This window comes from Flavobacterium sp. (assembly GCF_044341185.1).
Lineage (GTDB): Bacteria > Bacteroidota > Bacteroidia > Flavobacteriales > Flavobacteriaceae > Flavobacterium.
Window position 1 is genome coordinate 1 of the sequence record NZ_JBIISE010000006.1, and the last position, 57,671, is coordinate 57,671.

Annotated in this window: 42 protein-coding genes and 1 tRNA gene (1 of these 43 running past the window's edge); 15 read left to right on the forward strand and 28 right to left on the reverse strand. The window is 32.8% G+C overall.

From position 1 onward, the window contains the following. The coding region (locus ACIQZ1_RS02395; RefSeq protein ID WP_396158700.1) for a choice-of-anchor J domain-containing protein at positions 1–1,418 on the reverse strand (1,418 nt) is incomplete at its 3' end. Positions 1,419–1,569: 151 nt separating this feature from the next. Between ACIQZ1_RS02395 and ACIQZ1_RS02400 the strand changes: the two genes are divergently transcribed. Continuing rightward, positions 1,570–2,316, forward strand: a complete 747-nt coding sequence (locus tag ACIQZ1_RS02400) for a UDP-2,3-diacylglucosamine diphosphatase (protein WP_396158702.1) — start codon at positions 1,570–1,572, stop codon at positions 2,314–2,316. A 138-nt stretch (positions 2,317–2,454) separates the two neighbouring features. Here ACIQZ1_RS02400 and ACIQZ1_RS02405 read toward each other — a convergent pair whose 3' ends face one another. The 4 genes from ACIQZ1_RS02405 to ACIQZ1_RS02420 all read right to left on the reverse strand — a co-directional run bounded on the left by ACIQZ1_RS02405 (position 2,455) and on the right by ACIQZ1_RS02420 (position 7,344). Next, on the reverse strand, positions 2,455–3,696 hold the full coding sequence (locus ACIQZ1_RS02405; protein ID WP_396158704.1) for an MFS transporter: 1,242 nt from the start codon (positions 3,694–3,696) through the stop codon (positions 2,455–2,457). A gap of 74 nt (positions 3,697–3,770) precedes the next feature. Beyond that, a complete protein-coding gene (recJ, locus tag ACIQZ1_RS02410; protein ID WP_396158706.1) occupies positions 3,771–5,465 on the reverse strand; it encodes a single-stranded-DNA-specific exonuclease RecJ in 1,695 nt (564 codons plus the stop codon). Positions 5,466–5,622: 157 nt separating this feature from the next. Next, the gene (gene rsmI, locus ACIQZ1_RS02415; protein WP_396158708.1) at positions 5,623–6,294 is read right to left on the reverse strand and encodes a 16S rRNA (cytidine(1402)-2'-O)-methyltransferase; all 672 of its coding nucleotides are present in this window, start codon (positions 6,292–6,294) and stop codon (positions 5,623–5,625) included. Positions 6,295–6,378: 84 nt separating this feature from the next. After that, positions 6,379–7,344 carry a hypothetical protein gene (locus tag ACIQZ1_RS02420; RefSeq protein ID WP_396158710.1) on the reverse strand — a complete coding sequence of 322 codons (966 nt, stop codon included), beginning with the start codon at positions 7,342–7,344 and terminating at the stop codon, positions 6,379–6,381. Positions 7,345–7,520: 176 nt separating this feature from the next. Here ACIQZ1_RS02420 and ACIQZ1_RS02425 point away from each other — a divergent pair, with 176 nt between their 5' ends. Genes ACIQZ1_RS02425 through mscL form a run of 3 tightly spaced genes read left to right on the forward strand, consistent with a single transcriptional unit; the run spans position 7,521 to position 11,010 of the window. Beyond that, a complete protein-coding gene (locus ACIQZ1_RS02425) occupies positions 7,521–8,111 on the forward strand; it encodes a thymidine kinase (RefSeq protein ID WP_396158712.1) in 591 nt (196 codons plus the stop codon). Positions 8,112–8,155: 44 nt separating this feature from the next. Then, a complete protein-coding gene (locus ACIQZ1_RS02430) occupies positions 8,156–10,585 on the forward strand; it encodes a bifunctional UDP-N-acetylmuramoyl-tripeptide:D-alanyl-D-alanine ligase/alanine racemase (RefSeq protein ID WP_396158714.1) in 2,430 nt (809 codons plus the stop codon). Between the two features lie 50 nt (positions 10,586–10,635). Continuing rightward, positions 10,636–11,010: a large conductance mechanosensitive channel protein MscL gene (gene mscL / locus ACIQZ1_RS02435; RefSeq protein WP_396158716.1), complete on the forward strand. Its 375-nt coding sequence runs from the start codon at positions 10,636–10,638 to the stop codon at positions 11,008–11,010. Between the two features lie 58 nt (positions 11,011–11,068). Here the strand turns inward: mscL and ACIQZ1_RS02440 are convergent, their stop codons facing one another. The 5 genes from ACIQZ1_RS02440 to ACIQZ1_RS02460 all read right to left on the reverse strand — a co-directional run bounded on the left by ACIQZ1_RS02440 (position 11,069) and on the right by ACIQZ1_RS02460 (position 18,084). Next, positions 11,069–14,530, reverse strand: coding sequence for an efflux RND transporter permease subunit (locus ACIQZ1_RS02440; RefSeq protein ID WP_396158718.1), 3,462 nt, complete (start codon positions 14,528–14,530; stop codon positions 11,069–11,071). Between the two features lie 68 nt (positions 14,531–14,598). After that, a complete protein-coding gene (locus ACIQZ1_RS02445) occupies positions 14,599–14,949 on the reverse strand; it encodes a four helix bundle protein (protein WP_396158803.1) in 351 nt (116 codons plus the stop codon). 45 nt (positions 14,950–14,994) lie between these two features. After that, positions 14,995–16,122, reverse strand: coding sequence for an efflux RND transporter periplasmic adaptor subunit (locus ACIQZ1_RS02450; RefSeq protein WP_396158720.1), 1,128 nt, complete (start codon positions 16,120–16,122; stop codon positions 14,995–14,997). 17 nt (positions 16,123–16,139) lie between these two features. After that, entirely contained in the window at positions 16,140–17,477 is a 1,338-nt protein-coding gene (locus ACIQZ1_RS02455) for a TolC family protein (RefSeq protein ID WP_396158722.1), read from the reverse strand. 10 nt (positions 17,478–17,487) lie between these two features. Next, positions 17,488–18,084, reverse strand: coding sequence for a TetR/AcrR family transcriptional regulator (locus ACIQZ1_RS02460; RefSeq protein WP_396158724.1), 597 nt, complete (start codon positions 18,082–18,084; stop codon positions 17,488–17,490). A 169-nt stretch (positions 18,085–18,253) separates the two neighbouring features. On the opposite strand from ACIQZ1_RS02460, the gene ACIQZ1_RS02465 reads away from it, so the two are divergent. Beyond that, a complete protein-coding gene (locus ACIQZ1_RS02465; protein ID WP_396158726.1) occupies positions 18,254–19,228 on the forward strand; it encodes a polyprenyl synthetase family protein in 975 nt (324 codons plus the stop codon). A gap of 78 nt (positions 19,229–19,306) precedes the next feature. After that, positions 19,307–19,657 carry a hypothetical protein gene (locus ACIQZ1_RS02470; protein ID WP_396158728.1) on the forward strand — a complete coding sequence of 117 codons (351 nt, stop codon included), beginning with the start codon at positions 19,307–19,309 and terminating at the stop codon, positions 19,655–19,657. Between the two features lies 1 nt (position 19,658). On the opposite strand, the gene ACIQZ1_RS02475 is transcribed toward ACIQZ1_RS02470, so the two are convergent. Both ACIQZ1_RS02475 and ACIQZ1_RS02480 read right to left on the reverse strand, forming a co-directional pair. After that, the gene (locus ACIQZ1_RS02475) at positions 19,659–20,984 is read right to left on the reverse strand and encodes an alkaline phosphatase D family protein (protein ID WP_396158730.1); all 1,326 of its coding nucleotides are present in this window, start codon (positions 20,982–20,984) and stop codon (positions 19,659–19,661) included. Positions 20,985–21,043: 59 nt separating this feature from the next. Further along, a complete protein-coding gene (locus ACIQZ1_RS02480) occupies positions 21,044–21,604 on the reverse strand; it encodes a hypothetical protein (RefSeq protein WP_396158732.1) in 561 nt (186 codons plus the stop codon). A gap of 119 nt (positions 21,605–21,723) precedes the next feature. Between ACIQZ1_RS02480 and ACIQZ1_RS02485 the strand changes: the two genes are divergently transcribed. The 3 genes from ACIQZ1_RS02485 (at position 21,724) to ACIQZ1_RS02495 (ending at position 27,126) form a co-directional block, all read left to right on the forward strand. Continuing rightward, positions 21,724–24,492 carry a 2-oxoglutarate dehydrogenase E1 component gene (locus ACIQZ1_RS02485; RefSeq protein ID WP_396158733.1) on the forward strand — a complete coding sequence of 923 codons (2,769 nt, stop codon included), beginning with the start codon at positions 21,724–21,726 and terminating at the stop codon, positions 24,490–24,492. A gap of 65 nt (positions 24,493–24,557) precedes the next feature. Next, positions 24,558–25,772, forward strand: a complete 1,215-nt coding sequence (gene odhB / locus ACIQZ1_RS02490; protein WP_396158735.1) for a 2-oxoglutarate dehydrogenase complex dihydrolipoyllysine-residue succinyltransferase — start codon at positions 24,558–24,560, stop codon at positions 25,770–25,772. A gap of 97 nt (positions 25,773–25,869) precedes the next feature. Beyond that, positions 25,870–27,126, forward strand: a complete 1,257-nt coding sequence (locus tag ACIQZ1_RS02495) for a TCR/Tet family MFS transporter (protein ID WP_396158737.1) — start codon at positions 25,870–25,872, stop codon at positions 27,124–27,126. A 163-nt stretch (positions 27,127–27,289) separates the two neighbouring features. Here ACIQZ1_RS02495 and ACIQZ1_RS02500 read toward each other — a convergent pair whose 3' ends face one another. The 9 genes from ACIQZ1_RS02500 to ACIQZ1_RS02540 all read right to left on the reverse strand — a co-directional run bounded on the left by ACIQZ1_RS02500 (position 27,290) and on the right by ACIQZ1_RS02540 (position 41,987). Next, positions 27,290–29,797: a T9SS type A sorting domain-containing protein gene (locus tag ACIQZ1_RS02500; RefSeq protein WP_396158739.1), complete on the reverse strand. Its 2,508-nt coding sequence runs from the start codon at positions 29,795–29,797 to the stop codon at positions 27,290–27,292. A 190-nt stretch (positions 29,798–29,987) separates the two neighbouring features. Beyond that, a complete protein-coding gene (locus ACIQZ1_RS02505; RefSeq protein ID WP_396158741.1) occupies positions 29,988–31,394 on the reverse strand; it encodes an alpha-amylase family glycosyl hydrolase in 1,407 nt (468 codons plus the stop codon). A 2-nt stretch (positions 31,395–31,396) separates the two neighbouring features. Further along, positions 31,397–32,323, reverse strand: a complete 927-nt coding sequence (locus tag ACIQZ1_RS02510; RefSeq protein ID WP_396158743.1) for an alpha/beta hydrolase — start codon at positions 32,321–32,323, stop codon at positions 31,397–31,399. Between the two features lie 7 nt (positions 32,324–32,330). Further along, complete coding sequence (locus ACIQZ1_RS02515; protein ID WP_396158745.1) at positions 32,331–34,169, reverse strand: glycoside hydrolase family 13 protein; 1,839 nt, start codon at positions 34,167–34,169, stop codon at positions 32,331–32,333. A gap of 64 nt (positions 34,170–34,233) precedes the next feature. Beyond that, complete coding sequence (locus ACIQZ1_RS02520) at positions 34,234–36,345, reverse strand: glycoside hydrolase family 97 protein (protein ID WP_396158747.1); 2,112 nt, start codon at positions 36,343–36,345, stop codon at positions 34,234–34,236. Positions 36,346–36,348: 3 nt separating this feature from the next. After that, positions 36,349–38,643: a glycoside hydrolase family 65 protein gene (locus ACIQZ1_RS02525; protein ID WP_396158749.1), complete on the reverse strand. Its 2,295-nt coding sequence runs from the start codon at positions 38,641–38,643 to the stop codon at positions 36,349–36,351. A gap of 44 nt (positions 38,644–38,687) precedes the next feature. After that, a complete protein-coding gene (gene pgmB, locus ACIQZ1_RS02530) occupies positions 38,688–39,344 on the reverse strand; it encodes a beta-phosphoglucomutase (protein WP_396158751.1) in 657 nt (218 codons plus the stop codon). A 9-nt stretch (positions 39,345–39,353) separates the two neighbouring features. Next, a complete protein-coding gene (locus ACIQZ1_RS02535; protein WP_396158753.1) occupies positions 39,354–40,760 on the reverse strand; it encodes an MFS transporter in 1,407 nt (468 codons plus the stop codon). Between the two features lie 207 nt (positions 40,761–40,967). Then, positions 40,968–41,987, reverse strand: coding sequence for a LacI family DNA-binding transcriptional regulator (locus ACIQZ1_RS02540; protein ID WP_396158755.1), 1,020 nt, complete (start codon positions 41,985–41,987; stop codon positions 40,968–40,970). Between the two features lie 324 nt (positions 41,988–42,311). Between ACIQZ1_RS02540 and ACIQZ1_RS02545 the strand changes: the two genes are divergently transcribed. From ACIQZ1_RS02545 to ACIQZ1_RS02560, 4 genes are read left to right on the forward strand one after another with little or no spacing between them, the layout of a single operon-like run. Next, positions 42,312–45,302, forward strand: coding sequence for a SusC/RagA family TonB-linked outer membrane protein (locus tag ACIQZ1_RS02545; protein ID WP_396158757.1), 2,991 nt, complete (start codon positions 42,312–42,314; stop codon positions 45,300–45,302). Between the two features lie 10 nt (positions 45,303–45,312). Beyond that, the gene (locus tag ACIQZ1_RS02550; RefSeq protein WP_396158759.1) at positions 45,313–46,911 is read left to right on the forward strand and encodes a RagB/SusD family nutrient uptake outer membrane protein; all 1,599 of its coding nucleotides are present in this window, start codon (positions 45,313–45,315) and stop codon (positions 46,909–46,911) included. Positions 46,912–46,930: 19 nt separating this feature from the next. Further along, on the forward strand, positions 46,931–47,977 hold the full coding sequence (locus ACIQZ1_RS02555) for a SusE domain-containing protein (protein ID WP_396158761.1): 1,047 nt from the start codon (positions 46,931–46,933) through the stop codon (positions 47,975–47,977). Positions 47,978–48,031: 54 nt separating this feature from the next. Then, positions 48,032–50,872, forward strand: a complete 2,841-nt coding sequence (locus tag ACIQZ1_RS02560; RefSeq protein ID WP_396158763.1) for an alpha-amylase family glycosyl hydrolase — start codon at positions 48,032–48,034, stop codon at positions 50,870–50,872. 59 nt (positions 50,873–50,931) lie between these two features. Here the strand turns inward: ACIQZ1_RS02560 and ACIQZ1_RS02565 are convergent, their stop codons facing one another. The 5 genes from ACIQZ1_RS02565 to ACIQZ1_RS02585 form a co-directional block, all read right to left on the reverse strand. Continuing rightward, complete coding sequence (locus tag ACIQZ1_RS02565; protein ID WP_396158765.1) at positions 50,932–51,708, reverse strand: DUF3050 domain-containing protein; 777 nt, start codon at positions 51,706–51,708, stop codon at positions 50,932–50,934. Positions 51,709–51,807: 99 nt separating this feature from the next. After that, positions 51,808–52,986, reverse strand: coding sequence for an acyl-CoA dehydrogenase family protein (locus ACIQZ1_RS02570; RefSeq protein ID WP_396158767.1), 1,179 nt, complete (start codon positions 52,984–52,986; stop codon positions 51,808–51,810). Positions 52,987–53,085: 99 nt separating this feature from the next. After that, positions 53,086–53,799, reverse strand: a complete 714-nt coding sequence (locus ACIQZ1_RS02575; protein ID WP_396158805.1) for a tRNA1(Val) (adenine(37)-N6)-methyltransferase — start codon at positions 53,797–53,799, stop codon at positions 53,086–53,088. Between the two features lie 53 nt (positions 53,800–53,852). Beyond that, positions 53,853–54,380, reverse strand: coding sequence for a ribosome maturation factor RimM (rimM, locus tag ACIQZ1_RS02580; protein WP_396158769.1), 528 nt, complete (start codon positions 54,378–54,380; stop codon positions 53,853–53,855). A 14-nt stretch (positions 54,381–54,394) separates the two neighbouring features. After that, complete coding sequence (locus tag ACIQZ1_RS02585) at positions 54,395–55,072, reverse strand: 30S ribosomal protein S16 (RefSeq protein ID WP_396158771.1); 678 nt, start codon at positions 55,070–55,072, stop codon at positions 54,395–54,397. A gap of 280 nt (positions 55,073–55,352) precedes the next feature. On the opposite strand from ACIQZ1_RS02585, the gene ACIQZ1_RS02590 reads away from it, so the two are divergent. Together ACIQZ1_RS02590 and ACIQZ1_RS02595 are read left to right on the forward strand one after the other, a co-directional pair. Continuing rightward, complete coding sequence (locus tag ACIQZ1_RS02590; protein WP_396158773.1) at positions 55,353–56,744, forward strand: dipeptidase; 1,392 nt, start codon at positions 55,353–55,355, stop codon at positions 56,742–56,744. 59 nt (positions 56,745–56,803) lie between these two features. Then, positions 56,804–56,885 (forward strand) — tRNA-Leu (locus ACIQZ1_RS02595). 33 nt (positions 56,886–56,918) lie between these two features. On the opposite strand, the gene ACIQZ1_RS02600 is transcribed toward ACIQZ1_RS02595, so the two are convergent. Further along, entirely contained in the window at positions 56,919–57,320 is a 402-nt protein-coding gene (locus tag ACIQZ1_RS02600; RefSeq protein WP_396158775.1) for a c-type cytochrome, read from the reverse strand. A gap of 7 nt (positions 57,321–57,327) precedes the next feature. Further along, positions 57,328–57,671, reverse strand: the 3' portion of a protein-coding gene (gene hemB / locus ACIQZ1_RS02605) for a porphobilinogen synthase (protein ID WP_396158777.1). The gene runs 655 nt beyond the window's last position; only the last 344 of its 999 coding nucleotides appear in the window; its start codon lies beyond the right edge, outside the window; its stop codon occupies positions 57,328–57,330.

A 57,671-nucleotide genomic window follows, 5' to 3' on the forward strand; every position in this document is an offset into this window, starting at 1 on the left:
TTAGAAGTGGTTGATGTGAAAGTAGTTCCTGTAGGTAATCCGTAAGGTGCTTCTCCAACTGAATATTGCCAAGTAGTAATTCCTGTTGCGGCAGCCCATTGTAAATTAGCTGAAGTAGAAGTAATACTAGTTGCGGCTAAACCTGTAGGTTGATTACAAAAAACCTGTTGAATGGTTAAAGTATATCCAACGGTTTGTTGTGCCGCACTTGATGATATTATTATATAATACGTTGTTCCTGCTACTACTGGAAATGGGTTAATATTTCTAATACCAGATGTAGCATTTGCCTGTCCTGCCAAACAAGTAGCCCCTGCAGTTCCAGGACAAGCACTATATACATGTATACTTGAACTTACATTTGTAGGCGATAATGAAATAGCTATATTACCTGTAAATGTAGCAGTATAAGAATAAAACACATCATTACCTGCCATATAATTGGTAGCAGAACCACTACATGCTAAAGGTTGAGCAGTATCGAATAAATCCAAATAATTAGCAGTATTGTCAACTGTTTGGTAAGGTAATGCGCCAACAACTATAGGGCCAGAACATGTGTCTCCAAAAGATGCCGTTTGAAAACTTCTTGGTCCAAACCAATCACTTTCATAATCACCTAATCCACTATTACAAACTGAACGAACCTGAAATTTGTATAAGGTGTTTGGCTGCAAACCTGTGGCAGTGAATTGTACAGGAGGCGTAACGATATTATTATAGTTAATTGTGGTAGGACCACCAAATGTATCATTAAAAGGACAAACCTGAACGTCCCATACAGTAATTCCGCCTGGATTTCCCCAGCTTAATTGGGCAGTTGTTGTAGTTTCATTTGCTGTTGCTAAAGGTCCAATTGGTGCATTACATTTTTGTACCACATTTACATTATCAATTAACCATCTGTCCCCATTGTCATTAGTCATTACAAAAGCAATATAAATAGTAGAACCTGCTGGATATGTTGCCGGAATATCAATTACTTTTTCTTCATAAACATTGGCAACAGCTGTCAAAGAAGCCTCGTCATATGAAATAAGATTGGTAAAACTAGCGGTATTTGTTTGTGAAGTAGTAGAAATTTTAATATCAAATAAACTACCTTGAACTCCTGTTTGAATGGTTTTGGTATAAAATCGTAACTGACCATTTGCTGGAACAGTTACTGCCGATGTAACCATCCAGTCAATCGCCTGACCAGTAGCAACATTTTCTTTGTTGATCATTGCTGATTTTCCAACACCTCCGTAGGTGAAAACCGCTAAGTTAGTTTCAGACCAACTTTGAGCTGCTCCGGTTCCTGTTTCAAATGTTGTCCAACCAGATGGTGGGAATGTTGCGCCTTCAAAGTTTTCGGATATTTGTCCGAAAACACCGAAGCCTGTAAACATAAGTAATAATAAAAGTAGTTTTTTCATTATAATATTGTGATTAATTAATATCTTTAACTATACAAAAATATACATTTTTAGCAAAGACTATCAATATATCGACAAGACGTGTGTTTTTGTCGATAAAAAGCTATTTTTTGTGTATTTATTTTTGCTAATTTTGTAAAAAATAATTATTTTGAATTCTAAAAAAATATATTTTGCTTCCGACCAACATTTTGGTGCGCCAACTTCAGAAATTAGTTTTCCTAGAGAACAAAAATTTGTAGCTTGGTTAGATGATGTGAAAAAAGACGCTGATGCCATTTTTTTATTAGGCGATTTATTTGATTTTTGGTTCGAATATAAAACGGTTGTTCCAAAAGGGTTTATTAGAGTTTTAGGGAAATTAGCCGAAATAAGAGACGCTGGAATTCCTATTTATTTCTTTGTAGGAAACCATGATTTATGGATGGGCGATTATTTTGAAAAAGAACTCAATATTCCTGTTTATCAAGACAATAAAGAATTTACCTTTAACGGAAAAACCTTTTTAATAGGACATGGTGACGGAAAAGGCCCTGGCGACATGGGTTACAAACGCATGAAAAAAGTGTTTACGAATCCGTTTTCAAAATGGTTGTTTCGTTGGTTGCATCCTGATATTGGCGTGAGATTAGCCCAATACTTGTCGGTTAAAAACAAGCTTATTTCTGGAGCTGAAGATGTTAAATTTTTAGGCGAAGAAAACGAATGGTTGGTGCAATATTGCAACCGTAAATTAGAAACCAAACAGTACGATTTTTTTGTTTTTGGACACCGTCATTTACCCATGGAAATTACCTTAAACGAACAGTCAAAATACATCAACTTAGGAGATTGGATTGGCTATTTTACGTATGGTGTTTTTGATGGTGAAACATTTGAATTGAAAAAATACGAATAACAAAAGTACTTTTGAAAACGAATTTGCGTTAGGGATGGAAGCGGCATCCTCCGATAGACAAAAACAAAAATTTATTTGTAGTTTTTGCTAATCGGAGATATAGCGTACAGCCCGACCCTTGTGGTAACGCCCAAAAAATTATTTTTCTATTTGTAAATCTCTGAATTTTGGTGATGCAACTGCGGTGGTTCCTACTACGAGTAACGTCATAATTCCTCCAAAAACTACGGCATTTACTACTCCAAATAATTTAGAGGTTAAGCCGCTTTCAAAGGCTCCTAGTTCGTTTGAAGAACCAACGAAAATAGAGTTTACGGATGAAACTCTTCCGCGCATATCATCTGGTGTGTAAATTTGCAAAATTGTAGAACGAATAACTACTGAAAATCCATCGGTAACGCCGCTTAAAAATAGGGCAATAACTGAAATCCAAAAGTTTTGGGATAACCCGAAAACGATAATACAAATTCCAAATCCGAAAACGGCTAATAGTAATTTTTTACCAGTATTTTTTTCGATGGAAAACATTGTAGAAGCCAGCATAGTTAATAGTCCACCAATGGCTGGTGCAGCTCTTAAAATTCCGAATCCTTCTGAACCTACTTTTAAAATATCTATTGCAAAAATGGGCAATAAGGCTACTGCGCCACCAAATAAAACCGCAAACATATCTAACGAAAGCGCGTTTAAAATAATTTTATTTTGAAATACAAATCTAATTCCAGCTTTTAAACTTTCTGTTACTGGTTCGCCAATTTTTTTATTTAATATAGGTTTTTTACTGATTTGTAATAACATGAAAATTCCTAAAATAATAGAAATTGTTACAAAAATCATAGAATTAAACACGCCAATTCCGCCAATTAAAAATCCAGCTAAAGCGGGTCCAATTACAGAAGAAACTTGCCAAGATGAACTGCTCCAAGTAGCCGCATTGGTAAATTGTGTTTTTGGAACAATTAATCCTAACAAACTAAAAACAGATGGAATGATAAAAGCCCGAATGATTCCGCCTAAAAAAACCAGCGCATAAATGGCATATAAAAAAGGTTGTTTCCCAATGATTGTGGCAGTTTCAGGATGAACCAAATAGCAAAATAATAAACTAATTGTTGCTGTTACTGCAAAACATTTGAGCAACATATTTCTTTTTTCGGATTGGTCTACAATGTGCCCAGCAAACAGCGCCATAATTATAGCAGGAATTACTTCCATAAGACCAATTAATCCTAATGACCAAGGGTTTTTGGTAATTCGGTACACTTCCCATTCAATCAAGACAAATTGCATGGACCAAGCCAATACAATGGCTAATCGCATGAGAATAAACCAACGAAATTCTGGTATTCGTAACGCTGAAAATGGATCTTTTTTTGTCATAGTTTTTTACCGCAAAGGCGCGAAAATTATAGAATGGTCACAAAGATTTTATTATATAATTCTCATTTTTACTTTTAATTGGTTCTTACATCACGCAATTGCAATTGTAAATTAACCGTTCCGTTCCATTCGTTTTCTTCTACAACATAAACGGCTTCAAACGGATTTCTGTTTTTTACAAGATCTATTTTAGCTCCAAGTCCAAATCCAATCGCATTAAAATTTGGGGAATTATTATGTTTCACGAAGACTTTTAAATGTTCCGCAACGTTACCTAATGTTTTAGCATAACCCGAATCGATTACGTTTTTAGACATAAAAACAGGTGTCATATTTTCTGGACCAAAAGGTTCGAATTGTTTTAGAATGCGCATAAATTTTTCATCAAGATCCGAAAAATTCATTTCTAAATCTACTGAAATTTCTGGAATCAATAAATCGGGAGGAATGGTTTTTTTGACTTCATTTTCAAAAGCTGCTTTGAATTTTTCGTAATTTTCTACTTTCAACGTCATTCCGGCAGCATACATATGTCCACCAAATTGTTCCAAATGTTCGGCACACGCATCCAACGCATTGTACACATCAAAATCTTTTACCGAACGTGCCGAAGCGGCTAATTTATCGCCACTTTTTGTAAAAACAATAGTCGGGCGATAATATTTTTCAACCAATCGAGAAGCCACAATTCCAATAACGCCTTTGTGCCAATTTTCTTGATACACAACCGTTGAAAATCGGTTTTGTTCGTTATTTTCTTCGATTTGAAGTAAGGCTTCTTTTGTAATTTGTTTGTCTAATTCTTTTCTGTCCGAATTGTGTTGCTCAATTTCGGATGCAAATTGTTCGGCTTGTTCTAAATTGTATTCAGTTAAAAGTGCCACGGCTTCGTTACCGTGTTTCACTCTTCCTGCGGCATTGATTCTTGGTGCTACGATAAATACCACATCGGTAATCGTTAAGACTTTTTTCTTTACATTCTGAACTAATGCTTTAATTCCTGGTCGTGGATTGGAATTAATCACTTCCAATCCAAATTTGGCTAACACTCGGTTTTCACCCGTAATTGGAACAATATCTGCAGCAATGGCTATCGCAACCAAATCTAAATAAGGAAGTAAATCTTCAATGGTTTGGTTTTTGTTTTCGGCTAACGCTTGAATCAATTTAAACCCTACTCCACAACCACATAATTCGTCATAGGGATAGGAACAATCTTCACGTTTTGGGTCTAAAACCGCAATGGCGTCAGGTAAAATATCGCCAGGTCGGTGATGGTCGCAAATAATGAAATCGATATTTTTTGCTTTGGCATAATTCACGTGGTCGATGGATTTTATACCACAATCGAGTGCGATGATTAAGGAAACATCATTGTCTTCGGCATAATCAATTCCTAGATAAGAAATTCCGTAACCTTCGTTATATCGATCAGGAATATACGTCGCCACATTTGGATAAAAACTTCGTAAATAACTAGAAACTAAGGAAACAGCAGTTGTTCCATCGACATCATAATCGCCAAAAACTAAAATATTTTCATTGTTTGCAATGGCTTTTTCGATACGAGAAACCGCTTTGTCCATATCTTTCATGAGATACGGATTGTGTAAGTCTTCTAAAGTGGGACGGAAAAAGGTTTTGGCTTGTTCGTAGGTTTCTATTCCTCTTTGAACTAATAAAGTAGCGATGATTTCATCTACTTGCAGAGCATTTTGTAAGGCTTGTACTTTTTCTTTTTCTGGCTTTGATTTTAGATTCCAACGCATAGTGATTTTGGATTTACGATTTTTGGCTTATAGTATTGAATAACAAAGATATAAATATTTTTAATTTTTTAGGTTGTCATTTCGACGTAAGGAGAAACTACATTTTAATTTATGATAAAATATCACTACCAAATAAATAACTACTAAAAACTGAACACTATTTCTTACCTCCTACAACCACAACAATTTCACCTTTTGGCGCTTTAATTTCGAAGTGCTCTAAGACTTCTTCAGCGGTTCCTCGGATGGTTTCTTCGTGTAATTTTGAAATTTCTCTGGAAACAGAAACGGGTCTGTCTGCACCGAAATATTGAATAAACTCTGCTAACGTTTTTAGTAATTTATGTGGCGATACGTATAAAATCATGGTGCGTGTTTCTTCGGCTAAAGCCAAATAACGTGTTTGTCTTCCTTTTTTATCGGGCAAGAAACCTTCGAAAATAAATTTATCATTCGGCAAACCACTATTCACCAAAGCGGGTACAAAAGCGGTTGCTCCTGGCAAACAATCTACTTCAATTCCGTTTTCTACACAAGCGCGAGTTAATAAAAATCCAGGGTCAGAAATGGCTGGCGTTCCAGCATCGGAAATTAAAGCAATGGTTTCGCCACCTTTTAATCGAGCAATTACATTTTCTACGGTTTTGTGTTCGTTATGCATGTGGTGACTGTGCATGTGCGTAGCAATTTCAAAATGCTTCAATAATTTTCCGCTAGTACGTGTATCTTCGGCTAATATTAAATCGGCTTCTTTAAGCACGCGGATGGCACGAAACGTCATGTCGTCTAAATTGCCAATTGGCGTAGGAACTATGTATAATTTACTCATTTATTTTGTTTGTTGTTTATGATTTGTTGTTTGTGGTTAAAATAGAAATGAATTAAAAAAAAACCATTAACAATAAACTACAAACTAATTGAATTTATTTTCTACAATTTCTAAAAATCGTACTTCAAATTCTTCTTTATTTTCCCAATTATTATAATCTGGTTTTACAAAATCCAACACAAAAGATTTCGCTTCATCCCAATTTGTAAACGTATTTAATTGAGATAATACTCTGTTTAAATCGTCGCCGTTTCCGGCAAATAAATTTTTCTCAAAAGCAATTTTATCATTCAATCCTAAAACTATCGCTTTTCCGTTTACAACTGGAGTTTCTTCTTTAGTTTCCGACACTATTTCTATTTCAACTTCTGGAGTTGATTCTGAAATTGACTCAACTTCACTACTTACCTCATCATTTATTTCTTCAATAATTTCGGCTTCTGTTATGGGCTCAGGGCTATCCAAAGTTGGCTCATTTTCAGTTTCTTTTTTCTCAAAAAACGTATCTTGATAATCATGAACTAGAATATCTTCCATTGAAATTTGTTTGGTCACTTTTGTGCCAATAATTTCGGGATTAGAAGTTGCTTTTTTCTTCTTTGTTTGATTTTCAATTACTTCTGCTGCTTCTTCTTGTTTAACTTGCTCTTCTTCAAGTCTTTCTTCATCAATGCTTTCAGAAATAATTTCTTCTTTTTCAATTTCTAAAATATTGTTTGTAGGAAAAAGCTCGTGTGAAATTTCACTTTTTTCAAAAAGTTCTTCTTCAATTTGTGCAATGTGCTCTTTAGAAGCCATTTCTACATAAATTTCTTCTTCATCTACAACATCAATGGTTCCTACTACAATTTTTTCTACTTTTTCTTCAAACAACTCTTCAGAAAATTCTTCATTTACTAAAGCGGTATTCGCTTCATAAAATTTTAAAAGTGATAATTGCTCATACAATTTTTTCACTTCTTCAAGTAATTGAATGGTTTCATTATGATTTTTAAGCTTTAATAAACGGTGCGCTATGCTAATTAATTCGCCTTCAATTTTTTTCTTCATAACTTTTTGTTTGTGTTGAACTTTTATAGCGTTGATTTTTATATTTTTGTTATAATTACAAAGGTAAAAGAAATTATGTGTATAAATTCTTGTAGAATGTATTTTTACAATTTTTTTTTCAACACAGATGTACACATATTTTTATACCTTTAACTTGAAATTAATTTAGATTAAAAATGTTTTTAGAAAATACGGTAAATCAGGAAGAACAATTTGGTTGGATAGAAGTAATTTGCGGCTCTATGTTTTCAGGTAAAACAGAAGAATTAATTAGACGATTAAAACGCGCACAATTTGCCAAACAAAAAGTTGAGATTTTTAAACCGGCAATAGACACGAGGTATGATGATGAAATGGTGGTGTCGCACAACAAAAATGAAATTCGTTCTACTCCAGTTCCTGCTGCAGAAAATATTAGAATTTTAGCACAAGGTTGTGATGTTGTAGGTATTGATGAAGCCCAGTTTTTTGATGATGAAATAATTACAATTTGCAATGATCTGGCCAACAGTGGCATTCGAGTAATTGTAGCTGGTTTGGATATGGATTTTAAAGGCAACCCTTTCGGGCCGATGCCTGCTCTTATGGCAACAGCAGAATACGTTACAAAAGTTCACGCAGTGTGCACCAGAACAGGAAATTTAGCCAATTATAGTTTTAGAAAATCTGAAGATAAAAAATTAGTAATGCTGGGCGAAACTGAAGAATACGAACCTTTAAGTAGAGCTGCTTATTATAAAGCGATGCGAGAAGAAAAAGAAAAGTAAATTTAACTCGGATTTTAGCAATTTGCACTAACAAATTCATAAAAATGGTAGTAAAATCTAACATATTACACGATGCCAATATAAACTTCTCTACTTCTATAGAATTTGAGCATATTTCTATTGATAGTCGTAGTTTACAAAACGGAAATACCACTTTATTTTTTTGTTTGAAAGGCCAAAATAATGATGCACATATTTTTGTTGAAAGTTTAATTGAAAAAGGGGTGCGACATTTTGTAGTGGAATATATTCCCGAAAATGTGAAAGGAAAAGCACATTTTTGTATAGTTGAAAACACTACCGTCGCTTTACAAAATTTAGCAAAATCATATAAAAATCAATTTCAAATAGAAACTATCGGAATTACCGGAAGTAATGGGAAAACCATTGTAAAAGAATGGTTAAATTTTCTTTTAAGTCCAGAATATGCTGTAGTTAGAAGTCCTAAAAGCTATAATTCGCAAGTTGGCGTACCGCTATCTGTTTTTGGAATCAATGAAAATCATACGCTAGGTATTTTTGAGGCTGGAATTTCTTTAAAAGGGGAAATGCAACATTTAGCCGATATCATTCAGCCGAATATTGGAATTTTTACCCATTTGGGCAACGCACATCAAGAAGGTTTCACTACAGTTGAAGAAAAAATAATCGAAAAATGTCAGTTATTTTCTAAAGCTGAAATACTAATTTTAGAGAAAAACGATTGGATTGAAAAACACATAACAATACCAACATTTACTTGGAGTTTTGAAGACACCAAAGCCACTGTTTTTATACTTTCTACCGTTAAAAACAACCTAAAAACTTCATTAGAAATTCAATTTAAAAATGAAATTTTTAAAGTTTCACTTCCGTTTACAGATGCTATTTCTATTGAAAATGCTATAACTTGTATTTGCACTTTATTATATTTAAATATTGCCATTTCAACAATCACGGATAGAATTTCGAAATTATATAATATAGAAATTCGCCTTCAAGCCAAAAAAGGAATTAATAATTGTTTGTTAATTGATGATAGTTATTCAAGCGATTATCAGTCGTTAAAAATGGCGTTAGATTTTTTAGAACAACAAAAACTGCATCAGAAAAAAACCATTATTTTATCTGATATTTTTCAAAGTGGTTTGAATTTAAATGAGCTATATAGGAATGTAATCAAATTATTACAACAAAATAATATTGCACAAATTATTACCATCGGAGAAACCATAGGAAAGTATTTTCAAGATGTACCAAATGTGATTTCATTCCAAAATACTCAAGCTTTTTTACAGCAATTTAATACCGATTCGTTTAAAAACGAAACCATATTAATTAAAGGTGCTAGAAGTTTTAATTTTGATGAAATTGTTGTTTTATTAGAAGAAAAAAACCACGAAACGGTTTTAGAAATTAATTTAGATGCTCTAACAACAAATTATAATTTTTACAAACAAAAACTTCACCAAAACACCAAAATTATGGTTATGGTGAAAGCTTTTGGTTATGGTAATGGCGGCTATGAAATTGCTAAACAACTGGAACATTTAAAAGTTGGCTATTTGGGCGTAGCTTTCGCCGATGAAGGAATCGCATTGCGAAAAGCAGGAATTACCACTCCAATTATGGTATTAAATCCTGAAATTAGTAGCTACAAAGCTATGATAGCTTATAATTTAGAGCCGGAAATGTATTCTGTTTCTGGTTTAACTTCATTTATTGAATTGGCCAAAGAAAAAAACCTCAACGGATATCCTATTCATTTAAAAATTGATACCGGAATGCATCGCTTAGGTTTTGAAAAATCGCAAGTTTCAGAATTAATTACGTTACTAAAACATAATAATTTTGTGAAAGTAACCAGTATTTTTTCGCATTTAGCGGCATCAGACAACTTTGATTTTAAAGCATTTACCTTACAACAAATTCAACTATTTGAAGCCATTGCTACAGAAATTTCTACTGCTTTACATATTCAACCTATCCGACATATTTTAAATACTTCCGGAATTTTTAATTTCCCAGAATATCAATTTGAAATGGTACGATTGGGAATTGGAATTTATGGCGTAGGCAATTCGGAAGAAGAACAAATTTCTTTAGAAAACGTGAGTGTTTTAAAAAGTATTATTTCGCAAATAAGAACTGTTAACGAAAACGAAAGCATTGGTTACAGTAGAAAATTTGTAGTGCAAAAACAAATGAAAATTGCAACAATTCCTATCGGTTACGCCGACGGAATTAGACGTGCTTGGGGAAATGAAAAAGGTTATGTACTAATTCACAACCAAAAAGCTACTATTTTAGGCAATATTTGTATGGATATGTTAATGGTGGACGTAACTTCTATTCCTTGTGAAGAACGTGATGAAGTAATAATTTTTGGGGAAAACCCGCACGTACAAGAAATAGCAAGCGTTTGCGATACCATTCCTTATGAAATTTTAACCAGTATTTCGCAGCGGGTAAAAAGAATTTTCTATAAAAATTAAACCAACTCTTTTAGTTTTTTTATAACTTCGTGTAACCAAATTTAACATATATGAAAATTATTTCTGAATTTAAAGATTTTATTGCGAAAGGCAATGTAATGGATTTAGCTGTTGGAGTTATCATTGGAGGTGCTTTCGGTGGCATTGTAAAATCACTTGTTGATGATGTTATTACACCTGCTATTCTAAACCCTGCCTTAAAAGCAGCAAACGTAGCCGATTTAGCGCTTTTAAAAACCGATGGCGGTATTTTATACGGTAAGTTTTTAGCTGCTGTGATTGGTTTTTTAGTGATTTCTTTTGTGATTTTTTTAATGGTAAAATCACTTAATAAAATTAAAAAAACCGAAGAAGAAATTTCAACACCTTCCGGACCAACACAAGAAGAGCTTTTAACTCAAATTAGAGATTTATTAAAAAAATAAACTTTACATAAAAAAAGCTGTTTCTCTCGAAACAGCTTTTTTTATTGCAGACTAAAAATTAATCCATTATACCGTTTGCTTTTCTATCTCGTAACCAATATTTCACTCGTTTTACCAAGTAGAACATTACTGGAACCATAACCAATGTTAACACGGTTGCATAGGATAATCCGAAGATAATGGTCCACGCTAAAGGTCCCCAGAAAATTACGTTATCCCCACCCATATATAAGTGTGGATTAAATTCGGTAATTAATGAGAAGAAATCAAAGTTTAACCCAATCGCTAACGGAATTAATCCTAAAATCGCGGTTAATGCCGTTAATAATACCGGTCTTAAACGGTTTTTACCCGATTCGATGATGATGTCTTTTATTTCTTCAAGTGATAAATCGTCGTGGCTTTGCAATTTGTTTTCCGCTACTTTTTTATCTAATAATAAGACGAAGAAGTCCATTAATACAATTCCGTTTTTCACCACAATTCCAGCCAACGAAATGATTCCCATCATCGTCATTAAGATAACGAAATCCATATTAGCGATTACATATCCGTAGAAAACACCACTAAAACTCAATAAAACCGTAAATAAAATTACCATTGTTTTAGAAACCGAATTAAACTGTAATACAATAATAATCGTAATTCCGGCTAACGCTAAAAACAGTGCATACATTAAGAAACTTTGGTTTTTACCTTGTTCTTCTTGTACTCCAGAAAACGAATAACTCACCGTTTTTGGGAATTTATACGATTTTAATTCAGATTCAATTTGTTTTGTAATTTCATCACCGTTATAACCCGTCAACACATTAGAATACACCGTCATAATACGTTTCTGGTTTTTCCTTTTAATTTGATTGTATGTAGTGGTTTTATTGGTTTCCGAAACGGCCGAAATAGGCACTTGCATCATTTGTCCGTTATTCTGATTTCGGAATGTTAAAGATTGATTGAACAACACATTTTCGTTCTTACGTTGGTCGTCTTGCATACGCATCGTAATATTATAGTCGTCATCACCTTCTTTATAAGTTGAAATTTCCTGACCATAAACTGAACGACGCAAATTAAATCCTAATTGTCCTGTTGAAACACCTAAGCTTCCTGCACTAACGCGGTCTACTTTTACTTCTAACTCTGGACTTTCTTTGTTTACATCCACACTCAAACGCTCGATACCTGGAATGTTTTTCGAATTAATAAAAGAAATCATTTTATCCGCTTCTACTAACATTTCTTGATAATCGGTACCGGTTAATTGCACACTAATTGGATACCCAGCTGGAGGTCCGTTGGCGTCTTTTTCAACCGTAACGGTAGCACCTGCAACACCTTTTACTTTCGCACGAATTTCATCTAAAACTTCAGTAGTGTTTACACCATTTCGAAATTTATATTCCGAGAAATTTACCGTTACTTTTCCTTTATATGGCGTTTCTGAAGCCGAACCCGCATCAACATTTGGATTTCCAGCACCTACTCCCACTTGTGAAACAATACTTTCGGCTAAGTAGTTTTTATTGGTTTTTGGATCTACATACTTATTTAAGATTTCTATTACTTGTTTTTCAACAAACAAAGTCGCCTTATTGGTTTTTGCAATATCGGTTCCTTGTGGATATTCGATATATGTAATGACTTGATTTGGAATATTATCTGGGAAAAACAATACTTTTCTTGGGAAAATTCCTAATAAAATAAATGAGAAAAATAACATTCCTATAATCGTTGCTAATGCATACCAAGCTCTTTTTCCTGTTAAAATTTTAGCTAAGAAATTTTTATACTTATTTTCCGTTTTTGGGAAAAAGTTGTATTGAAAATCTTGCGTCCATTGGTATAATTTAAGTTTGTATAACCACATTAAACCTAAGGAAATAATAGCTAAGTGACCAATCGCTTTTGCAAACGTAGAATCGGTTAAGTGACCTAAAAACACAAACACAATTGCCACTACACTAAAGATAATCGTATATAATTTTGCTGATTTATTGGAAACATTTTTGTCTTCTGTATCCATTGAACCACCTGTCATAGCTGCATTTACTACCATCGCTACAAATAAAGAAGCCGTAAGCGTAACCGTTAAAGTGATTGGAAAATATTTCATAAATTTTCCCATCGTTCCAGGCCATAAAGCAAATGGTAAAAATGCCATTAAAGTTGTGGCTGTAGAAGAAATTACTGGCCAAGCGATTTCGCCAATTCCAATTTTAGAAGCGGAAACTCTATCCATTCCTTTTTGCATGTTGGCAAATACGTTATCGACCACTACAATTCCGTCATCCACAAGCATTCCTAATCCCATTACCAGTCCGAAAAGCACCATTGTGTTTAAGGTTAACCCGAAAGCCGATAAAATTGTAAACGCCATTAACATCGAAAGCGGAATAGCTGCTCCTACAAAAAGTGAATTTCGTAATCCCATCGTAAACATTAAGACAATCATTACCAATACAATTCCGAAAATAATATGATTAGATAATTCGTCTACTTGGTGCTCTACACGAGATGATTGATCATTAGAAAGTTCAATGGTTAAATTAGAAGGCAAATACGATTCTTTTGCTTTTTCAAGTTTTTCTTTTACTTGCTCAATAGCAGAAATCATGTTTTGATTGGAACGTTTTTTTACGTTTAGCATCACCACTTCTTGCCCTTTTTCTCGAGCATACGTTGTTTTTTCTTTTTCTTTAAAGTTTACAACTGCGATGTCTTTTAGATATACTGTTCCTCCGAAAGATTTTACAATTACGTTTTCTAATTCTTTAGGATCTTTAATTTCACCTACAATTCGGATGTTATTACGAGAACCTTGCGAAATTAAATTTCCGCCCGAAAGCGTCATATTTTCATACTTCACGGCATTTTGGATTTCGTCAAAAGAAACCTGAGCTGCTGTCATTTTAAAAATATCAACGGCAATTTCTACTTCTTTATCATCAACTCCTAAAATATCAACTTTTTTTACTTCTTTAATTTCTTCAATATCATCTTGAAGCAATTCTCCATATTTTTTAAGTTGTTGTGTCGTGTAGTTTCCTTTTAAATTGATGTTCAAAATAGGCACTTCTTCCGAAATATTTAATTCGAAAACACTTGGCTCTACTTTACTTCCATTATCTAAATTGGGCCAATCGGTATCTGCTTTGATAACATCTACTTTGTCTTTGATTTTAGTTTTTGCATCTTCAATCGTAACTTTATCTGCAAATTCTACAATGATCATTCCGTAATCTTGAAAGGAATTAGAGGTAATTTTCTCTACACCTGAAATATTTTTAAATTCTTTTTCAAGGGGTTTGATTATTAACTTTTCTACATCTTCTGCTGAGTTTCCTGGGAAAACAGAAGAAATGTATACTTTATTTTCGATAATTTCTGGAAAATCTTCACGAGGCATCGTTACATAGGCAATAACACCTGTAATAACAATAAGCAACGTTAAGATATATACTGTAACTCGATTGTCTACAGCCCAACTCGATATTCCGAATTCTTTGTTTTTATGTGACATAAATTATGTTTATGAGGTTTATTTTTATGTTTATAAGGTTTATTTTTTAATTTATCCTTATTTAAAATTTACTCTTGTTTTAATTGTGCTTTTTGCAAAGCATCTAATAAAAATGTAACTTCTTGAAGTTTTATTCTTATTTCTAAATATTTAGATTCTTCAATGTAATTTAAGTCTAACGCAATAATGAGTTGATTTAATAATTCTAAACCAGAACCAAAAGCAATTTCTGTAAATCGTGCTTTGTCTTTATTTGTTCTTCTACTTGAGCCTTCTGCTAATTTTGAAGGAATAGATATTGAACATCTTCTCATTTGACTTGTTATTCCAAATAATTCTTCCTTTGGAAATGTTGCTGTTAGTTTATAAATTTCTTTTGCTAATACTCTTGACTTTTGCCAAAAGAATATGTTTTCAATTTATATTCCATCATAAACTTAAATAAACAGTATACACTTTATAAACTAAAAATTTAGCTTCATTCCGTCTGCGATGTTATTAGCACCTTCTGTAACGATAACATCATTTGCAGATAATCCGTTCAAAATTTCGGTTACATTATCTGATGATTTTCCAACTTTAACAAGTACTTTTTTAGCTACACCTTTTTTACCTGATACATTACTGGCAATAAATACAAATTTGTTGTGCTCTCCGTCTTCTTGTACCACATTTGTAGGAACTATAATCGCATTAGTAACCGTGTAATCAATTATTTTAAGTTTGGCAACCTGATTTGGACGTAATAAATTATCTGGATTAGGTACGCTTACTTCTATAACGAAACTTCTGTTGCTCGGATTGATAAAATTAGCAACTTGACGCACTTTTCCTTTATACGTTTTTCCTAAAGACGTTAAGAAAACATCTACAACTGTACCCACTTTTAATTTACCAATATACGTTTCAGGAACGGTTGTAGAAACATACATATTGGATAAATTTACAATACGCATTAATCCTTGTGGGCTTGGTGCCACTACTTGTCCACGTTCAACGAAAACCTCATCAATTGTTCCAGAAAATGGCGCACGAATTACAGTTTTTGCTACTTGAGCTCGCATTTGTGCTACTGATTTTTGAGCTGAAATCATTTGGGCCTGCGCTTGTAAAAACTGAATTTCTGAACCTATTTTTTTGTCCCAAAGATTTTTCTGTCTTTCAAAAGTAGTTTTAGCTAAAGCATATTGATTTTCAATACTTGCTAATTGCTGACTCATTCCTGCATCGTCAACTTTACCAAGTATTTGACCTTTTGAAACACGTTGCCCAGCTTTTACATTTAAAGCCGTTAATGTTCCCCCGAATTCAGGTTGAACTAAGATGTTTTCTTTTGTATTGACATTTCCTTGTATCTCTAAATAATGATTAAAAACAGTGTCTTTAATTGTTAACACAGAAACTAACGCTTCAGATTCTGGTGCTTTATTACCTTTAAGTAATGCAGCATCAATTTTTTCTAATTCTGCTTGAATTGTTGCTTTTCTATTTTTTAATTCGGTGATGTTTTTATCTTTAATTAAATCATCCGTTGATTTTTCTCCACAAGCAATAAGTAATAAACTGGTGGCAATAAGTACTACTTTTTTCATATCTAAGTTCATTTATTTTAGTTAACTAATTTTTCTAAAGTTGCTTTTTTATTTATAATTTCAAGCATAGCTTGTAATGTTTCTTGTTGGGCAGCATATAATTGTTTTTGAGCTTCAGCAAAATCGAAACTTGAAGACAAGCCTTCTTTGAATTTGACTTGTTGTTTAGCTTCGATACGTTCTGCTAATTTTAAATTGGCTTGAGCGTTGTTGTATTGATTTATACTATATTCGTAATCGCTTTTTGCTTTTTGATATTGTAATTTTAATTTCTGTTCCGTTTCTGTAAGTTGCGTTCTTGATTTTTCTAAATCAATTTTGGCTTGTTGTACACGCGAATTTCTTCCACCACTACTAAAAATCGGCACATTTAATCCCACGCCAACATTTGAAAAGTTATTCCACTTCTGAGTTGAGTTTACAAAATCAAATTGATTTGCAAAGGAATTGTATCCAAAATTTACTTGTGCTCCTAACGATGGTAAACCTTTACTTTTTTCTAATTTTACTAAAAGTTGTTTACTTTCTTCTACGTTTTTACCAATTTTATAATCGATATTTTCGTTTACATTAAATTCAGATACTAATAATTGTAAATCAATGTTATTTTGAGTTAAATTACTTAATTTTTCTGTTAATACGATGGCATCATCTAAATTAATTCCTAACAATAATTTTACCATATTTAAGGCAATAACTCTTTGTTTAGTTACATTTTCTAATGCGTTGTTTACAGAATTTAAAGTAATTTGAAGTTGTTCAATCGTTTCTTCTTCAATTAATCCGTTTTTATAAATTTCTTTTGTGTCGGATAGAATTTTCTCTAAAACGGTTTTGTTTTTATTGATAATTAAAATACTTTCATCTGCTAAAAGCACATTTCCATAAGAATTAATTACAATTTCTTTAATTTCTTGATTCGTTTTTTCTTTGGCGTTTTCAGAAATTTTTAAATAGGTTTTAGCCGATTGTAAACCTACTAAATACGAACCATCAAAAATAAGTTGACTTAATGTTAGATTTCCGATTGCTACGTGTTTCGTACCAAAAGCCAATAACATAATGTCATTTGGATTTGCCATAGGATTAAAAGCATTTGCTGCGGCTCCTTGCTTGGTAAACTCAAATGTGTTTTGGTAATTTACAGAACCGTTTAATTGTGGCAATCCCATTGTAGTGGTTTCCCATTTTTTTTGCTTGGCAAGTTCTAAATCTCTATTTGCGTTTATTACACTATAATTGTTCTTTTGGGCTTGCTCAATAGCTTGCTTTAGCGAAAAACTGGCTACATCAGCTTGCGAAAAAACTTGAATGGCACTCAAAAGAAACAGGAATGCTGTTATTCTACTCTTCATTGTATTAAATTTAATTATTTATAATTTGTAATTGTTTTTCTAACTCAATAATTCCGACTGACGTTGCCATAGCACGAATATGATATTCTAATGCTTTGTGTTCTAAATTATTTGCTTCTTTCTCTAAGGCGGTATTCTCGCTTATGCTAAAAATTAAGGTATAATAAAATTTTACATAATTTTCTACATCAATATTTTCTCGGTACAAACCTTCAGAAATTCCTTTTAAAATGTTATCTCGAAAACACCCTTCACAAATTTCAATTTGATAGCCTACCACTTTTTGATATACTTCCGGATAATGCCTTTTTAATTGATATACTGGAGAGGTTTCGCTATATTTAAACATTTCTTTAAACATTCTACGAATCTGAAAATTTTCTTCAATAGCATTAAAGTTTTTAGCAACAATTTTGTCAATTGTCTCTCTAACTTCTTGATGGACCAATTGCGTGCTTTCTTCAATTAACAATTCTTTATTTGAAAAATATTTATATATTGTTTTTTTTGAAATACACATATCGCAGGCAATATCATCCATAGTAATGCTCTTGAAACCTAATTTCAAAAACATTTCTTTCGCTCTATTGATAATTTTTTCCTTCATTTTATGCAATTTCTTGATATTAATTATTGTGTCTAATTAATTTCGATGACAAATTTACAACGGAAACTTTTAAAACTAAAATAGTTTCCGTAATCTTCACATAAATTTAACATTAAAATTGTGGCGCAAATATGCAATTATTAGCTTAAATTAGCCAAAAATTACTAGTATGCTTTCATTATCAGAATATCAAAATGTTATTTCGGAAGAATTTTCTAATTTACATATTCATAAACAACCGAAAAACTTATATGAACCCATAGATTATATTTTATCGCTTGGCGGAAAAAGAATTCGTCCTGTTTTAACATTAATGGCAACTGATATTTTTGATGGCGATTATAAAAAAGCAATTTCTGCAGCCAAAGCCGTTGAAGTATTTCATAATTTTTCATTAGTTCATGATGATATAATGGACGACGCGCCTTTGCGAAGAGGAAATGAAACCGTTCATGAAAAATGGGACATCAATACTGGTATTTTATCTGGTGATGCTATGTTGATTTTAGCTTATCAATTTTTTGAAGTATACGAACCAACTGTATTTCAAAAACTGGCAAAATTATTTAGTAAAACCGCTTTAGAAGTGTGCGAAGGACAACAATACGATGTAGATTTTGAAACGCGCGACGATGTTACTATTCCGGAATATTTAAAAATGATTGAATTTAAAACAGCCGTTTTATTAGGAGCAGCTATGAAAATGGGCGCAATTGTTGCAGAAACTTCAGAAGAAAATGCGGATTTAATATATAATTTTGGATTAAATTTAGGTATCGCATTTCAATTACAAGACGATTATTTAGATGCGTTTGGAAATCCAGAAACCTTTGGAAAACAAGTAGGAGGCGATATTATTGAAAATAAAAAAACCTATTTGTATTTAAAAGCAATGGCGTTTTCGTCTGAAGAAAACAAACAACAATTATTGCATTTATTTTCTATTCAACCCAATGATAATTCGGATAAAATTGAATCCGTAAAAACAATTTTTAATTCTTCTGGCGCCAGTAAAGCGACACAAGACGCCATTGCTAATTATACAGAGATAGCCTTTGAAACATTAGAAAAAATGAAAATTTCTGAAGACAAAAAAATGGTTTTAAGATTGTTTGGCGAAAAATTAATGAACAGAAAGGTATAAAATTCCAATATAAAAATCTCAAATTCCAAATTTGATTTGAGAAATTTTGGAATTTGGAATTTAAAAAATTGGAATTTTATGTATTTAGCACCAACATCCATCGATTCATTAATTGAAGAAGCCGAGGAACAAGATTTATATTTCAAATTAATAGAGCAAACGAATAAAGATTTTGCTTTAGCTAATGAAAATATTGATATCCCAGTAGATATTTTCCCTTTCGAATTAAAGCTTTTGATTCAGGAGAAAATTATAAAATTAATCAATTACAAATTCGCAGAATACTTAAATTTACTATATATTATTGATGTTTCCGAAGATCAAATTAAAAAATTAGACGGTTCAGATGTTTTTAAATTATCCGAAGACGTGACGTTTTTAATTTTAAAACGCGAATGGCAAAAAGTATGGTTTAGAAATAAATATTAATTTATTCTAAGTCTTTCTTTAAAATTACTTTATTCCACAATTCTTTTCCTTCTTTATCAAATAATGTTAATTTCATTTGTCGGGTATCTTTTTCCCCAGAAAATGACAATGTTCCAAAAACGTGTTGTGCAAATAGGCTGCCTTCCACTCTGTTTTTATTTTCTTCTTTAGCGATTTTTTCAACGTTTCCGTGTCCAGAAGTTAATGGAGAAACCGTCCAATCATACAAAGAATAAGTGTCAGATCTTTTCAGCATTGATAATTCTGTAAAATGTCTGTCGCCAGAAATAAAAGTAACTCCTTTGATTTTATTCGCAGTAATTTCATTTAACAATGCCTCTTTCTCTGTTTTATAATTTTCGTAATTTTCAAAAACAGCTGCCGAACTTAGAACTTGTCCGCCAATTACGATAATTTTAAAACTGGCTTTTGACGTTACTAAGGCGTCAATTAACCACTCTATTTGCGTTTTTCCTAAAAGCACTTTATCACCTGTTAATCTATCGTTTGGCGATCTAAAAAAACGATTGTCTAACAAAAAAACTTCTGCATCGCCCCAATTAAAACAAGAATAAATACCTTCCTTTTGATTGGGATTCATCCCGTACGATTTATTTGCCCAAAAATCTTTAAACGCTTGTTGCGTTTCATATTTGTAATAAAAACCTCTATCCCCATCGTTTGGTCCAAAATCGTGATCGTCCCAAATGGCAAAATTTTGAGTTTTAGCTAAAAGCGCTTGCGTTTCTTTTATCTTTCTTGAATACGTGTAGCGGTGATAAATTCCTGTTTTACTATCCCAATCTGCTTCACGCAAATAAATATTATCGCCACCCCAAATCATAATATCTGGATTTTTTTTGGCAATACTTTCAAAAATAGAATAATTGGAACCATATGGTTTTCCTGGTCTATCTAAAGCTTCCTCACTAATGTAAGCACAACTTCCTAAAGCAATAGTAAAATCCGGCGCTTTTTCGCGAAATTGCCATAATTTTTTAGAAGAAAAAGAAGTTTCATATGGCAAAACAGCTTTCTTATTATCTAAATATACGTCATAATTGTATTTTTTACCTGGCTGAAGTTTGTCTAAAACCAAATGACAAGTAAATGCATTGTCTTTAGTTGTGTTGTACTTTTCGCTTTCGAAAACTTCTGTAACTTTATCTAAAGAATAATAAGAAACATAGACCGTAGCTGGCTTTTCCGTTTGGAGCCAAATCATGGCTTCTTTCATTTCACAATAACCGACCATAGGTCCAGATTGTAAATTATTTTGTGAAAACAAAGCTGCTGAACAGAATAAAAAAGCAAGAATAAATCGCATAATTTTTTTTTGTAAAAATAAGAAAATAGGATAGATTTTATGTTAAGATATAATTACTTTTAAAACATTACTCTAACAAATGGAAGCCAAGGTTGCCCATAAATATTATTTTGATTTGCGTGAAGTAAATTAAATCTAACCCCAAAAGTTACGTTTTGTTGCCGATATCCAGCACCAACAAAAACAGCTGTATTCCAAAATGAATCTTTGCTGCTGTTCACTGCGTCAAATTTTCTGTTTATTAGTAATTGTTCTATTTCTGTAGAAATTTGAATATCTTCAATTGGATGAAATAAACCAATTACACTTCCTCCAAAAATAGTCGATTTATAACCCGTAGCATTATAATTTGATGGATTTGATTCTTGAGCAACATAACTTCCTGAAATTCCTACACCAATGCTTACTGTTTTATTTATATGATAATAACCCGTTGGTGATAAAGAAAAATTTGAATACCCATTCCCAAAAGCCAATCCTAAGCCACCACCAAACTGAACTTTTTGCCAAAAAATAGATTTTGTTTTAGGAATACTATCTTGCTGTGAAAATAAGTCTGCAGAATTGAGAAAAATTAGTGCATAAAAAAATGTATTTAGTAACTTTCTCTTAATTTTCATTATTTTTATTACTTATTTGTTAATTTGAAGATAAAAGTATAAATTTCTTTGAACATTTAGCATAAAAGTTTATACTTTTGCATAAAATTTTTTAACCAAATCGTCATTTAGACAGAATTATGGATAGGTTTTCCTTTTTAAACGCAGCACATACTGCATTTTTTGCAGATTTATACGACCAATATTTACAAAATCCAGACAGTGTAGAACCAAGTTGGAGAAGTTTTTTCCAAGGTTTCGATTTTGCTAATGAATTTTCTAATCCAGGTGAGCAAATTGCGCATACTGCAAACGGAAATGTTTCCGGTGGGAATTCTGAGCAACTTCAAAAAGAATTTAATGTTTTAAAACTAATTGACGGATACAGAACAAGAGGTCATTTATTTACCAAAACAAATCCAGTTAGAGAAAGAAGGGTGTTTTCACCAACATTAGCTATTGAAAATTTCGGATTGTCGCAAGCGGATTTAACAACCGTTTTTGATGCTGCCAAAATAGTTAATATGAAGCCAAGCACTTTAGCTGATATTATTAAACATTTAGAAAGTGTTTATTGTTCATCTATTGGTGTGGAATTTATGTACATTAGAGAGCCTAAAGTACAGGATTGGATAAAAAACAGATTAGATATTAACGACAATCAGCCTAACTTTTCAGCTGATGTTAAGAAAAATATATTAAGAAAATTAAATGAAGCCGTTTCATTTGAAACATTCTTACATACAAAATATGTAGGTCAAAAACGATTTTCATTAGAAGGTTGTGAGGCTGCAATTCCGGCACTTGATGCGCTTATTGAAGCTGCTGCAGAAAAAGGAGTAGAACAATTTGTAATGGGTATGGCACACCGTGGTCGTTTAAATGTTTTAGCTAATATTTTTGGCAAAAACACACAAAATATTTTCTCAGAATTTGACGGAAAAGACTACGATGACGATATGTATTTTGATGGTGATGTAAAATACCATTTAGGATTAACATCAGACCGAGTTACAGATTCAGGAAAAAAAATAAACTTAAATTTAGCACCAAATCCATCACACTTGGAAACCGTTGGTGCTGTAATTGAAGGTATTACAAGAGCCAAACAAGACCGCTATTTTGCTGATGATTTTTCAAAAGTGTTACCTATTGCCGTACACGGTGATGCTGCCGTAGCCGGACAAGGTATTGTGTATGAAATTATACAAATGGCAAAATTAGATGGATACAAAACTGGTGGAACCATTCACTTAGTTATTAATAACCAAGTTGGTTTTACTACGAATTATTTAGATGCTCGTTCTTCCACGTATTGTACAGATATTGCAAAAGTAACCTTATCGCCCGTATTACACGTTAATGCAGATGATGCAGAAGCAGTGGTTCACGCGATGTTGTTTGCTTTAGATTATAGAATGGAATTTGGAAGCGATGTTTTTATCGATTTATTAGGATATAGAAAATACGGTCATAACGAAGGAGATGAACCTCGATTTACACAACCTAAATTATACAAAGCCATCGCTAAACATAAAAATCCTCGAGATATTTATGCTGAAAAACTAACAACTGAAGGTGTAATTGATAGCACATATGTTAAAACATTAGAGGAAACATATAAAGCAAAGCTTGATGAAAATTTAGAAGAATCACGTAAGAAAAGTTTAACCGTAATTACACCATTTATGCAAAATGAATGGAACGGTTTTGAACAAGTTTCTGATGACGTGATGCTGTCAAAATTTGATACAAAATTTGATAAAAAGCAGTTAACTGCTATTGCTTCTACAATTACAGAACTACCAAAAGATAAAAAATTCATTAGTAAAATCACAAAATTAGTTGGCGACAGAAAAGCAATGTTTTTCGAAAAAGACCAATTAGATTGGGCAATGGGAGAATTATTGGCCTATGGTTCTTTAATAACTGAAGGATACGATGTTCGTATTTCTGGACAAGATGTGGAACGCGGAACCTTCTCTCACCGTCACGCAGTAATTAAAGTAGAAGAATCTGAAGAAGAAGTAATATTATTAAACGACATCAATAATAAAAAAGGAAACTTTTATATATACAATTCGCACCTTTCGGAATATGGTGTAGTTGGTTTTGAATATGGTTATGCATTAGCATCACCAAACACCTTAACCATTTGGGAAGCACAATTTGGAGATTTCTCTAATGGGGCGCAAATTATGATTGACCAATACATTTCCGCAGGGGAAGACAAGTGGAACAACCAAAACGGATTGGTTTTCTTATTGCCACACGGTTATGAAAATCAGGGAGCAGAACACTCTTCTGCTCGTATGGAACGTTATTTACAGATGTGTGCCAAACACAATATGTATATTGCAGACGTTACTATACCAGCCAATTTCTTCCACTTGATGAGAAGACAAATGAAAACAAAATTCCGTAAACCATTAATTGTGTTTTCACCGAAAAGTTTATTGCGCCATCCATTAGCTGTTTCTTCAGCAGAAGAGTTAGCAAACGGACAATTTCAAGAAATACTTGACGACCCAAATGTATCAGATAAAAAAGCGATTAAATCTTTAGTATTCTGTACAGGGAAAGTTTATTACGATATTATTGCAAAACGTGAAGAATTAGGAAGAAATGATGTAGCCGTGGTTCGTTTTGAACAATTATTCCCTTTAGCAACAGATCAAATTAAAGCGATTATCGATTCGTATCCAAATGTAGACGATTATGTTTGGGCACAGGAAGAACCTAAAAACATGGGAGCTTACGGATATTTATTAATGAATTTCGATTTAGTAAAATTACGTTTAGCCTCACCAAAAGCATATAGTGCGCCAGCAGCAGGAAGTTACGAACGTTCTAAAAAACGTCAAGCAAACGCTATTGCTATGGTTTTTGATAAAAATTTATTTCAATAACAGTTATACAACACATTAATATAATTTTAGGAAGCATTTTAGCCTAAAACTTAAAACGAAAGAATATGATTTTAGAAATGAAAGTCCCATCACCGGGAGAATCTATCACCGAAGTTGAAATTGCAACTTGGTTAGTAAAAGACGGAGATTACGTTGAAAAAGATCAAGCTATTGCTGAAGTAGATTCAGACAAAGCTACGTTAGAATTACCTGCAGAAGCAAGCGGAATTATTACGCTTAAAGCCGAAGAAGGTGACGCTGTAGCTGTAGGGCAAGTAGTTTGCCATATTGACACTGCAGCTGCTAAACCAGACGGAGGAGCACCTGCGCCTGCTGTTGAAAAAGCACCAGAAGTAAAAAAAGAAGAAGTAAAAGCAGCACCAGTTGCTGAAAAAACATATGCTACCGGAGCACCATCTCCAGCAGCTAAAAAAATATTAGAAGAAAAAAACATCAGTCCTTCTGACATTGTTGGAACAGGAAAAGGTGGACGAATTACTACTGAAGATGCCGCAAATGCTATTCCAGCAATGGGAACACCAACAGGTGGTTCTCGTGGAACGGAAAGAGTAAAACTTTCTATGCTACGAAGAAAAGTAGCAGAACGTTTAGTTGCAGCTAAAAACGAAACGGCAATGTTAACTACTTTTAATGAAGTAAATATGACGCCAATTAATACGATTAGAAACCAATATAAAGACGAATTTAAGGTGAAACACAATGGTCTTGGATTAGGTTATATGTCGTTCTTTACTAAAGCGGTTACAAGAGCTTTGCAATTGTACCCAGATGTAAATTCGATGATGGATGGTGACCATAAAGTAGCTTTTGATTTTGCAGATATTTCAATTGCGGTTTCTGGACCAAAAGGATTAATGGTTCCTGTAGTTAGAAACGCAGAATTATTAACGTTCCGTGGAGTAGAAGCTGAAATTAAACGTTTGGCTTTACGTGCACGTGACGGACAAATTACTGTTGACGATATGACAGGCGGCACATTCACAATTACAAATGGTGGTGTTTTCGGAAGTATGTTGTCTACGCCAATTATCAATCCGCCTCAATCTGGAATTTTAGGTATGCACAACATTATTGAGCGTCCAATTGCCGTAAATGGTAAAGTGGAAATTCACCCAATGATGTATGTGGCTTTATCTTATGACCACAGAATTATTGACGGTAGAGAATCAGTTGGTTTCCTAGTAGCTGTAAAAGAAGCGTTAGAAAACCCAATGGAATTTTTAATGGATAACAATCCTAAAAAAGCATTAGAGTTATAATATAAAACTTAAAAGGTTTTTGAAACCTGTTAGGTTTGCCAATATATGAAATCCCAAATTCAATAGAGTTTGGGATTTTTTTTGTTTCTTTGTTTTTATGAAGAAAACAGAGAAAAAAGCAGCTATCGGTTTTATATTTTTAACCTTAGTAATTGATATTACGGGTTGGGGAATTATTATTCCAGTAATCCCAAAATTAATTCAAGAATTAATTCAAGGCGATTTAAGTGATGCCTCGAAAATTGGCGGTTGGTTGCTATTTGCGTATGCATTTACTCAGTTTTTATTGTCGCCGCTAATTGGAAATTTAAGTGATAAATACGGGCGACGCCCTATCATTTTATTTTCACTTTTAGGTTTTTCATTGGATTATTTATTTTTAGCCTTTGCGCCTACCATAACTTTTTTATTTATTGGAAGAATTATTGCAGGAATAACTGGTGCGAGTATTACAACAGCAACCGCTTATATTGCCGACATTAGCACACCTGAAAACCGAGCTAAAAACTTCGGAATGATTGGTGCTGCTTTCGGAATTGGGTTTATCATCGGACCTGTAATTGGTGGTTTATTAGGGCAATTTGGTGCTAGAGTTCCATTTTATGCTGCAGCTGTTTTGTGTTTCATTAACTTTTTATATGGGTATTTCGTATTACCTGAATCGTTACCAAAAGAAAACAGAAGAGATTTAGATTGGAGCAAAACCAACCCAGTTCGTGCCATCATAAATTTAAAAAAATACCCAAAAATATTTAGCTTGTTTATATCTATTGTATTGGTTTATATTGGTTCGCACGCCGTACATAGCAATTGGAGTTACTTTACTATGTACCAATTTAAATGGGACGAAAAAATGGTTGGCTTTTCACTAGGAATTGTTGGTTTACTTGTCGGAATTGTGCAAGGTGGATTAATCCGATGGATTAATCCGAAAATCGGAAATGAAAAAAGCATTATTTACGGCTTAGTGTTATATACTTTAGGGATGTTTTTATTCGCCATTGCTACAGAAAGTTGGATGATGTTTACCTTCTTAATTCCGTATTGTTTAGGCGGAATTTCGGGTCCCGCATTGCAATCTGTAATTACAGAAAATGTTCCCGCTAATGAACAAGGCGAAATTCAAGGCACGTTAACCAGTTTAATGAGTGTGACTTCTATTATTGGTCCGCCATTAATGAGTAATGTATTTTATAATTTTACCAATAAAAACGCAGCTGTTCATTTTCCTGGGGCTCCATTTGTTTTAGGTGGTATATTAATGTTATTTAGCGCGATTATTGCTTTTTATTCGTTTAAAAAACAACGATTAATTGCTATTGCAAATACAAATACTGATTTGGATAAACTATAATTGTTTTTGCAAAATAGTTGATATTTTTGGAACTAGTGCTTGAAACTTTATTTGAATGATGTTTGTCAAAACAGATTTAATTATCTAATAAATCATCTTTCATTAATTCGAGTTGCCAAACTATAAAAACTTAAAGCTGCTTTTAATTTTTATGTAATTAGTTTTAATTTTTTACAATTTTCTTTACTACACTTTTTTTGTTTGCAGATAATTTTAAGAAATAAACTCCCTTTTCAACATTGGATAAATCAATTTGAATTTCGCCATTTAAATTTTCAAAATCTTTTTTTGAAAATAGTGTTTTTCCTGAAATATCAATTACTTCTAAATTTTGAGGTTGTATGTCGCCAATTTTTATATTAAAAATATCAGTTGACGGATTCGGATAAATTACAAAATTATTATTTTCAAATTCTGCAGATGCAAGAATTGTTGGCAATGGAGAACGCCACACACCACGACCGTAAGTAGCTGCGGTAATATTATTATCAACATAATTGATTTCTAAATCTGTTACTTTAACATTTGGTAAACCCGTTTCAAATGGTGACCAAGATGCCGCTATGTCATCGTAATAATAAACACCTAAAGTTGTCCCTAAATACAAAGAATTGACAACATTATTCTGATGAGCAATACAAGTTCTTGATATTGATGGCATTCCCGAAGTAGTAATTACTGAAAAAGTAATACCCCCATTTAAAGATCTCATTACTTGAGATGAAGTAGTGTAATAAACTATATTGCTGTTGGTTGAATGTACAGTTAATCCTAAAATATTTGTGGCACCTGTATGAATCAATGAAAAAGTTAAACCCTCATCTTCACTTTTATATAATTGCGAATTATTTGCAATATAAATAGTAGTATTGTTTGATGGATCAATAGCAATCAATTCGGCGTCAGTAGCTCCAATACTATCTGGTATTGTGTTTTGCAAAGCCCAGTCATTGTTTACTAATTTATAGAAATTTTTATAAGCTGCAAAAACTTCTCCTGAATTATTTAAAGCAAGTGGAGTGACCCATTTTCCGCCAGTATCATTTGTACCCGTTTCATCAACTGGTGCACTACAAACGCCCCCACCTGACGCACCTCCAGTTGTTGATTTGTACAATGATTGTCCATATTGAATAAAACCATAAGATAAGTTTGAATTAGTTGGGTCTATCCCTACATCCATTCCATCTGCACCATAAAAATTTTGCCATCTGATACCATTAAAAACATGTCCTCCATTATCTTGCAATCCAGAAATAATTTTGTTTGAGTTTTGTTTTGAAACAGCTATTTTATATGGTTGACCAATTTGCATAGATTTTGTTAAATCGGCAAAATTTGCGCCTCCATTTGTGGTTACATAAATACCACCATCGCTTCCACAATATAATTTGTTCCCATAAAATCTTAAAAAATGTATATCGGCATGAGAATATGATGCTGATGATGGAGAGCTCCAGCTATTAACTTGTGTCATAGTAACCCCGCCATTAACCGATTTCCAAATATTTAAAAAACCTGTGTAAATTTCGTTAGCATTAGTTGGCGAAGCAGTTATTGCCATATCATAATAAGCTTGAGTACTGGCAATTTGAGTTTGTGTTGTATTGACAGCTGTAAAAGTTGCACCTTGATCTGTTGATTTATATATACCTTGAAAAATATTACCAGAAGTTACACTTAATGCATAAACAATATTTGAATCGGCGGCTGTAACGGCAATAGCCATTCTGCCAGCCGAAGTGGGCAAACCGACACCAACTTGAGTAAAATTAGCTCCGGAATCTATAGATTTATAAAAAAGTGTCGCTGTGGTTGCGTATATTATTGTAGGATCATTAGGTACTATTTTTAAATCACGTGTTCCGGAAACATTTAGTGTTTTTGTCCAATTTGTTCCAGCATCGGTGGTTCTAAAAACACCATTATTGGTAGCACACCATAATATATTTGAATTGGTTGGATGTATATAAATTTCTGGACATGCGGTTCCGGTTAAAGCTTTTGTTAGGCCTGTTAAAGTCCATGTTAATCCACCATTTATTGATTTCCAAATCCCTTCGCTAGATGTATTACTCCCATCCCTATCGCCAGTTGCAATGTATATAATATTTGAATTGTTATAATCAACAGCTATAGAATTTACTCCAATTTGTGGTAAATCATCAGATAATGGTACAAAGATTGTACCACCATCTATAGATTTCCATATGCCACCAGCTGGCATGCCAACATAAATAATATTTGGATTTGATGGGTCGACAGTAATGCAACTTACTCTACCTTGCCCTGAAGACCACGAACCAGTATTGATATAAGATTGTGTTCCATGTATTGGCGTCCAATTACTTGTAACGGCAACATTTTGAGCATTTTTTTGTTGCTTTTTTTGATTGAAAGCCAACATTAAATCTTCATAATTTTCTAGTGTTCCGTCTTCTTTAATTTGATTTTCTACGTTTGTGAACCAACGCATAAAAGGTTTGTGACCACTTCCTTTAATATTTGGGTCGTGAGTTAGCCAGTATTCATCAAAACTAGCTTTTATTTCAGCCAAAGTAGCTGTTCCGTTTTTTTCACCAAGAGCTTGCATCCAAGGGGCATCTGGATTATACTGTGCCGATAAATTGATTGATACAATAAACAATAATGACAACAATGATTTTTTCATAGTTTTAATTTTAATTACTGTATTTTCTTCGACTATTAATTTATAAGATACAAACCCCTTAAAAATACTTTACAAATATAATAATATTAATTGTTATAATTCTGAAATTGAGTTTGTTATAAAATAATTTCTTATATTTCAAAATGAAGTATATGGATTAGTGGATTAGAGTATTTACTTTAAAATTATTTTACTTCGTTAAAATTAAATATTGCCAAGCTTTTAGTCCAATTGGGGCATCAGATCTAAATTGAATTTTATATCCCGACATATAATCGGTAAAATCGCCTTTTAATTGAATTTTCGTTTCTATAGTTTGATTCGACAAATTGGCAATATAAATAATTTTTTTACCTTCTTTTTCACGTTCAAATGCTAAAATTTTAGTGTCGTCATTTGTTTGAATTCGCTTATATGATGCTGGATTTTTTCCACCATTTAATGCTGGATTTTCATTTTTTAATTGACCTAATTTTGCTCTTAATTCCCATTCTTTTCCTTTTGTTTTTGGAATTGAATCTTTCTCGAAAAACTTCAAGCTGTGTTTCAATCCATATTCATTACCACTATATACTAAAGGCATTCCAGGCATTACATACGTTAAAGCTGTCATGGCTTCTTCAGCAGCACTTAATCGAGATTGAATGGTTCCGTTCCATGAGTTTTCATCGTGATTGTCAACGAAATTCATTAAAATATCATTGGATTCGTATTTTTTATTTTTCTCAACAATATATTTATCCCAAGCCGAAACATTTTCTTTTCCCTGTGCGATTTTGTTACTGGTATGATGTCCGTCCCAAGCATAAGCCATGTCAAACAAATTATCTTTCAACAATTCTGGTTCCCAAGCTTCGGCTAACATAAAGATATTTTTTACAGCACGTAATTCTGGAATCGCTTTTTGCCAAAAATCAGTTGGAACATTTCCAGCTACATCACATCTAAAACCATCAATACTTTCTTTTTGAAGCCAATATTTCATGTCAGCAGTCATTGCTGCACGAAGGTTTTGATTGTCGTAATTTAAATCTGCAACGTCTGTCCAGCCCCACGTTTTTCCGGTTTCTGGATTGATTGGATCGATAATTTCCCCTTTTTCATTTTTTGTATAATATTCTGGATGTTCTTTAATCCATACGTGATCCCAACCCGTGTGATTTGGCACCCAATCTAAAATCACATAAATACCATTTTCATGAGCGGTTTTTACTAAATTTCTAAAATCTTCAAGTGTTCCAAATTCTGGATTTACTTTCTTAAAATCAGAAACGGCATAATAACTTCCTAAATATTTATGTTGTTCTGCTGCTGGCATTTCTGATGCAAATTTACTATCATCGCCACCAGTTGCTTTTCTTTTTGTTTGCGAAATTGGAAAAATTGGCATGATCCAAATGACTTTTACACCTAATTGTTTCAAATTTGGAATGTCTTTGGTGAAAGCATTAAACGAGCCTTCAGGTGAATATTGTCGAATATTTACTTCATAAATAACTGCGTTTTCTAATTTTTCGTTTGTTAAATCAGATGTATTTTGCGCATAACTATTTGTAAAACTTAAGGCAAATACTGCCAATATTGCTAATTTTTTCATAACTATTTAAATAAAAATTGTAAAGGTATTTCTAAACGTTTGTTCCAAGAATTTTCTGTATGATCGGCGTTTTCAAATTTTAAATTTTTAGAATTTGTTGCATCAAATCCTTTAGCTTTTAATATGTCATTGACGTTATTTTCATACCTTACATATTCCGCATCTAAGGTTTTTGTGCCGAAATCAAAATAAATTTTATGTGTTTTTGAATTGGGTAATTTAGCCTTTAAATAGTTGAAAAAAGCATTTGGAATTGGATTGTTTTCAACGTTTTTTAAACCAATCCAATGGGTAGACAAACAAGCAGCTTTCCCAAAAACATCTGGATATTCGCAAAGCGCATACATAGAAATTAACCCACCCATACTGGAACCCATAATAGCGGTATTTTCTTTATCGGTTTTCACTGAAAAATGAGAATCAATAAATGGCTTTACTTCGGAAACTAAAAACTTTAAATAGTTATCCGATGAAATTTGAGTGATATCTAAATTGATTTTTTTTGCTTCATCTATGACGAACTTTTTATCTGCAACACTTAAAAAATCAATTGCTTTCTGTGGAAAATAATTTAAATGGCGAATGGTTGGAATATTCCAAACAGCAACCACAATGACTTCTTTAATGGCTTTCTTTTGGGTTAATGAGTCTATTTTTTCATCTATACCCCATTCTTGTTTGTTCCAAGTGGTTTTCCCGTCAAAAAGCATTTGCCCATCGTGCATATATAACACTTGGTACTTTTTCGTTTCGGAATACGCTTTTGGCAACCAAATATCCACCGTTCTGGTAGCGACATATTTTGATGGGAAGTTTTCAATACGTTTTATTTGTCCTACAAAATCGTTGTTATTTTGTAAATCAATAATTTTTATATTTTCTTGTGAAAAACACATACAACTAAACGCTATTAAAAACCAAAATCTCATATGATTCTTATTTTTTTAATTCTAAAATTAAACTCGATTTTCCTTCAATTGAAAGTTCTGATTTTAAATCGAAATTAGCATCAGAAATAATGTCTTTTCCACTTGAATACGAAGCCAAACTTTCTTTAAATCTTTCTAGTTTTACTATTTGTTTGTCTTTACTATTATTAACCACAACCATTACGCTTTCGTTGTCGTTGTAACGAAAATAAACATACACGTTATTATCTGGAAGATAATGCATTAATTTTCCGTTATGAATTATTGATTTTGATTTTCTCCAATTGAAAACTTTAGCAGTGAAATCAAAATATTTAGCTTGTTCTGCTGTTCTTCCTGAAGCTATAAAAGCATTGTTTTTATCTGAAGCCCAACCACCAGGAAAATCCTGACGAATATCTGCATCGCCTTTGCCTTTATCACCCGCCATACCAATTTCTGAGCCATAATACAATTGAGGAATACCTCGCATCGTAGCTAAAATAGTCATCGCCATTTTATATTTATTTAAATCGTTTTTATAAATATAATTGAAACGGTTGGTGTCGTGATTTTCTGCAAAAATTAATAAATTATTTGGGTTGTCGTATAGGAAATCATTCACAAAATTTTCGTAAAATTTAAACATTCCATCGTTCCAATTTGTGTTGTCTTCGTTAAAAACATTTCCAAAAACATCATGCATAGTAAAATCCATTACACTTGGTAAGTACGAATTATAACTTTGAATTTTAGCAATTGGACTGTCTTTTTGCCAATACGAAATTTGTGCTTGATCGTGCATCCAAACTTCTCCAACGATATTAAAATAAGGATATTCGTCGGTAATGGCTTTTGTCCATTTTGCAATTCCTGCTTTATCGTTATACGAATAGGTATCTACTCGAAAACCATCTAAATCAGCATATTCAATCCACCATATGGCATTTTGAGTCAAATAATTTAATACTAAAGGATTTGATTGATTCAAATCGGGCATACTTGGCACAAACCAGCCATCCATACAAAGTTTTGCATCAATTGCAGAAGCATTTGTGTCATATTGCGTGGTCATGCGATAATTACTTTGTTTATAACCAGGAAATTGATGAAACCAATCGTAAGTTGGCATGTCTTTAAACATCCAATGTTCAGCACCCCAATGATTCGTTACATAATCTTTCACTAACTTCATATTTCTCTTTTTCATTTCTGAAGAAAGGCGCACGTAGTCTTCATTTGATCCATATCGTGCATCAATTTTATACACATCGGATTGCCCATATGTATGATACGAATAGCCTTTATCGTTGTCTTCACACAACGGCGTACTCCAAAGTGCTGTTACACCAAGCGATTGCAAATAATCTAAATTATTTATGATACCTTGAATGTCTCCACCATGACGACCACCGGGATTATTTCTGTTGGCTTTTTCTTGTAAATTTGAATCCGAATCATTTTTTTCGTTTCCATTTGCAAATCGGTCAGGCATAATTAAATACATCATATCCGACGAGTCAAAACTTTTTCTGTAACGAGAATTTTCTTTTCTTTTTTTTATTGCATACGCTTGATTGAATGATTTTTTACCGTTTTTGAAAGTAAATATCAAATCTTGTGCTGTTACATTTTTCAAATCAATTGTTACGAAAACGTAATTTGGATTTTCTGTTTTTTGAACCTGAGTAATTACTACACCATTAGAAACTGATACAATATTTTGAGAAATGTTTTTACCATAAAACATAATTTGAACCTGATTGTTTGTCATGTTCTCGTACCAAAAAGGTGGTTCTACTTTATCAATTTGTGCTGATAATGAAAGTGTTATTAATGTTATTAATGTGCAAATTATTTTTTTCATAATGTAATTATTTATTCACTTAATGAGATTCCTCCTATGTCGGAATGACAAAAATAAGAAATTATTATTTTACCTCAACAATACTAATTCCGTAACCGCCACCTGGAGCAGTTGCCATTTTTAGTTTTGATTTATGCGTCACTTTTTGTTTTGTTATTTTATACGCTTGCGGATTCGTTTTGTAATGTGCATCGCTTGCATCTGCATAAATTGTAGCCTCATATTTTTTACCTTTTTCTAAAAAGTCTAAAGAAATAGTCGCTATTCTTGCTTTTAATCCGTTTACATTTCCAACAAACCAATTGTTTGAATTTTTATCTTTTCTTGCGGTTGTGATATAATAACCTGGTTCTGCTTCTAAGTATTTTGAAGTTGACCATTCCACTGGAACATCTTTAATAAATTGAAAGGCATCTAAAAATCGGTTGTAATTTTCTGGTAAGTCGGCAGCCATTTGAAGTGGTGAATACATTACAACATATAATCCTAATTGATTAGCAATAGTAGTATTACAATGCGAATTATTTCCAGGATTTAATTTTGCAATATCCATTTCAAAAATTCCTGGTGTGTAATCCATTGGCCCGCCCATTAATCTTGTAAAAGGTAAAACAGTGGTATGATTTGCTTTTGAACCTCCAAACGCTTGAAATTCTGTTCCACGTGCAGCTTCATTTCCAATTAAGTTTGGATACGTTCTGCAAATTCCTGTTGGGCGAACGGCTTCATGTGCGTTCACCATAATTTCATAATCTACCGCTTTTTCAATACAATATTGGTAATGATTTAAGATAGATTGACTGTAATGGTGTTCGCCTAAAGGTAAAATATTTCCAACATAACCGCTTTTTACAGCGTTATATCCGTTGTCTTTCATAAACTGATACGCTACATCTAAATGACGTTCATAATTTCTTGTAGCGCCAGACGTTTCGTGATGCATAATCATTTTAATTCCTTTAGATTTTGCATATTCGTGAATTCCTTTTACATCAAAATCTGGATACGCCGAAATAAAATCAAAAACATAATCTTTTTCATGGCCAAACCAATCTTCCCAACCTTCGTTCCAACCTTCTACCAAAACAGCATCAAAACCATGTAATGCTGCAAAATCGATATATTCTTTTACGTGTTTGGTATTTGCCGCGTGTTTGACACTTTGTTTTACTTTAGAATAATCTGTTACGCCAAGTTGAATAGAAGGCAAATCATCTGTATACGCCCAAGAACTTTTCCCTGTAATCATTTCCCACCAAACCCCAACATATTTTACAGGTTTAATCCAAGTAGTATTTTCAATTTTACAAGGTTCGTTTAAGTTTAATGTCATTCTTGATGCTAAAACTTCTCTGGCATCATTACTAACGATAATGGTTCGCCAAGGCGAAACACTTGGCGCTTGAATATGTCCTTTATTTCCTTTTGCATCTGGCGTTAAGTGCGATTGAAATACGAAATTCTTATCGTCTAAATTCAAATGCATACACGAATAATTAATCAAAGCCGCTTCGTGAATGTTCATATACAATCCGTCAGCTGTTTTCATCATTAATGACGTTTGTACGCCAGTATCTGAAAACTGTTTTTGTGAAGCATTTTCTGAAACTGCACCTCTAAATAAACTTCTAATTTCAGATAATTTACTTTCCGTATAATCGTATTCTTGTGTATCGTAATCTCCTGGAATCCAAAATGCAGTATGATTTCCAGTCATGGCAAATTCAGTTCTTTCTTCTTTAATTACGAAATAAATTAAGTTTTTTTGCTGTGGGAATTCGTATCGGAAACCTAAACCTTCATTAAATAAACGAAAACGAATAATGATTTCTCTGTCGGTTTCATTTTGTTTTAATGTAACAGCTAATTCGTTATAGTGATTTTGAATTTGAGTTTCTTCGCCCCAAACTGTTTTCCAAGTTTCGTTAAACGTGCTTTCTTTTGAATCAACTACTTTAAAATCGTTTACTAACGACTTTTTATCCTTTTGTAATTCTAACCCTAATTTGCTTTTTTTAATTACTTCTTTGTTTTTAAAAAAAAGTTGATACATAGGAGTGCCGTCATTTCCGAGTGAAAACGACATTTTAAAATTACCATTTGGCGATTGAAATTCTTGGGCAGAAGCACCAAAAATAGCTGTTAAAACAAGGATAACCGATACAATTTTTTTCATTTTTTAATTTTTTACTAATTGCGATGCGCCATTAATGATTACTTCTACTTCTTGATTTCCTTCAACAGAAACTTTGGTTTCTTGATGCGTGACTTCAACTTTTACGATTGCATTTCTGAAATTTACTTTAAACGAATAGCCTTTCCACTGTTCTGGAATTCTAGGTTCAAAATGCAATTGATTATTTTTTACTCGCATACCTCCAAAACCTTCTACGATACTCATCCAAGTACCTGCCATTGAAGTAATGTGTAATCCTTCGTGCACTTCTTTATTATAATCATCTAAATCTAAACGAGAGGTTCTTAAATAAAAGGTGTATGCCTGCTCCATTCTTCCTAAAGCAGCTGCTTGAATAGAATGTACACATGGAGAAAGTGAACTTTCATGAACGGTAAATGGTTCATAAAAATCGAAATGTCTTTCTAATTGTTCTTTAGTGAAATCATCTTCAAAGAAATAAAATCCTTGAAGTGTATCGGCTTGTTTTATATATGGCGAACGTAAAATTCTATCCCAACTCCATTTTTGGTTAATTGGTCGTTGTGACTTGTCTAAATCGGAAACTTTTACTAATTCTTTATCTAAGAAGCCATCTTGTTGTAAAAATACGCCATGTTCTTCCGAAAATGGAAAATACATATTATCTGCGGTATTTTTCCAAGATTGTAATTCGGCGTCATTTAAGTTTACTTTGCTCATAATTCTTTCGTAATCAGAAATATATTCCGATTTTACTTTTTCAATTTGAGCATAGGTATAATTGATACACCATTTTGCGATATAATTGGTATACCAGTTATTATTTACGTTATTTTCGTATTCATTTGGTCCTGTTACTCCTAAAATTACAAACTGATTTTTGTTTGAAGAAAAAGTAGCTCTTTGATGCCAAAAACGAGAAATTCCGATTAAAACTTCTAAGCCTTTTTCTGGAATATAGCTGTAATCACCTGTAAAACGGTAATAATTATAAATAGCAAATGCGATGGCGCCATTTCGATGAATTTCTTCAAAAGTAATTTCCCATTCGTTATGACATTCTTCACCATTCATAGTTACCATCGGATAAAGTGCTGCCCCATTTTTGAACCCTAAATTATTTTGAGCATTTTCGATGGCTTTGTCTAATTGATTGTAACGGTATTCTAATAAACTACGAGCCACATTTTGATCTTTTGTTGCCATATAAAACGGGATGCAATATGCTTCGGTATCCCAATACGTAGAACCTCCGTATTTTTCACCTGTAAAACCTTTTGGACCAATATTTAAGCGAGAGTCTTTTCCTAAATAGGTTTGATTTAATTGAAAAATGTTGAAACGAATACCTTGTTGCGCTTTGGTATCACCTTCGATAGTGATGTCGCTCATTTCCCAAATTTTAGCCCAAGCTTGTTTTTGATTTTCTAATAAGGCGTTAAATCCAATAGTAGTTGCTTGAACCAATACTTGTTTTGCTGAAGAAATAAGGTATTCTTCTTTATGATTAGTTGAAATGGTATAGCCACCAAATTTTTGAATACTAACCGTTTGCCCTTGTGTAGCGGCAACTTCGTATGAAAATGAAATTTTTGACGCTTCTTTTATTACTTCAACAGGTTTTACATCGGCAATTTCATTATTTACTATAATTTGATTTTGCATATAAGTGGCAACTGTAAACTTTGTTTTTAAAGTTCGAGACACAATAAATGCACTATTTTCTTCGTTTTTAATTTCTAAAGTTTCCCAGAATTTTTCTTCCCAATTGGTGTCTTCATTTTCAATACCGGCATCTAAATACGGTTTAAAGACCACTTTTGCATCGGAATTTATAGGCGTAACATTATATTTTATCGCACCTAATTCGTCAATATCTAAAGATAAAAATCGAGTAACATGTACTTGAATTTCTACATCATTTTGCAAAATCGCCTGAAAAGAACGTTGGTACCAACCTTCTTGCATATTCAATTCACGTCTGAAGCTTGAAACCGATTTACAAGTTGCTAAATCTAATTTTTCGCCATTAACTTCCACTTCGATTCCAATCCAATTTGGCGCATTAAGTACCTTAGCAAAATATTCAGGATAGCCGTTTTTCCACCAACCTACTTTTGTTTTATCTGGATAATATACCCCAGCAATGTAACTACCTTGAAACGTATCACCTGAGTAATGCTCTTCAAAATTGGCACGTTGCCCCATAGCACCATTTCCAATACTAAATAAACTTTCGGAAGATTTTACTCTATCCGCTTCAAATCCTTCTTCTATGATTAACCAATTATTTGGTACGATATAATCCTGATTCATTTTCTTTCTAATTTGTCAATTCTCTTTCGTCAGTTTGACAATTTCTATTTGTTAATTAATTGCATTATAAAATCGTTACTCATTTCTGTAAAATCTCTAAAACAAAAATCCGATTCGTGTAAAACTTCTTTCTCGCCAATACCAACGCTGGTCATTCCGGCTACATTTGCCGCTTGAATACCAGCTACTGAATCTTCAAAAACAATAGCGTCTTTGTAAGCCACCTGAACTTGGTTTGCACCTTGCAGAAAAACTTCTGGATCGGGTTTGGCATTGGTTACATCATTTCCGTCAACAAGTGCATCAAAATAATGCAAAATGTTTACTTTTTGTAATATTGGTCGGGCATTTTTACTTGCCGAACCCAATACAACATATTGATGGTTTGTTTTTAAAAACTGGAGTACTTCTTCTACTCGAGGTAAAATTTCAGATTTGTCCATTTGATGTACAAACGCTAAATAGTCTTCATTTTTTTGTACCAACCAATTGTTTTTATCTTCTTGAGATGCTTGCACATTTCCTTGAGATAAAATAATTTCCAACGAACGCACTCGACTTACGCCTTTTAGTTGTTCATTAATTTCGTGTGTAAAATTAATATTCAAGCTATCGGCTAATTTTTTCCATGCCAAAAAATGAAATTTGGCGGTGTCAACAATTACTCCGTCTAAATCGAATATAAATGCTTTTTTGTTCATTCTGTTTGTTTAACCTGAAATTGCATTTTTGTCTGTAATAAAGAAATTACATAACCCTGCAATAATTAATAATAATCCAGCTAAAAGCATGGCATTAATGTGTGCTTCACCAATTAATTTATATAAATAATTGATTCCTCCAAGTGCAGCAATAATTTGTGGAATTACAATAAACATATTGAAAAGTCCCATCATCATTCCCATTTTATTAGGATTAACTGAACTAGACAACATAGCATAAGGCATCGACAAAATACTCCCCCATGAAAAACCAATTAATATAAACGAATACATTAAGGTTTCTGGTGTAGCATAAAACATATAAATAAATCCTAATCCACCCAGAATCAATGAGGCCATGTGAATGTATTTTCTATTTATTTTGTTTTTCAGAGTATAAAAAGTAAGCAATAATGCAAAAACCATTGAAGACAATCCGTATACACCAGTTGCAGAACCTACTAAATCGGCTGCGTTATTGTATACTTTATCTTTGGTTTGATATTCTTGTTCTTTCGATGAGTCAAGAAAAATAACTTCTTCATTACTGTTTTTTAGAACCGCTCCTTTATCATCCAATTTTGCAAATTCTTTTACATCTGGTTTTGGAGAATGAAAAACATGTTCTGTTAGAGCTGGTGTGGACAAACTCCACATAGTAAAAAATGCAAACCAACTAAAAAATTGAATTAATCCCAATTTTTTCATGGTTGATGGCATTTCTTTCAAGCTAACTACTAAATCTGGAATAAAACGAGATTCTTTTTTTTCGGCATGAAATTGATTTAAATCTTCAGGCGGATTTTCTTTTGTAGTAAATATGGTGTATAAAATACTTGCCAAAAACACAAATGCGCCAACAGAAAAAGCTACAATAACTGATTGTGGAATAACTCCTGCCGCGGCTTCATTAGTTACACCTAATTTATTAACCAACCATGGTAAGTTACTAGCAATCCAAGTTCCAATTCCGATGATTAACGTTTGAATCACAAATCCGTTTGAACGTTGAGATTCAGGTAGCTTATCGGCTACTAAAGCACGGAAAGGTTCCATACTAATATTAATTGAGGAATCTAAAACCCATAGTAAACCTGCTGCAATCCATAACGCAGGAGAATGTGGCATGAAAAATAGAGTAATAGAAGCCAAAATAGCTCCAATAAGAAAAAATGGTTTTCTTCTTCCGAATTTTGGACTCCAAGTATTGTCAGATAGATATCCAACAATTGGTTGCACCAACAAACCAGTTAAAGGTGCAGCAACCCATAGACCAGGAATGTCGTCTACTTCAGCACCAAGGGTTTGAAAAATTCTTGACATGAAGCCTCCTTGTAAGGCAAAACCAAACTGTATCCCTAAGAATCCGAAACTCATGTTCCAAATTTCCCAGAAACGTAACTTACGCTTTTCCATTTATCGTAATTAGTTGTTAATACTACGATAAGCGTTTTTTATGTGCTTATCAAAACTATACTTAATTTTTGAAGTGAAATATAAGCTTTGATTGACACAAATTAAAGTAAATTATTTTAAATAATCTAAAATTTGTGCATCAAAAAAATGGAAAATACTTAGATAATAAATTTTAACTACTTGTTTTTCAACTTATTATTAAAACTATTACGTTGTCGTAGATTCTCTAAAAATTAATTCGGTTTCAATAATTTCTGTTGTGTATTGTTCGTCATCTTCTTCTTTTTCAAGACGTTCAATTAGCATTTTTGCCGCTTTTTGGCCCATTTTAATTCCGTTCTGACTCACCGTAGTAATTGTTGGCGTTGAAAATTGAGAAATAATTCCATCAGTAAAACCTATAACCGCAATATCATCTGGCACTTTTTTACCAATTTTATTAATCGCTTTAATGGCGGTTACGGCAAATAATTCATTCACTGCAAAAACAGCATCTATAGCGTTATTTGTTACTAATTCGATAATTTGCTTTTGACAATGGTCTATATCTTCAACTTTTATTACTAAATTTTCATCTAGTTTAATGTCGTAATCTGACAATGCTTTTAAATAGCCTTCTGTACGAAGTTTTCCTACACTTACATAGTCAACAGTAGTTATTAGGGCAATATTTTTATATTTATTTGTGATGAAAAATTCAGTAGCATTATAAGCCGCCAATTGATCGTCAATAATTACTTTATCGCAAAAAACATCGTTTGTAACACGGTCAAAAAGCACCACTGGCATCCCTTGGTTTATGACTTCTTCTAAATGGTGAAAATCTTTTTTTAGTTGCGTTTCTTTAGAAAGCGACATAATGAAACCATCTGTACTTCCGCTGGCTAACATTTCAAGATTAATCACTTCTTTATCAAAAGATTCGTCAGAAAGCGTCACGATAACATTATAGCCAAATTCATTGGCCACATGTTCTATTCCGCTAATTACGGTAGCAAAGAAATGATGCACTATTTCTGGAATAATAATTCCTATGGTTTTTGTTTTCTTATTTTTTAAACTTAATGCAATATTATTTGGTTTATAATTATACAACTTTGCAAACGCTTTGACTTTCAGTCTTGTTTCTTCACTAATTTCATGACTGTCTCGTAATGATTTTGAGACTGTTGAAATAGAAATATCAAGTTCTTTTGCAATTTGCTTTAAGGTTACTTTTCTTCTCATTATTATATTAAATTAAATTCGATTTTCGGCTACAAGATACTTCTTTTATTTTAAGTAGAAAAGTGGCCACTTTTTTTTGAAATTACGAATGTGGAATTTTTATGCGAAAAAAATTATTTATCCTATTCATTTTCAGCAAAAAAGATGCATAAATAATAAAGTTTTCAACACGAAAACGTTTTCGTTGCGTAATAAATTTCAATAGATTTTGATTAATGAAAATTTTACATAAATTTAACCTTTGAAGTGAATATATAAGCAAAAAACTGACTATTAATTTAAACAAAATGTATGAAAACAATGCTAAAAAAATTACTGTTTTTTATGCTCGTTTTACCATTAAGTGTTTTGGCTCAAAACACCTTAACAGGTAAAGTAACAGACGCATCTAGCAACCAAGCTATGTCTGGCGTTTCAGTAGTAATTACTGGAACATCAAATGGAACATTCACTAATTCTGATGGAACGTTTACTTTGAAAAACGTAAAATCGGGAGACAATGTTTCTTTCTCATTTTTGGGATTTAAAACAGAAACCATTGCTTACACAAAACAACAAAACATTTCAGTTTCTTTACAACAAGTAGGACAGGGAATTGAAGAAGTAGTTGTAGTAGGTTACGGTAAAGTTAAGAAAAAAGACGCTACTGGCGCGGTAACTCAAATTTCTGCTAAAGATTTTAACAAAGGTGCTACACCAACTGTTGAAAATTTATTAAATGGTAGAGTTGCTGGGGTACAAATCTCAACTGGTGGTGAACCAGGTTCTGGATCTACAATAAGAATTAGAGGTGGGGCTTCATTATCAGCTAATAACGAGCCTTTGATTATTATTGATGGATTGCCTCTACAAAATTCAAATGCAGGAACTCCATCAGGTTCAAGAAACTTTTTGGCAACTATTGACCCAACTACTATTGAGTCTATGACTGTATTAAAAGACGCAGCGTCAACGGCTATTTATGGATCGAGAGCTTCTAATGGTGTAATTTTGATTACAACAAAAAAAGGAAGTAAAAAATTAAGTGTTGAATATAATTTCCAATACGGTTCAGGGCAAAACAAAAGAAAAATTGACGTTTTAAATGCTACAGATTTTGTTAGAGCTATTGAGTCAAAATTCCCTTCTTTAACAAATCAATTAGGTATAGATGATCCAAAATCGTCGTTAACTGATAATTTAGCTACTCCAGGTGTAATTGAAGGTAGAATACTTTCAAATACAGATTGGCAAGATGAAATTTATAGAAAAACTGACTACGTTGTGAATACAATTAATTTAGGAGGAAGTTTATTTAATATGATTCCTACTAGAGTAACAGCTAGTAACACGTATCAAGAAGGATTGGTTTTAACTGATAAGTTTAACAGAACCAACTTTGGCTTAGCTTTAAGTCCAAGTTTTTTTGACAATCACTTAAAAGTAAATGTGAATGCAAATTACTCAAATGAGAAAAACAAATTTGCAGCAAAACCAATTGGGGCAGCTTTAAGAATGGATCCAACTAAACCCGTATTAAGCGGTAATTCTGCTTGGGGTGGATACACTGAGTTTTTAGCTCCTGGTACTACCACAAATCAATTAGCTTCAGGAGGAACAAGAAATCCAGTTGGGAATATATTATTAAACAATAGAATTTCTAATGTTAATAGATTTTTTGGAAACGTTCAATTAGACTACAAATTTCACTTCTTACCAGAATTAAGAGCGGTTGTGAATGTAGGTATAGATCAATCTGTAGGTAAAGGTACAAATACTACTTTTGCCAACTCAGCAGTAGCATTTAGTATATTAGACGGTACAGTTCAATCAAATAAATTAGGAACTAACGAGTCTTATTCTTCAAATTTAAATAATAAATTATTTGATGGTTATTTAAACTATGCAAAAAAATTCGGGAAATTGGATTTAGATGCAACAGCTGGTTATTCGTATCAAAAATTTGAACAAACTAGATATAATTCTGGAAATATTTTCAACCCAAATAGAAACGAAGATACTTATAAAGCACCAGACTTAGTTTTATTAGGTTTCTTTGGAAGAACAAACTTTACTTGGAACGATAAATATATTATTTCATTATCATACAGAAAAGACGGTTCATCAAGATTTCCTAAATCTGAAAAATATGGTAACTTCCCAGGAGCGTCTTTTGCATGGAAAGTGAACAAAGATTTCTTTAAAGCAAGTAATTTAATTTCTGACTTGAAATTACGAGCTGGTTGGGGTGTTACTGGTCAACAAGATTTATTTGTAAATGATTTCTTTATTCCAAGATATCAAACGAGTAATTCAGATTCACAGTATACTTTCGGAAATACTCCAATTATCGTTGGATCTCCATTAGCATTTAATGATCAATTAAAATGGGAACAAACTACAAATTATAATGCAGGTATCGACTACGGTTTATGGAACAATAGAATATCTGGAAGTGTAGATGTGTTTTACAAACTTTCTGAAGACTTGCTTTTTGAAGCTCCATTTGCAGATGGTTCTAATTTTTCAAATAAAGGACCTCAAAATCTTGGAAGCTTTACAACTAAAGGTATAGAATTTAATGTAAATGCAGATATTTTCAGAGATACTAATTTCAAATGGAATGTAAACTTTAATGCTTCTACATTTGAAAGAAGAATAAAAAGCTTACCTGCTGGAAACAATGTTCCTGTTGGTGGTATTGGTGGTGGTACTGGTGGTAATATTCAAATTTTAAGCGAAGGTTGGACGCCAAATTCATTTTACGTTTATAACCAATTATATAATATAGATGGAACCCCAATCGAAGGTGCCTTCGCAGATATTAATGGAGATAAAATAGTAAATGAAAATGACAGATATATTTTTAACAATCCAGACCCTGCAGCTTTATTCGGTTTTCAATCTAACATGAGTTACAAAAATATTGATTTATCATTTAATATGAGAGCAAGCATTGGAAACAAAAATTATAACAATGTAAATTCATCAAACGCTTATACAACATTATTAAGCGATGTTGGAGGTACTATTGCAAACGTTCCAAGCTCAACATTTGATAGTAACTTTACAAGCTCAGGAAATAATGTAATTTTTTCTGACTATTATATAGAAGATGCTTCATTTTTAAGAGTAGATAATATAACTTTAGGATACACATTCCCACAAACAGAGACAAGAAAATCTACTATTAGATTTACAGCTGGATTACAAAATCCTAACTTTTTACTTTTCACAAAATATTCAGGGTTAGATCCTGAAGTATTTGGAGGAATTGACAACACTATTTATCCAAGACAAGAACAATTTTTGTTAGGTGTAAATGTTAAATTTTAAAATAATTACTATGAAAAATTTAAAAACAAAATTAATAGCATTCTTTGGAATAACCATGCTATTTTCTTCTTGTACAGATGATTTAAATGTAATTCCAGAAGATGATGATATCTTCTTAACGGAAGCATTTTTTAGTACACCTGAATCATACAGACAAGGAATTGCTGGAGTATATTCTAATTTATCATTAACTGGATTAACAGGAGCTGGTTCTTCTAATATTTCAGGATTAGATGCAGGAACAAGCCAATATGGACGTTGTTTATGGTACTTACAAAACTTAAGTACTGATGAAGTGATTTGGAGTTATGAAAATGACCCAGGAGTTGCTGAGATTCAGAGAAATACTTGGACATCAAACAATGTTATTGTATTAGGGATGTTTGCTAGATCAATGGCTCAAGTTGCCTTTTGTAATGAATACTTAAGACAAACAACCTCAGAAAAATTAAGTAGTCGTGGTGTTACTAATTCTCAACTTTTAGCAAATATTTCTGATTACAGAAATGAAGCAAGAGCGGTAAGAGCTTTAGCTTATTATCACTTAATGGATATGTTTGGTAAGGCAGCATTTAATACTGAGAATGATATTGTAGGTCAAGCTGGTCCTGAATATAACAGACAACAGTTATTTACATTCATCGAAAGTGAATTAAATGCAATTGTACCAAACTTAAAAGCACCAAGAACAAATGAATATGGAAGAGTAGATAAAGCATTCGCATGGATGATTTTAGCTAAGATGTATTTAAATGCAGAAGTTTACATTGGACAAAACAAATATGATCAATGTGTTACCATGTGTAATAATATTATTGGTGGTGGTTATACTTTAGAAGCAAACTACTTGCACAACTTTACAGCAGATAATCATACTTCAACAGAAATGATTTATTCATTACAATCAGATGGAAACGTAACACAAAACTATGGTCCAACTACGGTAATGATTAATGGTCAAGTAGGTTCTATTGAACAAAACGGTGCTGCTATGGGTGTTGGCTCTGGCGGCTGGGGAGGCGCATTACGATTGAGAAAACAATTTGTTCAAAAATTTAATGGGTCTTCGTTTAATTCTGACGAAAGAAAAACAATCATTTCTGGGACTAGACCAATTGATATTTCAACTATTGCAGATAGAGATCAAGGTTTTGTTTTAGCAAAATATTCTAACAAAACTTCAACAGGCGCACCAGGAGTAAACCAAGGTTTTGTAGATACAGACTTTCCATTATTCCGTTTAGCAGATGTTTATTTAATGTATGCTGAATGTGCAAAAAGAGGTGCTGGAAATGCTTCAATGTCTCAAGCCGTAACATATGTTAACAACTTAAGAGAAAGAGCAAACAACAGCACAGCTGCAAATATCTCTGCAACAGATTTAACTTTAGACTTTATCTTAGATGAACGTTCAAGAGAACTACATTGGGAGGGACACAGAAGACAAGATTTAATTCGTTTCAATAAATATGCTGGCGGAAGCTATAACTGGGCATGGAAAGGAAACGGTTCAAATGGAATTGCATTACCAGCACACTTTAATGTATTCCCTATTCCAGCATTGAGTTTATCTGCAAATTCAAACTTAACACAAAACACAGGTTATTAATAAATAAAACTAAATAATTATGAAAAATATATTTAAATCAATTTTAACAGTATTTGTTGCTTTAGCAATGACTTCATGTGAAGACGAAAGCAATTTAGCGTATGTAAATGAAGCAGGTGAATTTAGAATTACTTCACCAACTTCAGGTAGTAGTGTAGTATTAAATCCAGATTATGCAACTAATCCAGCATTAGGTTTAACTTGGGAAGCTGCAAATTTCGGAACACCAACAGCAATTAATTATACCGTTCAAATTTCACTAGCTGGATCAAATTTTGCTAATGTAACTAACGTAACATCAACTAACAATACTTTTGCTTCAGTAAATGTAGAAGATTTAAACGGAGCAGTAGTAGACGCGGGATTAACTCCATATACTCAAGGCGGAGTTGATATTCGTATCAAAGCAACAATTGGAACAAATGCTGAAATGACTAAATATTCAAGTAAAATTACTTATTTAGTAACGCCTTATACTACTGAATTACCAAAATTAGCAGTACCAGGAAACCACCAAGGTTGGAATCCAGGTACAGCACCTAGAATTGCAGCTTCAGGATTTGGTTTAACAGATTATGAAGGTTATGTTTATTTAAATGGTGGACATAAATTTGTAGGACCAGACACTGCAGGTAATTACAACTGGGGGAATACAGACTGGGGAGATAATGGTGCTTTTGCTGGAATTTTAGCAGTAACTGGAGAATCAGACTGTATGGCTACACCAGGATATTACAGAATTCAAGCTAATACAACAACTTTAACATATAGTGAAACATTAACTAATTGGGGTATTGTAGGTGCTGCTACTCCAGGCGGATGGGGAGCAAGTACGGCTTTAACATACAACTCAACTACAAAAAAATGGGAAGGAACAATGGCGTTAACTGCAGGTGAATTTAAATTCAGAGCTAATGATGCATGGTCAATTAATTTAGGTGGCGATAGCGATCAAGATGGTTCAATGAATTACGATGGTCCAAACTTATCTGTTGCTACTGCTGGAACTTACTTTGTTAGTTTAGACTTAAGTAACCCAAGAGCATACACGTATTCAATACAATAATAAAAAACAAAATTAATTAAGGGCTGTTTTACAGCCCTTTTTTTACAATATTTTATGAGAAATATATATTTTATATTACTACTATTTATAAGTAGCAATACGTTTTCGCAAGTTTCTTGGCAAGGTGGTATCACTCCAGAAGCTAATCAATCAGGCACAATCCTCTTTGATAAATCAGGTACGGGTTTAGCGTCTTATTCTGGAACTATTTATGCTCATACAGGCGTAACACTTAATGGAACTGCTTGGCAAAATGTAATTAGTAATTGGGGAAATACAAACCAACCAACTCTTACTCTAGTTTCAGGAAATATATATAAATTAGATTTAATTCCAACATTACAAAATTTTTACTCGGTAACTAGTGGCACTATTTCTAAAATAAATATTGTTTTTAGAAGTGCTTCAGGTACTATGCAAACTACTGACTTAGAGCTAAATGTTGGAGCATATCAAGCAAATTTAACCGCTCCATTGGAAAACAGTACTACTTTACTAAACTCAGGACAAAGTATAGTAATTAATGCTAATAATACAAATGGAAATGCTAATTATAATTTATTGGCAAACGGAATAAGTATAAATAGTTCAATAGGGGCAACTTATTCTTATACCGATATCAATATTACGGAAAACAAAAATTATGAATTACAAATAACACAAAACGGAACAACATACAATAAAAAATTTAGTGCTATTATTAATCCTGGAATACTGTCACAAGCATTACCTAATGGATTAGAAATAGGAATAAATTATAATATTTCTGATGCTACTAAAGCTACATTAGTTTTAGAAGCGCCAGGAAAAGATTATGTATACGTAGCTGGTTCATTTAATAATTGGCAGCCGACATTAAGTTATGCTATGAAAAAAGATCCAACTTCAGGAAAATTTTGGTTAGAATTAAATAACTTAACCTCTGGAACTGAATATTTATATCAATACTGGGTAGTCGATACAACACCAATTGCAAATTCACCAAGTATAGTTAAAACAGCAGATCCTTGTTCTACATTAGTTTTATCTTCTTATGACGATCCATGGATTCCAGCTGGAAGTTATCCAAATATACCTTCATACCCAAATGGTCAGAACAGAGAAATTACTGTATTACAAACTAATCAAAATACATATAATTGGCAAAACACTAGTTTCACAAAACCAAACAAAGATAAATTAGTAATTTACGAACTATTAATTAGAGATTTTGATTCAGATAGAAACTATCAAGACTTAATTGATAAAATAGAATATTTCAAAAATTTAGGTATAAACGCAATTGAATTAATGCCTGTAATGGAGTTTGAAGGAAATGAAAGCTGGGGCTACAATACTGCATTTCATATGGCATTAGATAAATTTTATGGTACAAAGAATAAATTCAAGGAATTTATCGATTTATGTCATCAAAACGGAATTGCTGTGATTTTAGATATTGCTTTCAATCATGCTTTTGGTAGAAATCCAATGATAAGAATGTGGATGAATGATCCTGATGGTGATGGCTGGGGAAGTCCAAGTACAGAAAATCCGTATTTTAATACCGTAGCAAAACATAGTTATAGTGTAGGTGAAGATTTTAATCATGCTTCAAATTTCACTAAAGAATATGTGAAAAAGACGATTAAACATTGGATAACCGAGTTTAAAATTGATGGTTTTAGATGGGATTTAACAAAAGGATTTACTCAAAATTGTACTGCTGCAGATCAATCATGTACAAATAATTATCAAGCAGATAGAGTTGCAATATTAAAAGATTATGCAGATTACACTTGGAATTTAGATCCCGATTTTTATAATATTTTTGAACATTTAGGTTCTGATTTTGAAGAACAACAATGGGCAAACTATAGATTATCTGAGGGTAAAGGAATTATGATGTGGGGAGAGTTATACGAACCATATAAACAATTAACTTCCGGATATGCAACAAATGGTGACATTACAAGAATGGGACACATGAGTAGAGGTTTTACAGGAAAACGTTTAATAGGCTATTCTGAAAGTCATGATAAAGACCGACTAATGTATCAAGCATTTACATTTGGTAATAGTGCAGGTACTGCGCCCGTTGGTGGAAATTTAAATAATACCTTAAATAGAATGGCAACAGTAGGCGCTACTAGTATACTAATTCCAGGGCCAAAAATGATTTGGCATTTTCAAGAATTAGGTATGGATGATTCTATTTATACTTGTGAAAATGGAACGGTAAATAGTGAAACTGATGCAACTCCTGGAGATTGTAAATTAGCCACAAAACAACAGCCACAATGGGTAGAAAACTGGCTAACTACAAACCCAAGAAATACTATTTATTCCGATTATACTAAGTTTATTAAAATGAAAAAAAATGATCCTGTTTTTAATGGGGATTATTCAATAAGTATTAACGGAAATAATATAAAACAAAGAATTTATATTTATGACAATACTTTGCCTGCAACGCAATTAAAAAATGTAGTTATTTTAGCTAACTATTCAGTAGCTGCACAAAGTATAACAGCAGACTTTCCTTATACAGGCACTTGGTATAATTTAATGGATACTACTACTACAAATGTTACTGCAACGAACATGCAAATTACATTAGGTCCAGGAGAATACAGAATTTTTGGAAATCAACTTTCTACAGCATTATCTAATGAAAGTTTTGAAGTAATTTCTAAAGTGGAACTGTATCCAAATCCTAGCACGAATACTTTTCAAATTTCTGTAGATGCTAAAAAAGTAGAAATTTATTCGCTTACCGGACAATTAATTCAAACCGAAAATAATTGTGTAGCAAACAAAGAAATAAATATTTCTAACTTAGCAAAAGGAATTTATATTGTAAAAATCACCAATTCTGATGCGATTGCTGTAAGTAAGAAATTGATAAAAGAATAAGAAAAAAACACAAATTAAAAAGGTGTCTAAATTAGACACCTTTTTTTATTCTGTATAATTTATACCAATTCTGGAACAACTAAACGTTCAATAGCATTCCACAATCCTATTCTTTTTTCTAGTGCTTCTTGGGCAACTTGTTCTACATCTAGCCATTTTTTTAAATCATCACCACACAAGTAATCAATCATTTTCATAGCCATTGGCCCATGTTCATCTGCGTCCAACTCAATATGTCTTTCAAAGTAATAAATTAATTTAGACACATTTGTTTCTGGGAAGTTTTTCTGAAAACTTTTAACTATTTCAGTAAACATATTCGGAATTAAATCTTCACGACCAAATGTAAACGCAGAAGCTATTTTATGTGGTTGTCCAGTTTCAATTACAGTAAATGAAAAGTGTAAAAAGTCTTTAACTTCTGAAGGTAAATTGGCATTTTTTATCGCTACAAAAACATTTTTGGTAATAGCTACTTGCTCTAAAAAATCTAAAACAGGTTGCATAGTTGCGCCACATTCTTTCATAGCATCTAAATACATTTCAAAATGACTTTGACGTGAACCATCTAATGCCAAATCAGATTCTTCTGCAACCACAATTTCATTAATTAAATAACGTAATTCTGGATTTGGTGAAGCTGTCCAAGGAATAGATACAGAAGTTAAATGAATTTGCAATCCTTTTAACAAAGACATAAAATCCCAAACTGCATACACATGGTGCGTTAAAAAAACATGTAAATCTTCAATTGTTTGAATTTTTGAATACAAAGAATGATGTAATAATTCTTGTCTTAATGGTTCAATTTTAGTACTTATAGTATTCGTGTTCATCCCGATGTTTTTATATTTCTAATAATAGCACAAAAGTAAAAATGCTTCTCCAAATAGAGAAGCATTTTATATCAATTTTATTTATTGTTTAATCAATAATTATTTGAAAGCAGGAAAACCAGTTACATCCATTCCTGTTATCAACAAGTGAATGTCATGCGTTCCTTCGTAAGTAACAACCGATTCTAAATTCATCATATGACGCATAATAGAATATTCGCCAGTAATTCCCATTCCGCCTAACATCTGACGTGCGTCACGAGCTATTGTTAAAGCCATATCTACATTGTTTCTTTTCGCCATAGAAATTTGAGCAGTTGTTGCTCTTCCTTCATTTCTTAAAACGCCTAATCGCCACGTTAATAATTGAGCTTTTGTGATTTCTGTAATCATTTCTGCCAATTTCTTTTGTTGTAATTGTGTCGCGCCAATTGGTTTGTCAAACTGAATACGTTCTTTAGAATAGCGCAAAGCTGTATCATAACAATCCATTGCTGCACCAATCGCGCCCCAAGCAATACCGTAACGTGCCGAATCTAAACACCCTAGCGGTGCTCCTAGTCCAGATTTGTTTGGTAATAAATTTTCTTTTGGCACTTTTACGTTATCAAAAATAAGTTCTCCCGTAGCCGAAGCACGTAAAGACCATTTATTATGTGTTTCTGGAGTGGTAAACCCTTCCATGCCTCTTTCTACAATTAATCCGTGAATTCTTCCTTCTTCATTTTTCGCCCAAACTACAGCAATATCAGCAAAAGGCGCATTTGAAATCCACATTTTTGCACCATTTAAAAGATAATGGTCGCCCATATCTTTAAAATTAGAAGTCATCCCACCAGGATTTGAACCGTGATCTGGTTCTGTTAAACCAAAACAACCAATAAATTCTCCTGTAGCTAATTTTGGTAAATATTTCATACGTTGTGCTTCGTTTCCGTATTTCCAAATTGGGTACATTACCAATGAAGATTGTACAGAAGAAGTAGAACGCACACCAGAATCGCCTCTTTCAATTTCTTGCATAATTAAACCATATGAAATTTGGTCTAATCCCGCACCACCATATTCTACAGGAATGTATGGTCCAAAACCACCAATTTCTCCCAAACCTTTTACAATTTGTTTTGGAAATTCAGCACGTTGCGCATAGTCTTCAATAATAGGAGAAACTTCTTTTTTTACCCAAGCTCTTGCTGCATCACGAACTAATTTATGTTCTTCTGATAATAAATCGTCTAACAAATAATAATCAGGTGATTGAAATAAATCTGGTTTCATATATAAATTTTTTTATAAATCGATTTGAATGACAAAAGTAATTATTTTTTAACAAAAGTAAATTGAATTGTTAGATTTATTAGAAAACAAAAGTTAAACTTACATTTTCAAATAAAAATCTTTGGTAAGTTCAATATATTCTGAAGTGTATTGATGACGTGCGGTTTCAATGACTAATTCATCGAAAGCTGTAATTTGTTCTAAACGAGAAAATGCCAATAAACTTCTTTTAATTTCAGAAGTTGGGGTGCCTTTTACTCGAGTAATTTTTAACGGAAATAATAACGATTGTTTCGCTAAAGCAATAAAATCTTCTTCCGCCGAATAAGGAATAATCACAGAAAATATTCCGTTTTCTGACAATAACAAATAGGCTGCTTCTATCAACTCATCAAAAGGCAATGCATCTGTAAAACGAGCTAAATCTCGTGATGCGTTATCTGTTTTATAATCTTCAGAATAAAAGGGCGGATTGGAAACAATGATGTCGTATTGTTCCTCTATTTCTTCTACTTCTGCTACAAATTCGTCTAACCCAGCATGGTAGCAATACAATCGGTCTGCCCAAGGCGAATTTTCAAAATTATCTACACATTCTTCGTAGGCATTTTCTTCAATTTCAATGGCATCAATTTGCTCTGAGAAACTTCTTTGGGCTAACATAAGGGAAATTATTCCTGTTCCAGCTCCAATATCAAGTATGTTATATGGATTGTTAATTAGCGGTGTCCAAGCACCCAATAAAACACCATCTGTTCCCACTTTCATGGCAGATTTTTCTTGTTGAACTGAAAATTGTTTGAATGAAAAAATCATAAATTAATTATGAATATTGAGTAACGAATGTTGAATGTTGAAGTTTTTTGCTACTCCAAATACAAATCCACTAAACCAATAGGTGTGTTTAAAACCAATTCTTTTTCTTTTCTATTGACTTCAATAATAAAAGAGTCTATCATAGGAACTAAAACTTGTTTTTGTCCTTTGAAAATTTCAAAGATAGGTTGTGCGGCATTATCCAAAATGGCGTGAACAGTTCCTATATCGCCTAAACGTTGGTCTTTAACTTTAAAACCTATAATTTCGTGAAAATAAAACTTGGTTCCTTCTAATTTTGGTAACATCGTTAGAGGTAAATACACTTCTAAATTTTTCATATTGTCAGCATCTAATTCTGTGTCAACATCTTCAAATTTAACGCGTAAAAATTTATCTCTATGAATGGATGATTTATCAATAAAAAATGGAACCAGATTTTTATTGTATTCAATAAAAACTGATTCCAAATTTTGATAAAGTTCAGGTTCGTCTGTATCTAAAAAGATAAGAACTTCCCCTTTGAAACTAAATTTTTTAGCGATTTTGCCTAAATAGAAACATTCGTCTTTACGCATTATCGCAGTATATATTAAGCTTCTTTTTCTTCGTTGTTTTCTTCAGCAGCAGGAGCTTCTGTAGTTTCTTCTGCAACAGCTTCAACTACTTCTTCAACAGCAACTTCTTCAGTTACTTCAGCAGCAGCTTCAACTACTTCTTCTGCAACCTCTTCAGTTACTTCAGCAGCAGCCTCAACTACTTCTTCTGCAACCTCTTCAGTTACTTCAGCAGCAGCCTCAACTACTTCTTCTGCTTTCGCAGCATCAGCAATAGCAGCTATACGCTTTTCGTTTGCAGCTTGTTCTGCTTTAAAAGCTTTAGCTTTAGCATCCGCTTGCGCTTTGCTTAAACCATCTTTTTTAGCATCTACTTTTCCAGCTTTTGCATCTAACCAAGTTGCTAATTTAGCATCTGCTTGTTCTTGAGTTAAAGCACCTTTTCTAACGCCACCATCTAAATGATGCTTCAACAAAGCACCTTTATAAGATAAAATTGCTTTAGCCGTGTCAGTTGGTTGGGCACCGTTGTGTAACCATTGAACAGCACTATCAACATTTAAATCAATAGTTGCAGGGTTAGTGTTTGGATTGTACGTTCCTATTTTTTCTAGGAATTTACCATCTCTTTTTGAGCGAGCATCTGCCGCTACGATCCAGAAAAAAGGTTTCCCTTTTTTACCATGTCTTTGTAATCTAATTCTTACTGGCATAATCTTGTGATTAAATTTGAGGTACTCGACCTCGGTTAATTAAGGGTGCAAAGATAATAATAATTATTAAATTTCAATGTTTTATGTTTAATTATTTTTAAATCAGTGTTTTAATGGATCTTTTAGAACACAGATTAGATAAATTTTAGAAATCTTAAAAATTTCTCCAATCTGTGTTCTAAACTATTTTGAAATTGATATTAATATTGAAATTGAATATTGTATTTGTTTTTTGACATTGATATTGATTTCGTATATTTGAACTTTATAAAAAACAATCATGGAAAACATAAAACAATTCGTTCAGGAAAACAAAGAACGATTTATTAAAGAATTAATAGAATTACTAAAAATGCCTTCTGTTAGTGCAGATAGCGCATATGCTCAAGATGTAATTAATACTGCCGAAGCTATAAAATCTAGTTTGGAAAAAGCAGGTTGTGATGTAGTTGAAATGTGCGAAACACCAGGCTATCCAATTGTTTACGGACATAAAATAATTGATGCAAATCTTCCTACAGTTTTAGTATATGGACATTATGATGTACAACCCGCAGACCCAATTGAATTGTGGACATCTCCTCCATTTGAACCCGTAATTAAAACTACAGAAATTCATCCAGAAGGCGCAATTTTTGCACGTGGCGCTTGTGACGACAAAGGTCAAATGTACATGCATGTGAAAGCTTTTGAATACATGATTGCTAATAATAACTTGCCTTGTAATGTAAAATTTATGATTGAAGGCGAAGAAGAAGTGGGTTCTAAAAGTTTAGGTTGGTTTGTGGAACGCAATCAAGAAAAATTAGCTTGTGATGTAATATTAATTTCTGATACAGGTATGATTTCAAACACGCAACCTTCAATTACAACTGGTTTGCGCGGTTTAAGCTATGTGGAAGTAGAAGTAACGGGTCCTAATAGAGATTTACATTCTGGTTTATATGGTGGAGCTGTTGCTAATCCTATAAATATATTAACCAAAATGATTGCTTCGTTACACGATGAAAATAATCATATTACGATTCCTGGTTTTTATGATGGTGTGGAAGAATTATCGTTAGAAGAAAGAGCCGAAATGGCAAAAAGACCGTATTCTGAAGAGGATTACAAAAAAGCATTAAATATTGCAGATACCTACGGTGAATCTGGTTATACAACTAACGAGAGAAATTCTATTCGTCCAACTTTAGATGTAAACGGAATTTGGGGTGGTTATACTGGCGAAGGTGCAAAAACCGTAATTGCAAGTAAAGCATTTGCAAAAATTTCGATGCGATTGGTTCCAAATCAAGATTGGGAAAACATAACAGAATTATTTAAAAAACACTTTGAAAGTATTGCACCAAGTGCCGTAACTGTAAAGGTAACACCTCACCACGGAGGGCAAGGTTACGTAACACCAATTGACAGTATTGGTTATCAAGCAGCGAATAAAGCCTACACAGAATCGTTTGGTGTTTCGGCAATTCCTGTTCGTTCAGGTGGAAGTATTCCAATTGTTGCTTTGTTTGAAAAAGAATTGAAAAGCAAAACTATTTTAATGGGATTTGGTTTAGATAGTGATGCCATTCACTCGCCAAATGAACATTATGGAATTTTCAATTATATGAAAGGAATTGAAACTATTCCGTTATTTTATAAATATTTTACAGAGATGTATAAAAAATAAAAAGAAGAAATTAATTTGCTAAAAGAAAACTTAGTTTATATATTTGCACTCCAATTATCGCGGGTATGGTGAAATTGGTAGACACGCCAGACTTAGGATCTGGTGCCGCAAGGTGTGAAGGTTCGAGTCCTTTTACCCGCACAAAAAAGCTCAAAACTATGTTTTGAGCTTTTTTTATTTGATACTTAACATATACGTTTCCAAAGCTTGCAGTTCCGCTTCCGTCATAGCTTTTGTAATTTCAAGATTGGCTTTCATAATTTCATATTGCGAAGGATCAACAATAGGATCCGTTTCTCCTTGTAAGAATAACGAAATACTTGCCTTTTTATCTGTATACATTTTAGAAATGTCTTTAATACTTGGTCCTGAAGTTGCAACATCAGCTTTATGACAAGTAGCACACATGCCTTTCCCTTCAAATAATTCTTTTCCTAACGCTTTAGGTGTTTGATTTATTGAAGTTTCCTTTGGTTCAATAGGATTTCCCATAGCATCTGTTTCTGTTTTTTTTCCGCAACTAATGAGATTAAAAATAATTGATACTATCAAAAGAAATTTGAAATACACTTTCATAATTTATCTATTTTTTGTTTAGTAAAATCGCTGCTTCTTTCGCAAAATAAGTCGAAATTAAACTGGCGCCAGCACGTTTGATGCACATTAATTGTTCCATCATAATTTTGTCGTGGTCGAGCCAACCTCTTTCGGCAGCGGCTTTAATCATGGCGTATTCGCCAGAAACATGAAAAACTGTTACGGGAACATTCACGGCATTTTTTACTTCGCGAACTATATCCAAATAGGCAATCCCAGGTTTTACCATGACCATATCTGCGCCTTCTTCCACATCCCAAAGTGCTTCTTTAACGGCTTCGATGCGATTCGCATAATCCATTTGGTAGGTTTTTTTGTCCTTCGGCACTT

Coding starts and splice junctions, on each gene's coding strand:
- ACIQZ1_RS02590 (WP_396158773.1), top strand. CDS start 55,353: ATGGAAAACATAAAACAATTCGTTCAGGAAAACAAAGAACGATTTATT.
- ACIQZ1_RS02600 (WP_396158775.1), bottom strand. CDS start 57,320: ATGAAAGTGTATTTCAAATTTCTTTTGATAGTATCAATTATTTTTAAT.
- ACIQZ1_RS02480 (WP_396158732.1), bottom strand. CDS start 21,604: ATGAAAATTAAGAGAAAGTTACTAAATACATTTTTTTATGCACTAATT.
- mscL (WP_396158716.1), top strand. CDS start 10,636: ATGAAAATTATTTCTGAATTTAAAGATTTTATTGCGAAAGGCAATGTA.
- rimM (WP_396158769.1), bottom strand. CDS start 54,380: ATGCGTAAAGACGAATGTTTCTATTTAGGCAAAATCGCTAAAAAATTT.
- ACIQZ1_RS02510 (WP_396158743.1), bottom strand. CDS start 32,323: ATGAGATTTTGGTTTTTAATAGCGTTTAGTTGTATGTGTTTTTCACAA.
- ACIQZ1_RS02505 (WP_396158741.1), bottom strand. CDS start 31,394: ATGAAAAAATTAGCAATATTGGCAGTATTTGCCTTAAGTTTTACAAAT.
- ACIQZ1_RS02540 (WP_396158755.1), bottom strand. CDS start 41,987: ATGAGAAGAAAAGTAACCTTAAAGCAAATTGCAAAAGAACTTGATATT.
- ACIQZ1_RS02515 (WP_396158745.1), bottom strand. CDS start 34,169: ATGAAAAAAATAATTTGCACATTAATAACATTAATAACACTTTCATTA.
- ACIQZ1_RS02440 (WP_396158718.1), bottom strand. CDS start 14,530: ATGTCACATAAAAACAAAGAATTCGGAATATCGAGTTGGGCTGTAGAC.
- ACIQZ1_RS02545 (WP_396158757.1), top strand. CDS start 42,312: ATGCTCGTTTTACCATTAAGTGTTTTGGCTCAAAACACCTTAACAGGT.
- ACIQZ1_RS02425 (WP_396158712.1), top strand. CDS start 7,521: ATGTTTTTAGAAAATACGGTAAATCAGGAAGAACAATTTGGTTGGATA.
- ACIQZ1_RS02535 (WP_396158753.1), bottom strand. CDS start 40,760: ATGGAAAAGCGTAAGTTACGTTTCTGGGAAATTTGGAACATGAGTTTC.
- ACIQZ1_RS02450 (WP_396158720.1), bottom strand. CDS start 16,122: ATGAAAAAAGTAGTACTTATTGCCACCAGTTTATTACTTATTGCTTGT.
- ACIQZ1_RS02475 (WP_396158730.1), bottom strand. CDS start 20,984: ATGCGATTTATTCTTGCTTTTTTATTCTGTTCAGCAGCTTTGTTTTCA.
- ACIQZ1_RS02470 (WP_396158728.1), top strand. CDS start 19,307: ATGTATTTAGCACCAACATCCATCGATTCATTAATTGAAGAAGCCGAG.
- ACIQZ1_RS02485 (WP_396158733.1), top strand. CDS start 21,724: ATGGATAGGTTTTCCTTTTTAAACGCAGCACATACTGCATTTTTTGCA.
- ACIQZ1_RS02405 (WP_396158704.1), bottom strand. CDS start 3,696: ATGACAAAAAAAGATCCATTTTCAGCGTTACGAATACCAGAATTTCGT.
- ACIQZ1_RS02465 (WP_396158726.1), top strand. CDS start 18,254: ATGCTTTCATTATCAGAATATCAAAATGTTATTTCGGAAGAATTTTCT.
- ACIQZ1_RS02495 (WP_396158737.1), top strand. CDS start 25,870: ATGAAGAAAACAGAGAAAAAAGCAGCTATCGGTTTTATATTTTTAACC.
- ACIQZ1_RS02500 (WP_396158739.1), bottom strand. CDS start 29,797: ATGAAAAAATCATTGTTGTCATTATTGTTTATTGTATCAATCAATTTA.
- ACIQZ1_RS02420 (WP_396158710.1), bottom strand. CDS start 7,344: ATGAAGAAAAAAATTGAAGGCGAATTAATTAGCATAGCGCACCGTTTA.
- ACIQZ1_RS02460 (WP_396158724.1), bottom strand. CDS start 18,084: ATGAAGGAAAAAATTATCAATAGAGCGAAAGAAATGTTTTTGAAATTA.
- ACIQZ1_RS02560 (WP_396158763.1), top strand. CDS start 48,032: ATGAGAAATATATATTTTATATTACTACTATTTATAAGTAGCAATACG.
- recJ (WP_396158706.1), bottom strand. CDS start 5,465: ATGCGTTGGAATCTAAAATCAAAGCCAGAAAAAGAAAAAGTACAAGCC.
- ACIQZ1_RS02555 (WP_396158761.1), top strand. CDS start 46,931: ATGAAAAATATATTTAAATCAATTTTAACAGTATTTGTTGCTTTAGCA.
- rsmI (WP_396158708.1), bottom strand. CDS start 6,294: ATGAGTAAATTATACATAGTTCCTACGCCAATTGGCAATTTAGACGAC.
- ACIQZ1_RS02565 (WP_396158765.1), bottom strand. CDS start 51,708: ATGAACACGAATACTATAAGTACTAAAATTGAACCATTAAGACAAGAA.
- ACIQZ1_RS02525 (WP_396158749.1), bottom strand. CDS start 38,643: ATGAATCAGGATTATATCGTACCAAATAATTGGTTAATCATAGAAGAA.
- ACIQZ1_RS02550 (WP_396158759.1), top strand. CDS start 45,313: ATGAAAAATTTAAAAACAAAATTAATAGCATTCTTTGGAATAACCATG.
- ACIQZ1_RS02455 (WP_396158722.1), bottom strand. CDS start 17,477: ATGAAGAGTAGAATAACAGCATTCCTGTTTCTTTTGAGTGCCATTCAA.
- ACIQZ1_RS02520 (WP_396158747.1), bottom strand. CDS start 36,345: ATGAAAAAAATTGTATCGGTTATCCTTGTTTTAACAGCTATTTTTGGT.
- odhB (WP_396158735.1), top strand. CDS start 24,558: ATGATTTTAGAAATGAAAGTCCCATCACCGGGAGAATCTATCACCGAA.
- ACIQZ1_RS02570 (WP_396158767.1), bottom strand. CDS start 52,986: ATGAAACCAGATTTATTTCAATCACCTGATTATTATTTGTTAGACGAT.
- ACIQZ1_RS02585 (WP_396158771.1), bottom strand. CDS start 55,072: ATGCCAGTAAGAATTAGATTACAAAGACATGGTAAAAAAGGGAAACCT.
- pgmB (WP_396158751.1), bottom strand. CDS start 39,344: ATGAACAAAAAAGCATTTATATTCGATTTAGACGGAGTAATTGTTGAC.
- ACIQZ1_RS02430 (WP_396158714.1), top strand. CDS start 8,156: ATGGTAGTAAAATCTAACATATTACACGATGCCAATATAAACTTCTCT.